51 protein-coding genes (2 of these 51 cut by a window edge) are annotated in these 57,047 nt (G+C 69.4%); 39 read left to right on the top strand and 12 right to left on the bottom strand.

What is annotated here, in order from left to right:
- From QMO14_RS02285 to QMO14_RS02255, 7 genes are all read left to right on the top strand, one after another.
- On the top strand, positions 1–1,325 hold the 3' portion of the coding sequence (locus tag QMO14_RS02285; RefSeq protein WP_301504028.1) for an acetate--CoA ligase family protein. Its footprint begins 775 nt before the window's first position; 1,325 of the gene's 2,100 nt are visible here — the last part of the coding sequence; the start codon falls outside the window, past its left edge; the stop codon is at positions 1,323–1,325.
- A gap of 121 nt (positions 1,326–1,446) precedes the next feature.
- Positions 1,447–2,466, top strand: coding sequence for a tripartite tricarboxylate transporter substrate-binding protein (locus tag QMO14_RS02280; protein ID WP_301504026.1), 1,020 nt, complete (start codon positions 1,447–1,449; stop codon positions 2,464–2,466).
- Between the two features lie 8 nt (positions 2,467–2,474).
- Entirely contained in the window at positions 2,475–3,281 is an 807-nt protein-coding gene (pcaD, locus tag QMO14_RS02275; RefSeq protein ID WP_301504024.1) for a 3-oxoadipate enol-lactonase, read from the top strand.
- A gap of 46 nt (positions 3,282–3,327) precedes the next feature.
- Positions 3,328–4,308, top strand: coding sequence for a tripartite tricarboxylate transporter substrate binding protein (locus QMO14_RS02270; RefSeq protein WP_301504022.1), 981 nt, complete (start codon positions 3,328–3,330; stop codon positions 4,306–4,308).
- Between the two features lie 88 nt (positions 4,309–4,396).
- Positions 4,397–5,734 carry an MmgE/PrpD family protein gene (locus QMO14_RS02265; protein WP_301504020.1) on the top strand — a complete coding sequence of 446 codons (1,338 nt, stop codon included), beginning with the start codon at positions 4,397–4,399 and terminating at the stop codon, positions 5,732–5,734.
- A 244-nt stretch (positions 5,735–5,978) separates the two neighbouring features.
- Positions 5,979–6,836, top strand: coding sequence for an alpha/beta fold hydrolase (locus QMO14_RS02260; RefSeq protein WP_301504018.1), 858 nt, complete (start codon positions 5,979–5,981; stop codon positions 6,834–6,836).
- Between the two features lie 106 nt (positions 6,837–6,942).
- Positions 6,943–7,926, top strand: a complete 984-nt coding sequence (locus QMO14_RS02255; protein ID WP_301504016.1) for a tripartite tricarboxylate transporter substrate binding protein — start codon at positions 6,943–6,945, stop codon at positions 7,924–7,926.
- A 3-nt stretch (positions 7,927–7,929) separates the two neighbouring features.
- Here QMO14_RS02255 and QMO14_RS02250 read toward each other — a convergent pair whose 3' ends face one another.
- Positions 7,930–8,850, bottom strand: coding sequence for a LysR substrate-binding domain-containing protein (locus tag QMO14_RS02250; protein WP_301504014.1), 921 nt, complete (start codon positions 8,848–8,850; stop codon positions 7,930–7,932).
- A 102-nt stretch (positions 8,851–8,952) separates the two neighbouring features.
- Here QMO14_RS02250 and QMO14_RS02245 point away from each other — a divergent pair, with 102 nt between their 5' ends.
- From QMO14_RS02245 to QMO14_RS02225, 5 genes are all read left to right on the top strand, one after another.
- On the top strand, positions 8,953–9,750 hold the full coding sequence (locus QMO14_RS02245) for an SDR family NAD(P)-dependent oxidoreductase (RefSeq protein ID WP_301504012.1): 798 nt from the start codon (positions 8,953–8,955) through the stop codon (positions 9,748–9,750).
- A 31-nt stretch (positions 9,751–9,781) separates the two neighbouring features.
- On the top strand, positions 9,782–10,744 hold the full coding sequence (locus QMO14_RS02240; RefSeq protein WP_301504010.1) for a tripartite tricarboxylate transporter substrate binding protein: 963 nt from the start codon (positions 9,782–9,784) through the stop codon (positions 10,742–10,744).
- Entirely contained in the window at positions 10,744–11,283 is a 540-nt protein-coding gene (locus tag QMO14_RS02235; RefSeq protein WP_301504008.1) for a carboxymuconolactone decarboxylase family protein, read from the top strand. The genes QMO14_RS02240 and QMO14_RS02235 overlap by 1 nt, the downstream gene beginning before the upstream one ends.
- 8 nt (positions 11,284–11,291) lie before the next feature.
- Positions 11,292–12,191 carry an amidohydrolase gene (locus QMO14_RS02230; RefSeq protein ID WP_301504007.1) on the top strand — a complete coding sequence of 300 codons (900 nt, stop codon included), beginning with the start codon at positions 11,292–11,294 and terminating at the stop codon, positions 12,189–12,191.
- Between the two features lie 193 nt (positions 12,192–12,384).
- A complete protein-coding gene (locus QMO14_RS02225; RefSeq protein WP_301504005.1) occupies positions 12,385–12,858 on the top strand; it encodes a hypothetical protein in 474 nt (157 codons plus the stop codon).
- A gap of 31 nt (positions 12,859–12,889) precedes the next feature.
- Here the strand turns inward: QMO14_RS02225 and QMO14_RS02220 are convergent, their stop codons facing one another.
- Positions 12,890–14,299 carry a PLP-dependent aminotransferase family protein gene (locus QMO14_RS02220; RefSeq protein ID WP_301504003.1) on the bottom strand — a complete coding sequence of 470 codons (1,410 nt, stop codon included), beginning with the start codon at positions 14,297–14,299 and terminating at the stop codon, positions 12,890–12,892.
- Positions 14,300–14,654: 355 nt separating this feature from the next.
- Between QMO14_RS02220 and QMO14_RS02215 the strand changes: the two genes are divergently transcribed.
- The 18 genes from QMO14_RS02215 to QMO14_RS02130 all read left to right on the top strand — a co-directional run bounded on the left by QMO14_RS02215 (position 14,655) and on the right by QMO14_RS02130 (position 33,062).
- Positions 14,655–15,137 carry an MSMEG_0572/Sll0783 family nitrogen starvation response protein gene (locus QMO14_RS02215; RefSeq protein ID WP_301504001.1) on the top strand — a complete coding sequence of 161 codons (483 nt, stop codon included), beginning with the start codon at positions 14,655–14,657 and terminating at the stop codon, positions 15,135–15,137.
- A 143-nt stretch (positions 15,138–15,280) separates the two neighbouring features.
- Positions 15,281–16,324 carry a Nit6803 family nitrilase gene (locus tag QMO14_RS02210; RefSeq protein WP_301503999.1) on the top strand — a complete coding sequence of 348 codons (1,044 nt, stop codon included), beginning with the start codon at positions 15,281–15,283 and terminating at the stop codon, positions 16,322–16,324.
- Positions 16,287–17,369 (top strand): MSMEG_0568 family radical SAM protein, encoded by a 1,083-nt coding sequence (locus QMO14_RS02205; RefSeq protein WP_301504384.1) that lies wholly within the window; start codon positions 16,287–16,289, stop codon positions 17,367–17,369. The genes QMO14_RS02210 and QMO14_RS02205 overlap by 38 nt, the downstream gene beginning before the upstream one ends.
- A gap of 2 nt (positions 17,370–17,371) precedes the next feature.
- Positions 17,372–17,950: an MSMEG_0567/Sll0786 family nitrogen starvation N-acetyltransferase gene (locus tag QMO14_RS02200; protein WP_301503997.1), complete on the top strand. Its 579-nt coding sequence runs from the start codon at positions 17,372–17,374 to the stop codon at positions 17,948–17,950.
- A complete protein-coding gene (locus QMO14_RS02195; protein ID WP_301503995.1) occupies positions 17,947–18,954 on the top strand; it encodes a sll0787 family AIR synthase-like protein in 1,008 nt (335 codons plus the stop codon). The genes QMO14_RS02200 and QMO14_RS02195 overlap by 4 nt, the downstream gene beginning before the upstream one ends.
- Positions 18,947–20,128 carry an MSMEG_0565 family glycosyltransferase gene (locus QMO14_RS02190; RefSeq protein ID WP_301503993.1) on the top strand — a complete coding sequence of 394 codons (1,182 nt, stop codon included), beginning with the start codon at positions 18,947–18,949 and terminating at the stop codon, positions 20,126–20,128. Before QMO14_RS02195 ends, QMO14_RS02190 begins: the two co-directional genes overlap by 8 nt.
- Positions 20,119–20,403, top strand: a complete 285-nt coding sequence (locus QMO14_RS02185; RefSeq protein ID WP_301503991.1) for an MSMEG_0570 family nitrogen starvation response protein — start codon at positions 20,119–20,121, stop codon at positions 20,401–20,403. The genes QMO14_RS02190 and QMO14_RS02185 overlap by 10 nt, the downstream gene beginning before the upstream one ends.
- Before the next feature lie 43 nt (positions 20,404–20,446).
- Entirely contained in the window at positions 20,447–21,751 is a 1,305-nt protein-coding gene (locus QMO14_RS02180; RefSeq protein ID WP_301503989.1) for an MSMEG_0569 family flavin-dependent oxidoreductase, read from the top strand.
- A 675-nt stretch (positions 21,752–22,426) separates the two neighbouring features.
- Complete coding sequence (locus QMO14_RS02175) at positions 22,427–22,849, top strand: cupin domain-containing protein (protein WP_301503987.1); 423 nt, start codon at positions 22,427–22,429, stop codon at positions 22,847–22,849.
- A 55-nt stretch (positions 22,850–22,904) separates the two neighbouring features.
- Complete coding sequence (locus QMO14_RS02170; RefSeq protein WP_301503985.1) at positions 22,905–24,140, top strand: ABC transporter substrate-binding protein; 1,236 nt, start codon at positions 22,905–22,907, stop codon at positions 24,138–24,140.
- A 21-nt stretch (positions 24,141–24,161) separates the two neighbouring features.
- Positions 24,162–25,088, top strand: a complete 927-nt coding sequence (locus tag QMO14_RS02165) for a carbohydrate ABC transporter permease (protein WP_301503983.1) — start codon at positions 24,162–24,164, stop codon at positions 25,086–25,088.
- Between the two features lie 48 nt (positions 25,089–25,136).
- Positions 25,137–25,997, top strand: a complete 861-nt coding sequence (locus QMO14_RS02160; RefSeq protein ID WP_301504383.1) for a carbohydrate ABC transporter permease — start codon at positions 25,137–25,139, stop codon at positions 25,995–25,997.
- Between the two features lie 34 nt (positions 25,998–26,031).
- Positions 26,032–27,126 carry an ABC transporter ATP-binding protein gene (locus QMO14_RS02155; protein ID WP_301503981.1) on the top strand — a complete coding sequence of 365 codons (1,095 nt, stop codon included), beginning with the start codon at positions 26,032–26,034 and terminating at the stop codon, positions 27,124–27,126.
- Positions 27,127–27,310: 184 nt separating this feature from the next.
- Entirely contained in the window at positions 27,311–28,354 is a 1,044-nt protein-coding gene (locus tag QMO14_RS02150; RefSeq protein WP_301503979.1) for a porin, read from the top strand.
- Positions 28,355–28,434: 80 nt separating this feature from the next.
- A complete protein-coding gene (locus QMO14_RS02145; RefSeq protein WP_301503977.1) occupies positions 28,435–30,318 on the top strand; it encodes a glycoside hydrolase family 3 protein in 1,884 nt (627 codons plus the stop codon).
- A gap of 52 nt (positions 30,319–30,370) precedes the next feature.
- Positions 30,371–31,099, top strand: a complete 729-nt coding sequence (locus QMO14_RS02140; protein WP_301503975.1) for an alpha/beta fold hydrolase — start codon at positions 30,371–30,373, stop codon at positions 31,097–31,099.
- Positions 31,100–31,255: 156 nt separating this feature from the next.
- Positions 31,256–32,263, top strand: coding sequence for a tripartite tricarboxylate transporter substrate binding protein (locus tag QMO14_RS02135; protein WP_301503973.1), 1,008 nt, complete (start codon positions 31,256–31,258; stop codon positions 32,261–32,263).
- Positions 32,264–32,354: 91 nt separating this feature from the next.
- Entirely contained in the window at positions 32,355–33,062 is a 708-nt protein-coding gene (locus QMO14_RS02130) for a substrate-binding domain-containing protein (RefSeq protein WP_301503971.1), read from the top strand.
- A 16-nt stretch (positions 33,063–33,078) separates the two neighbouring features.
- Here QMO14_RS02130 and QMO14_RS02125 read toward each other — a convergent pair whose 3' ends face one another.
- The 5 genes from QMO14_RS02125 to QMO14_RS02105 form a co-directional block, all read right to left on the bottom strand.
- The gene (locus tag QMO14_RS02125; RefSeq protein ID WP_301503969.1) at positions 33,079–34,023 is read right to left on the bottom strand and encodes a LysR substrate-binding domain-containing protein; all 945 of its coding nucleotides are present in this window, start codon (positions 34,021–34,023) and stop codon (positions 33,079–33,081) included.
- A 57-nt stretch (positions 34,024–34,080) separates the two neighbouring features.
- Complete coding sequence (locus QMO14_RS02120; protein WP_301503968.1) at positions 34,081–35,070, bottom strand: tripartite tricarboxylate transporter substrate binding protein; 990 nt, start codon at positions 35,068–35,070, stop codon at positions 34,081–34,083.
- Between the two features lie 58 nt (positions 35,071–35,128).
- Positions 35,129–35,551, bottom strand: coding sequence for a carboxymuconolactone decarboxylase family protein (locus QMO14_RS02115; RefSeq protein WP_301503966.1), 423 nt, complete (start codon positions 35,549–35,551; stop codon positions 35,129–35,131).
- A 71-nt stretch (positions 35,552–35,622) separates the two neighbouring features.
- The gene (locus QMO14_RS02110; RefSeq protein WP_301503964.1) at positions 35,623–36,543 is read right to left on the bottom strand and encodes an SMP-30/gluconolactonase/LRE family protein; all 921 of its coding nucleotides are present in this window, start codon (positions 36,541–36,543) and stop codon (positions 35,623–35,625) included.
- Between the two features lie 22 nt (positions 36,544–36,565).
- Positions 36,566–37,534, bottom strand: coding sequence for a tripartite tricarboxylate transporter substrate binding protein (locus QMO14_RS02105; RefSeq protein WP_301503962.1), 969 nt, complete (start codon positions 37,532–37,534; stop codon positions 36,566–36,568).
- Positions 37,535–37,653: 119 nt separating this feature from the next.
- Here QMO14_RS02105 and QMO14_RS02100 point away from each other — a divergent pair, with 119 nt between their 5' ends.
- Positions 37,654–38,544 (top strand): LysR family transcriptional regulator, encoded by an 891-nt coding sequence (locus tag QMO14_RS02100; protein ID WP_301503960.1) that lies wholly within the window; start codon positions 37,654–37,656, stop codon positions 38,542–38,544.
- Between the two features lie 421 nt (positions 38,545–38,965).
- Here QMO14_RS02100 and QMO14_RS02095 read toward each other — a convergent pair whose 3' ends face one another.
- Complete coding sequence (locus QMO14_RS02095) at positions 38,966–41,134, bottom strand: TonB-dependent siderophore receptor (RefSeq protein WP_301503958.1); 2,169 nt, start codon at positions 41,132–41,134, stop codon at positions 38,966–38,968.
- A 252-nt stretch (positions 41,135–41,386) separates the two neighbouring features.
- Between QMO14_RS02095 and katG the strand changes: the two genes are divergently transcribed.
- Both katG and QMO14_RS02085 read left to right on the top strand, forming a co-directional pair.
- Positions 41,387–43,585, top strand: coding sequence for a catalase/peroxidase HPI (gene katG, locus QMO14_RS02090; protein ID WP_301503956.1), 2,199 nt, complete (start codon positions 41,387–41,389; stop codon positions 43,583–43,585).
- Between the two features lie 108 nt (positions 43,586–43,693).
- Positions 43,694–44,086, top strand: a complete 393-nt coding sequence (locus tag QMO14_RS02085; RefSeq protein WP_301503954.1) for a carboxymuconolactone decarboxylase family protein — start codon at positions 43,694–43,696, stop codon at positions 44,084–44,086.
- A gap of 18 nt (positions 44,087–44,104) precedes the next feature.
- Here QMO14_RS02085 and putA read toward each other — a convergent pair whose 3' ends face one another.
- Entirely contained in the window at positions 44,105–47,824 is a 3,720-nt protein-coding gene (putA, locus tag QMO14_RS02080; RefSeq protein ID WP_301503953.1) for a trifunctional transcriptional regulator/proline dehydrogenase/L-glutamate gamma-semialdehyde dehydrogenase, read from the bottom strand.
- 218 nt (positions 47,825–48,042) lie between these two features.
- Between putA and QMO14_RS02075 the strand changes: the two genes are divergently transcribed.
- Genes QMO14_RS02075 through QMO14_RS02060 form a run of 4 tightly spaced genes read left to right on the top strand, consistent with a single transcriptional unit; the run spans position 48,043 to position 50,494 of the window.
- Positions 48,043–49,074 (top strand): hypothetical protein, encoded by a 1,032-nt coding sequence (locus QMO14_RS02075; protein WP_301503952.1) that lies wholly within the window; start codon positions 48,043–48,045, stop codon positions 49,072–49,074.
- Positions 49,075–49,134: 60 nt separating this feature from the next.
- Positions 49,135–49,746 (top strand): helix-turn-helix domain-containing protein, encoded by a 612-nt coding sequence (locus QMO14_RS02070; protein WP_301503951.1) that lies wholly within the window; start codon positions 49,135–49,137, stop codon positions 49,744–49,746.
- A 2-nt stretch (positions 49,747–49,748) separates the two neighbouring features.
- Positions 49,749–50,285: a GNAT family N-acetyltransferase gene (locus QMO14_RS02065; RefSeq protein WP_301503950.1), complete on the top strand. Its 537-nt coding sequence runs from the start codon at positions 49,749–49,751 to the stop codon at positions 50,283–50,285.
- Positions 50,282–50,494, top strand: a complete 213-nt coding sequence (locus tag QMO14_RS02060; RefSeq protein WP_301503949.1) for a hypothetical protein — start codon at positions 50,282–50,284, stop codon at positions 50,492–50,494. Before QMO14_RS02065 ends, QMO14_RS02060 begins: the two co-directional genes overlap by 4 nt.
- 26 nt (positions 50,495–50,520) lie before the next feature.
- Here the strand turns inward: QMO14_RS02060 and QMO14_RS02055 are convergent, their stop codons facing one another.
- From QMO14_RS02055 to QMO14_RS02045, 3 genes are all read right to left on the bottom strand, one after another.
- A complete protein-coding gene (locus QMO14_RS02055; RefSeq protein WP_301503948.1) occupies positions 50,521–51,171 on the bottom strand; it encodes a CPBP family intramembrane glutamic endopeptidase in 651 nt (216 codons plus the stop codon).
- Positions 51,172–51,252: 81 nt separating this feature from the next.
- A complete protein-coding gene (locus tag QMO14_RS02050; RefSeq protein WP_301503947.1) occupies positions 51,253–52,392 on the bottom strand; it encodes an NADH:flavin oxidoreductase/NADH oxidase in 1,140 nt (379 codons plus the stop codon).
- On the bottom strand, positions 52,389–53,369 hold the full coding sequence (locus QMO14_RS02045; protein ID WP_301503946.1) for a DMT family transporter: 981 nt from the start codon (positions 53,367–53,369) through the stop codon (positions 52,389–52,391). Before QMO14_RS02045 ends, QMO14_RS02050 begins: the two co-directional genes overlap by 4 nt.
- A 140-nt stretch (positions 53,370–53,509) precedes the next feature.
- Between QMO14_RS02045 and QMO14_RS02040 the strand changes: the two genes are divergently transcribed.
- Both QMO14_RS02040 and QMO14_RS02035 read left to right on the top strand, forming a co-directional pair.
- Entirely contained in the window at positions 53,510–54,388 is an 879-nt protein-coding gene (locus QMO14_RS02040; RefSeq protein WP_301503945.1) for a LysR family transcriptional regulator, read from the top strand.
- A 130-nt stretch (positions 54,389–54,518) separates the two neighbouring features.
- Positions 54,519–57,047, top strand: the 5' portion of a protein-coding gene (locus tag QMO14_RS02035; protein WP_301503944.1) for a CapA family protein. Its footprint extends 2,205 nt past the window's final position; only the first 2,529 of its 4,734 coding nucleotides appear in the window; it begins with the start codon at positions 54,519–54,521; the stop codon falls past the right edge of the window.

Here is a 57,047-nt window from a genome sequence, read left to right as displayed (position 1 = left end):
CCGGCGCGATGGCGGGCGCCGACAGCATGTACGACGCGCTGTTCAGGCAGGTCGGCGTGATCCGGGCGCAGAGCTTCTCGGATCTGCTGGACATTCCCGCCGCGCTGTGCACGGGCCGCAAGCTGCGCGGCGCGCGCGTCGCGATCCTCACCTCCACCGGCGGCGCCGGCACGCTGGTGTCCGACGACCTGGGCGTGGCCGGCTTCGACACGCCAGCGCCCGACGAGGCCACCGCCGATGCGCTGCGCGCGCTGCAGACCGGCAGCGAGGCCGTGCTGGACCGCAACCCCATCGATGTGACGCTCGCCGGCCTGCGCCCCGACCTGTTGCGCGGCGCCATCAATGCGCTGCTGGCGAGCCCGAGCTACGACGCGCTGGTGATCATCGTCGGCTCTTCCAGCCTGGCCATGCCCGAACTGCTGGCCGGCGCCATCCAGGAGTGCCTGCCGAACTCCGACAAGCCGGTGATGGCCTACGTGAGTCCGCACGCGCCCGAAGTGGGCGCGCTGCTCACGCGGCGCGGCGTGCCGGCCTTCACCGCCGCCGAGAGCTGCACGGCCGCGATGGCCGGCATGCTGCGCGTGCAGCGCTTCGTGGCGCCTGCGCAAGACGACGCGGCCCTGCCGCTGATCGAGGCCGGCGACTTGCCCACCGGCTCGCTCGACGAGGCGCAGGCCAAGCAGCTGTTCGCGCGCTTCGGCGTGCCCTGCGCCGCGGAGCGCGTGGTCGCTTCGCCCGCCGAGGCGGAAGCCGCCGCGCGCGAGCTGGGCGGGCGCGTCGTGCTCAAGATCCTGTCGTCGCAGATCACGCACAAGAGCGACGTGGGCGGCGTCGCCGTCGGCCTGGGTGCCGACACCATCGGCGAGCGCATCGGCCGCATGGCGGCTGAGGTGAAGGCCCGCACCGGCGTGCATCCGCAGCGCTTCCTCGTGCAGGAGATGGTGTCGGGCGGCACGGAGCTGATTCTGGGAATGCACCGCGATGCGCTGGGCACGGCCATCCTGCTGGGCATGGGCGGCGTGACGGCGGAACTCTTCAAGGACACCACCATGCGGCTGCTCGCGCAGGACGCACAGGGCCTGAAGCCGCTGAGCCGGGCCGAGGCGCTGTCGATGGCGCAGGATCTCAAGACCTGGCCGCTGCTGGACGGTTTCCGTGGACGACCGAAGGCCGACGTCGAGGCGCTGGTCGGCGCGATCGTCGCGTTCTCGAGGATGGCCGCTCAGCTCGGCGAGCGCCTGGTCGAGGCCGAGATCAACCCCGTTTTCGTGCTGCCGCAGGGGCAGGGCGTACGCGCTGCCGACGGCGTGGTCGTGCTGGCCTGAGCGGCTGCGGCAGCGCAACCGGTGGGGCACCGGCCTGGCCGGTTGCCTCGAACTGGAGCGGACGACAGCCCGCTCCCGAACCCAGACTGCCCCGAGGCAGCGAACACAACAGGAGACATCCATGCATTTGCTTTCCAGGCACGATCCTTCACGCCGTGCGCTGTTGCGATGGCTGCCCGCAGGCGCGGCCTGCGCGGCCGTTCCGGCCTGGGCCCAGAGCCAGGCTGCCGGGGACGAACTGCCGGCGCCGGCCCTGTCCAGCTACCGCTTCATCGTCGGCTTCGGCGCGGGCGGCGTGCCCGATGCGGCCGCGCGCCTGATCGCCGCCACGATGTCGGAGCGCTGGAAGCTGCCGGCCGTGGTGGAGAACAAGACGGGCGTGGGCGGCACGCTCGCGGCCAAAGCCGTGCTGGCGGCACCCGCCGACGGCAGCACGCTGCTGAGCGTGTCGCCGGCCCATGCCACGGCGCCCGCCGTCTTCGCCAACCCCGGCTACGACACGCTGCGCGACTTCGCGCCCGTCACCATGATCGGCGACGGACCGGCGCTGGTCGTCGCGCCCAGGAACCTGCCGGTCGCTGACCTTGCCGAGATGCTCGCGCAGGCCAGGTCGCGCCCCGGCTCGCTGAGCTATTCCTCGGCCGGCGTGGGCAGCAGTTCGCACTTCGCGGCCGCGCTGTTGTGCCAGCAGGCGGGGGTCGAGGGCGTGAACATTCCGTACAAGAGCGTGGGCGAAGCCATGACCGAGACCATCGCCGGACGCGTGCAGTTCCACATCGCGCCGTACGTCTCGGCGATGGGGATGGTGAAGGAGGGCAGGGTGCGCGCCCTCGCCGTGACGAGCCCGCGGCGCATCGCCGGGATGCCCGACGTGCCCACCACGGCCGAGGCCGGCGTTCCAGGCTACGAATGGAGCTTCTGGTACGGCCTGCTGGCTTCCGCCAGGACGCCTGCGGCGGTCTTGGCGCAGCTCAACAAGGACATCACCGGCATCCTGCGCCTGCCCCAGGTGAAGAAGCAGCTCGAGACCATGGGGGTGAACGTGTCGGCCGGCACTTCCGCCGAGTTCGGCAAGCTGATCGAGGCCGAAGTGGCCAAGTACCGGCGCATCGCCAAGGCCACCGGCATGGCGCCGTTGTGAGAGACACCATGAATTTTCTCGAACGCGCCGGCGGCGGCGCCATTCACTACGCGATCGACGGCACACAGGGCCCGTGGCTGGTGCTGTCCCACTCGCTGGGCTGCGACATCTCGATGTGGGACGCGCAGATGCCGGCGCTGGCCGGCCGCTACCGCGTGCTGCGGTACGACACGCGCGGCCACGGCCGCAGCGGCGCCGGCGACGGCCCCTTCACCCTGGATACGCTGGCCGACGACGCAGCCGAACTGATGGATCACCTGGGCATCGCGCAGGCCACCTGGATCGGCTTCTCGATGGGCGGGATGATCGGCCAGACCTTCGCGCTGAAGTATCTGCGGCGCGTGCAGGCGCTCGTGCTGGCGGACACCACCAGCGAGCATGGCGCCACGCCGCAATCGGTGTGGGACGAACGCATCCGCGTGGCCCGCGAGCAGGGCGTGCAGCCGCTGGTGCAGCCGGCCATCGGGCGCTGGTTCACGGCGGGCTTCAGGCAGAAGCAGCCCGCCGTCGTCGAAGGCATCGCCAGCGTCATCGCCAGCACCAGCGTCGACGGATGGGCGGGCTGCTGCGCGGCCATCGCGGCCGTGCACACCACCAACGACCTGCACCGCATCGGCTGCCCGGCACTGGTGATCGTGGGGGAGCACGACATCGGCACGCCGCTTGCGGCGTCTCTCGAGCTGCACCGGCACCTGCCCGAGTCCACGCTGGCGGTGATCGCCGATGCGGCGCACATGACCTGCATCGAGCAGGCCGAACGCTTCAACCGCGTGCTGCGCATGTTCCTGGACACCGCAACGGCGAAGGACGCCTGAACCACGAAACGGCCAGCTGCGGGCCTGGCGAACGAGGAGACACGCGATGCAACGAAGACTTCTGGGCCGATGGACGGCCGCGGCCGGCCTGACGGCATCAGGCCTGTGCACAGCGGCGCGCGCGCAGCGGGGCTTTCCGAACAGGCCGCTCAGGCTCGTGGTGCCCTTCCCCGCGGGCGGCGGCACCGACGTGCTGGCGCGGGCGCTCGGCGAAGGCCTCTCGCGCGAACTCGGCCAGCCGGTGATCGTCGACAACAAGGCGGGCGCAGGCACGGTGATCGGCAACGACGCCGTCGCCAAGAGCGCGCCGGACGGCCACACGCTGCTGCTGACAACGAGCGCGATCGCGATCGTGCCGAGCCTCTATCCGAAGCTGCCCTATGCAGCCGAGACCGCCCTGGTCCCCGTGCTGCTGCTGGGCGTGGCGCCCAACGTGGCGGTGGTGCGCGCCGAAAGCCCGCTGCGCTCCGCCAGCGACCTGCTGCAGCGGCTGCGCTCGGAGCCCGGCCGCCTGAGCTATGCCTCCGCCGGCAACGGCACCACCACGCACCTGGCGGCCGAGCTGCTCAAGAGCAGCACGGGCCTGTCGATGACGCATGTGCCGTATCGCGGCGCGACGCCGGCAATCACCGATCTGCTCGCGGGGCAGGTCGACCTCATGTTCGGCACCCTGCCGAGCGTGGCGCCCTTCATCAAGAGCGGCAAGGTCCGCGCCCTCGGCGTGACCGGCGCGAAGCGCTCGCCGCTGTTCCCCGATGTGCCCACCTTCGCCGAGTCGGGCGCGCCGGGCTACTCGGCCGATGTGCTGTACGGGGTGTTCGTCACGGGCGGCACACCCGCCTCGGCCATCGAAAGGCTGGGCGCCGCCGTGCGCAAGGCCAGCCGCGCAGAAGGCTTCCAGCGCAGGGCCGAAGCCGAAGGCCTGGTGCTCACGCTCGACGGCGCCGCCGAGGCGTTGCGCATCCAGCGCGCCGAAGAGGCGAAATGGCGGCAGCTGATCAAGGCCAACGGCATCATCGCCGAGTAGGTCGCGAGTCGGCCGCACCGGACCGGCCCCCGCACGCATCGCCGCCTCCCTCATCTTGCTGTTTTCTCATCATCGATCGGACACCCTCATGCACGCGACCGAAGTATTCGCCCGCCACGCCACCGAATTCCGCCAGGCCCGGCTCGACGACGAGGTGCTGCACCATGCCAAGCGCGCGGTGATCGACTGGCACGCCGCGCTGTTTCCGGGGCTCGACGTCGCGCCGATGCCGCAGCTTCGCGCGCTGCTGGCCGACGACCTCGGCCATGGCGGTGCGCGCCTGCCCGATGGGCGGCCCGCACCCGCGCGCGCGGCCGCGCTGCTCAACGGCACCGCGGCCCATGCCGCCGAGGTGGACGACAGCTTCCGCGACGCCATGTACCACCCGGGAGCGGCCACCGTGGCGTCGGCGCTCGCCATCGCACAGGACCGCGGCGCCAGCGGGCTGGACTTCCTGCGCGGCGTGGTGCTCGGCTACGAGGTTTCGACGCGCATCGGCGTGGCGATGGGGCGGGCGCACTATCGCCACTGGCACAACACCGGCACCGTGGGCACCTTCGKCGCCGCCGCTTCCGCCGCCGGCCTGCTCGGGCTGCACGGCGCGCCCTTCGCCCATGCGCTCGCCACGGCTGCCACCTTTGCAGCGGGGCTGCAGCAGGCCTTCCGGATGGATTCGATGTCCAAGCCGCTGCACGCGGGGCGTGCGGCCGAAGGCGGCGTGCTCGCCGCGCAGCTCGCCGCGCAGGGCGTGACGGGTTCGCTGGATGTGCTCGACGGCGAGGCCGGCTTCGGCCGCGCCATGAGCGATGGCCCCGACTGGTCGAGCGTGGGGGACACGCTCGGGCGCGACTTCCACATCACGCGGCTGACCTTCAAGAACCACATCGGCTGCGGCCACACCTTCGCGGCCATCGATGGCGCCCTGGAGCTGGCGCGCCGGCACGACCTGCGGGCCGCGGACATCCGCCGCGTCCACGTGGCCACCTACGGCCCGGCGCTGGACATCGCCTGCTACGAAGACCCACGCACCGAGAACGAGGCCCGCTTCAGCATGCGCTTCGTGGTGGCAACCGCGCTGGTGCACGGCAGCGTGCGCCTCGCGGCCTACACGCCCGAGCGGCTGGCGGATGCCGACACGCGCGCGATGATGGCGCGCATCACGGCCGTGGTCGACCCGGAGATCGACGCCGCCTTCCCGGGCCGGCGCTCGGCCCGCGTCGAGATCGAGACGAACGACGGCCAGCGCCACGCCTGGCTGCAGCCCGACCGCAAGGGCGACCCCGAACTGCCGCTGTCGGACACGGAGCTCGACGACAAATTCCTCGAGCTGTCGGCGCCGGTGATCGGCGCGCAGCGCGCGCGGGCTCTGCTGCGCAGCATCTGGTCGCTGGACCAGGCCGGCGACCTGCGCGGGCTGGCAGCCTGAGGGCGGCCAGCCGCCGACGCCACACCTTCGCGCCTTCGGCATCGACGGTCCGCGCCCGCAGGCATGCAGCGTGGCGAACCGTCGCGCCCGCGCGCTCGGCTTCCATGCGCAAGACCCGAACAATCAGGAGCATGCCGTGGCCCGCAGATCTTCGTCGCCATCGCAGCGGCCGATAGCCGGAAAACATATCTGCTATAGGAGCCATGTGCTTACCCTTGATGTCGGCGCCTGAAAGACTTCGGGCATGGAGACAAAAGATTCAACCGCACAAGCCGCGACGCGCCCCAGCGTGTCGCGCAAGCTGATCAGCTATCCCTCGGCGCGCGACGGTGCGCAGATCCGCATCGAGTACGCCGACGAAGGCACGGGACCCGCGATCTGCATCCTTCCTTCGCTCGCCCGCTCCGGGCGCGACTACGACGAGGTCGCGGCCATGCTGGCGCGCGAGGGCTTCCGCGTGCTGCGCCCCGAGCCGCGCGGCATCGGCCGCAGCCAAGGGCCGATGCAGTCGCTGGACATGCACGATTTCGCCGCCGACGTGGCTGCCGTGCTGGACCACGAGCGCACCGGCCCGCTCGTGGTGGTGGGCCATGCGTGGGGCAGCCAGCCTGCACGCACGCTGGCCGCGGACCGTCCGGACCTCGTGTGCGGCGTGGTGATGGCCGCCGCCTCGGCGGGCAAGCTGCCGCCCGGATCGCAAGAGAAGCCGTACGGCCGACTGCGCGATGCGATCGACGGGGCGGGCGACCCGAGCCTGTCCGAAGCGCAGCGCATCGACTGCCTGCGCCGCGCGTTCTTCGCCCCGGGCCATGACCCGCGCGTCTGGCTGGATGGCTGGAGCGCCGAGGCGCACGAGGCGCAAAGCCATGCCCGGCGCGTGACGCCGGTGGACGACTACTTCTCCGCAGGGCAGGAGGTTCCGATCCTCGACCTGCAGGCCGAGCACGACGCCGTCGTGATCCCCGACGTCATGAAGCCCTACCTGGGTGACCGGGTGACGGTGCAGGTGATCCGCGACGCCGGCCACGCGATGGCGCCGGAGCAGCCTCGCGCGATGGCCGATGCGATCGCGGCGTTCGCGCGCCGCGTCTACGGCAAGTAACACCGCCCAACGTGGCGCGTCGGTTCGCGGCGCGCCCGACAGGCTTCTGCGCGTGTCGTACGACGGCGCTCGGCACTCGATTCACATGAGCACACCAGGAGACGACATGATCAGGACAACCACCCTCACCGCCCTCAAGCTGGCGCTCGCCGGCGCGGCAATGCTCGCGGGCGCCTTCGCCCATGCACAGGGCTATCCGGACAAGCCGATACGGATGGTCATTCCCTACACGCCCGGAGGCTCGATCGACACGGTCGGGCGGCTGGTGGCCGAGCAACTGCAGCGCCAGCTCGGGCAGCCCATCGTGATCGACAACGCACCGGGCGCTTCGGGCTTCGTGGGCGCGATGCACGTGAAGAAAGCCAAGCCCGACGGCTACACGCTGCTGTTCAACGCATCGAGCCAGGCCTACCTGCCGCTGGTCGTCGCGAAGAAGACCTACGACGCGCAGCGCGACTTCACGCCCGTGGGGCAGATCGGCTATGTGCCGCTGATCGTGGCTGTCAACAACGACGTGCCCGCCAGGACCATGGGCGAGTTCGTGCAGATGGCCAAGGCCAACCCCGGCAAGTACACCTGGGCCACCTCGGGGCTGGGAACGACCAGTCACCTGAGCGAGGAGATGGTCAACCGCGTCTTGGGTCTGCAGATGCAAATCATCGCCTACAAGGGCGCCGTGCCGCAGCTGACCGACGTGATCGGCGGCCATGTCTCCGCGGCAATCTCGCCGATGCCCGGCGTCGCGCCCTTCGTGCACGGAGGGCGCCTGCGCCCGCTCGCGGTGACCAGCAAGGTGCGCGTGCCGTCGATGCCGGACGTGCCCACGCTGTCGGAGGTCGGCATGCCCGGCTTCGAGCTGCTGTCTTGGTACGGCATCTGGGGGCCCGCCGATCTTCCCGAGGACATCGCGAACCGGCTGAACAGCGAGATCGCCAAGGCGGTCGATGCGCCTTCGCTGAAGGCCAAGTTCGCCGAGCTGTCCTTCGTTCCCACGAAGTCGAGCCCCGCGCAGTTCAGGCAGCTGATCGCGGACGACCTCGTCAAGATCGGCAAGGCGGTGAAGGATGCGGGCATCCGCATCGACTTCTGAGACTCATCGTTCGGCGGCCGGCATCGGCGCCGCCGGCCGATAGGCGCGGAAGTCCAGTGCGCGCAGCAGCTTCGCGGTCTCCTGGATGAGGCGGCTGGCGGGGCGGGCGGTCGGCATCGCCAGCACCAGGCTGTTCCACATGGCCGGAGGCCCGATGGGGGCTGCCCGCACCTTGGCGCGGCGCGTGCTGAGGTTGAGCGCGCTCTCCGGCAGGATGGAGCAGGCCATTCCTTCCTCGACCACCGTCAGGGCCGTGTGCACCGCGCCCACCTCGGCCACGATGTCCAGGCTGATCTTGCGCGGCAGCATCACCGCGTCGACCAGGCTTCGAATGGGGTTCGGTACGGCAGGCAGGATCAGCGGGAAATCGGCGAGGGAGGCCAGCGAGACCCGCTCGGGCAGCCGATAGCCTTCGGGCGCGACGAGCAGCAGCCTCTCGCGCATCAAGGGCTCGTAGCTCAGCAGCGGCGTGGGCGGAGGGTCGAAGAGCACGCCGACGTCGATGCGGCCGGCCAGCAGGCCCTCGCGAAGCGAGAGGCTCAGGCCTTCCACCACCGACAGCATCGCATTGGGCAGCCGTTCGCGGAACTCCCGCACGAGCGGCACGCACAGGCCGCTGGCCACCCGATTGGGCAGCCCCACCACCACCTTACCGGCGGGTTCGTCGCTCATCTCCTTGATCTCGAACAGGGCTTGCGCGGCCGCATTGAGCATGACGCGGGCATGGGCCTGCAGCGCATGGCCCGCCTGCGTCGGCGTGACGCCCCGGCCGGTGCGTTCCAGCAGGCGCTGGCCGAGCTCCTGTTCAAGCAATGCGACCTGCCGGCTGATGCTCGGCTGCGCCAGGTTCAGGGCGGCCGCGGCACGGCTGAAGCTGCCTTTCTCGACCACGACGACGAAGTACTCGAGCTGTTTGAGATCCATAGCGCAAAGACATATCTGATATAGGCCTCATTCGATTTAACTTTGCTTGCGTTCGACCCAGACTCAAGGTTTTCCCGGGGAAGCCGGGCTCGAGGAGCAACGATGAAGAGATTCGAATCGAAAGTCGCGATCGTGACGGGTGCGGGCTGCGTTGGCGCAGGCTGGGGCAATGGCCGCGCGATGGCCGTGCGGCTCGCGGAAGAAGGCGCCAGGGTGCTCGCGGTCGACCGCGATGCCGAACGCCTGGCCGAGACCCTGTCGCTCGCGGGCAGCGCCGCGGCATCCATCACCACGTGCATCTGCGACGTCACCAGCTCCGCGAGCGTGAAGTCGATGGTCGAGGCCTGCATCGAGGCTTATGGCGCGCCCGACATCCTGATCAACAACGTCGGCGGCTCGGCCGCGGGCGGTCCGGTGCAGCTCAGCGAGGAGGCCTGGGACACGCAGATCGACGTCAACCTCAAGAGCGTGTTCCTCACCTGCAAGCACGTGCTGCCGCACATGATCGAACGCAAGCGCGGCGCCATCGTCAACGTGGCCTCGACCTCGGGCCTGCGCTGGACCGGCAGCGCACAGGTGGCTTACGCGGCCAGCAAGGCGGGGGTGATCCATCTGTCGCGCGTGGTGGCGGTCCAGCATGCGGCCGATGGCGTGCGCGTCAACACGGTCGTGCCGGGGCAGCTGCACACCCCGATGGTCGAGGCGCGCCTGGCCGGGCAGCGCACCGGCGGCGACATCGAGGCGCTGCTGGCCTCGCGCGTGAAGCGCATCCCGCTGGGCTTCATGGGCGATGGCCGCGACACGGCGAGCGCCGCGCTCTACCTCGCGAGCGACGAAGCCCGCTTCGTGACCGGCACCGAGCTGGTCGTGGACGGCGGCATGACGGCGCGCTGCGACTGAGCGGCCCGTAAAGCAAGCAAGGAGACAAGCGATGAAGAGAAGACAAGTCCTGGCCGCGGCCGCGATGCTTTCGCTGGCATCTGCCGCATTCGCGCAGGCCGGCGGGAAGCCGGTCCGCATCGTCACCTCGTTCAGCCCGGGCGGGCCGGTCGACTTCGTGGCGCGGACGCTGGCCGAGCAACTCGGCCGCGAACTCAAGCGCCCGGTCATCGTCGACAACAAGCCCGGCGCGAACGGCGCGCTGGGTGCAATGGAAACCCTGCGCTCCGCCCCGGATGGCAGCACGATCTGGATCACCAGCGTGGGCGCGGCCGCCATCAATCCGTCACTGCTCGAGAAGTCGCCCTACGACACCCGGCGCGATTTCGCGCCGGTCTCGCTCGTGGCGAACAACGTCGAAGTGCTGGTGGTCGGCGCGAAAGACCCGGCCTCGGATGCGGCCGAGTTCGTGAAGACGGCCAAGGCCAGCAAGGAGTCCACGCCGATGGCTTCGTCGGGCTCCGGCAGCATTCCGCACCTGGCGCTGATCCAGCTCGAGGAAGCCACCGGCGCGCGATTCCTTCACGTGCCCTACAAGGGCATGGCGCCGGCCTTCACCGACCTGATGGGCGGCCAGGTCAAGGGCGTGTTCGCCGACGTCGCGGCGATCATGCCGCACGTGCAGGGCGGCCGGCTCAAGGCGATCGGGATCGCGGCGGGCAAGCGCCATCCCTCGCTGCCGGACGTCAAGACTTTCGACGAGCAGGGCATCAAGGCCGTGGACACGAACAACTGGTACGCGCTGTTCGTCTCGGCGAAGACTCCTCCGGCGGTGGTGCAGGAGCTGAACAAGGCCGTGCGCAGCGCGATCGCCAACCCCGAGGTCAGCGCCAGGCTGCTGCGCGGCGGCGCCGAGCCGAAGACATCCACGCCGCAGGAGCTGGCGGTCCTGCTGAAGGCCGATACCGACAAGTGGGCCGCGTTGATCAAGTCCCGCAACATCAAGGCCGAATGATGAGCACGAGCCACATACGCGTTCCTCTGGTGGTGCCGGGCACGGTCCCCGAACTCGCCGGCATCGAGGCCCGAATCCTGTCGGAGCGCGGCCGGATCTCGCTGCTCTACCAGGTGCTGCTCAACAGCCCGAGCATCGCCAGCGGCTGGGAATCGATGCTGACGGCCGTGCGCAACCGCACTTCGGTGCCTGCCGACCTGCGCGAGATGATCATCCTGCGCGTCGCCGTGCTCAACGAAGCGGCCTTCGAGTTCGAGGCGCACGTGCCGCATGCGTTGAAGGCGGGGTTCGCGCAGGAGAAGATCGATGCGTTGCGCGCCCCCGATCCCGCGGCCGCCTTCGACGGCGGCTTTACGCAGGACGAGTTGCTGCTGCTGGCGCTGACCGACCGGATGACACGCGATGTCAAGGTGCCCGCCGAACTGATGGACCGCCTGAATGCGCGTTTCGAGCCTTCGGCCGTGGTCGAAGTGGTTGCCACCGCGGCGGCCTACAACATGGTGTCGCGGTTCCTCGTGGCACTGAACATCTCGCACTAGATACCGCCATGACCCACGCCACCACCGAGGCCGACGTTCCAGTGAGGACCTATCTGGAGCACCCCTCGCCGCCGGGCCTTCGCTTGCCGCTCGGCGCCTGCGACAGCCATGTGCACGTCTTCGGGCCGACCGCGCGCTTTCCGTATGCGCCAAACCGCCGGGCCACGCCGCTGGAAGCGCCCAAGGAGACGCTGTTCGCGCTGCATCGCGACCTGGGCATCGAGCGCTGCGTGATCGTGCAGTCGATCACCCACGGCACCGACAACCGCGTGGTCGAGGACGCCATCGCGGCGGGGCGGGGCCGCTATCTCGGCATCGCGCTGGTCGAGACCGACGTGCCCGATGCCGAGCTCCAGCGCCTGGCGCAGGCGGGCTTCCGCGGCGTGCGCTTCAACTTCATGCGGCACATCGCCACCACCGCGGGCGTCGATGCGGTGCTCGCGCTGACGCCGCGGCTGGCGGCCGCCGGCATGCACCTGCAGGTGCACTTCGAGAGCGAGCTGGTCCACGAGCTCTGCGCGCCGCTGCAGCGCAGCCAGGTGCCCGTCGTCATCGACCACATGGGGCGCGTGGACGCCAGGCGCGGGCCGGATGCGCCCGATTTCCGGGCGCTGCTGAAGCTGCTGGAGAACCCGCGCTTCCACGTGAAAGTCAGCGGCATCGACCGCATCGATGCGCACGCACCGCCGGCCGGGCGCTACGCGCACGGCGAGTCGCTGGCCCGCATCCTGGTGGAGCGCTTTCCCGAACGATGCGTGTGGGGGACCGACTGGCCGCATCCCAACCACACCCACATCCCCGACGACGGCGCGCTCGTGGATGCGCTGGGCCGCATCGCACCGGATGCAGCGCACCTGGCGCAACTTCTTGTCCACAACCCGCAGGCCCTGTACCGCTTTCCGGCCTGAGCCGCGGCTTCGCCGCCGCGCTTTCCTCCTCGAGGTGCACATGTCGACAACCGGCCGAATTCCAACCGACGTCGTCCTCCTGCGCTGCCATGGCGCGCTGCCGTCACACGATCCGTTCGGGCCAGGGCTGACGCCTCCGCCTTGCTGGGCGGACATCGGCGGGCGCGTCGTCCGGCATGCCCATTCGGCGGCGTTGCAGCGCTCGTACGTCTACCTGCGCCTGTCCCATCGAACGGCGCTGTCGAGGCATTGCCTGATCGAACTGGCCCGGGAGGCGGGAAATGCCTGGCCCGCAGCCCGGGTGGAGGCCTCCCGCCTGACGCTGATGCACGACATCGCCGGTGCCAGCGCGGATTCGCCTGCGCGCTTCCATTACGTCGTCGAGATGAAGCCCGAGCCCGGCTGGGGCATCGAGCTGCAGCGCTGGTACGACCAGGAGCATCTGCCCGCGCTGGCGGCGGTGCCGGGCTGCATGGGCGCCCAGCGCTTCTGGAACAACGACGACGAGCAGGAGTCGCTCGCGTGCTATGACCTCGTCTCGGACCGGACCACGGCCTGCGCCGAGTGGCTGGCGGTACGCGAGACGAGCTGGAGCGCTCGCGTGCGGCCCCATTTCATGAAGCCCGTGCGGACCATGTTCGCGCTGGCCTGCGCCTGCGCGCCGTAGCGTCGCCCTGCCTGGACGGGGTGGACGCATCTCATCGGCCGCTGCTGCGATCCCCCAGGGTCGCGTGCGGATGCAACGGGTGCGCCAGCGTGTCCGCGATCAGCCGCAGCGCCTGGTCGCACTGCTCGCGCGTCATCGGGCCGCCCAGGCAGATGCGCACCGCGTCGGGCGGATCGCCGTCGGTGGAGAACGCCGCGCTCGCCACCACGCCCACGTTCTGCGTGCGCAGGTACGACGCGAACTCCACCGGGCTCCAGCCGGGCGTGAGCGGCAGCCACGCATGGAAACCTTCGGGATGCGCCTGCAGGCCGCTGTCGCCCAGGTGGCGCGCGGCCAGCACCTGGCGCGCCGCCGATTCGGCGCGCACTGCCTGGAGCATGGCTTCTGCCGTGCCGTCTTCCACCCACAGGGTGGTCAGCGCGTTGGTGATCGGCGAGGCCATCACGGTGGTCGCACGCATCGCACCGGCCAGCCGCTGCGACTGCACGACCGTCGGCGAGCAGACGTAGGCGCTGCGCAGCCCCGCGCCGAAGCACTTGGAGAAGCCGCTCACGTAGTAGGTGAGTCCCGGCGCCATCGTGGCCAGCGAAGCGGGCGTCTGTCGAGGCAGCATGCCGTAGGCGTCGTCCTCGATGATGGGCACCGCGTAGCGCAGCGCCACGTCGGCCAGCGCCTCCCGCCTTGCGCGCGACACGGTCGCGGCGGTCGGGTTGAGCAGGGTGGGGTTGCAATACAGCGCCTTGGGCTTGAGCGTCTTGCAGGCGTGCTCGAAGGCATCGGCGATCGGACCGTCGTCGTCCATCTGCAGCGCATGCAGCTGCACGCCGAGCTGCGCCGCGATGGCCTTCACGCCCGGATAGGTGAGCGACTCCACGCATACCAGCTCGCCGGGCCGCGCGAGCTGCGAGAACAGCGCTGTCAGCACGCCGTGAATGCCGGGGCACACCAGGATGCGATCGACGCTGGCGTCGGGAACGAACGGCCGCAGCCAGTGCATCGCGGCGGCGCGGTCGTGGGCGGTGCCGCCGAAGTCCTGGTAGCGCAGCAGGTCGTGGAAATCGACCTGCGCGAAGGCGCGGCTGGCGCTGTCGTGCAGGCGTGCCATCAGGTGCCCGTCGTCGGGCTCGGGCGGCATGTTCATCGTCATCTCGGCGCCGCTGCCGCCGCGCAGACGCAGGCTCGGGCTGCCCGAACGGATGAAGGTGCCGGTGCCGGCGCGCGAATCGATCAACCCGCGCTTGCGCGCCTCGGCATAGCCGCGCGCCACCGTCGTGTAGTTGAGTTCGAGCTCCGCCGCCAGCTCACGCAGCGTGGGCAGGCGGTCGCGCACGCCCAGGCGGCCGGTCTTGATGTCGTCGGCGATCAGGTCGGCCAGCAGCAGGTAGGCCGGTCGGGCGGTGTTGCGCAGCTGCTTGCGCCAGTGGGCGGTGATGGTGGGCATCGGGCGTGGTCCGGTGGAGTTGATTGCATCCATTGATTGCATCTGGCCACCGATCAACATGCAGGAACCGCGCCCGCGCCGCAGGCGGCGGATGCTTCGATCAGGTGCGATCAACCCCAATGATCGGGTGCATTGATCGCACGGGTTGTGCGTCGTCGCGGTGCGGAAACGGCCGCACGGGCCCGCTTCGCCGGCACCTTTGCAGGCCCCGAAAAATTTTTTGCCGGCGCGCGGACCGCGCCGCCTCGCGTTGATCGCGCATTGATCGCACGGGCCCGGCCGGCCGCTGGCACAACGCCTGCGAAGAAGAGGGCACGCAACACCTGCGTACCCCTTCACCCAACCGGAGTACCCCATGCCCAAAGTCACCCGCCCCCGCAACGAAAAAGGCGAGTTCCTCGTCGACTACGAAGAGAAGGTGTTCGAAGACGTCAAGGCCGAGCCCGGAGAGAAGGCGCTCGTCACCTTCCACACCGTGGCCTTCGAAGGCTCCATCGGCTTCGTCAACCTTCTGCAGGCCACGCGGCTCAAGCGCAAGGGCTACGACACCTCCGTCCTGCTGTATGGCCCCGGCGTCACGCTGGGCGTGCAGCGCGGCTTTCCGACGCTGGGCGACGAGGCCTTCCCGGGCCACCAGAACTTCAACAAGCAGATCGCCAAGTTCATCGAGGAAGGCGGCAAGGTCTATGCCTGCCGCTTCGCGCTGCAGGCGCTCTACGGCCACGGCGAAGGCGCGCTGATCGAGGGCATCAAGCCGATCAACCCGCTGGACGTGCTCGACCTCGTGCTGCTGCACAAGAAGGCGGGCGCCGTCATCATCGACACCTGGACGCTGTAAATGTCCACCCCCAGTCTTCGCGCACTTCGTGCCGCTTCGCCAACCCCCTCTCCGGGGGCAACACCCGCAGCCCGGCAAAGCCGGTTCCGCGGTGTTCCCCGAATTGGCTTCGCTGCGCTCGCCGTCGCGGACAGGGGGTGACCATGACCTCTTCTCAGCGCATCGTGCGGGCGGCGGCGATCCAGATCGCCCCCGACTTCGAACGGCCGGACGGCACGCTCGACCGCGTGTGCGGCGCCATCGACGCGGCCGCGGCGAAGGGCGCGCAGATCGCGGTCTTCCCCGAGACCTTCGTGCCCTACTACCCCTACTTCAGCTTCGTGCTGCCGCCGGTGCAGCAGGGTGCGCCGCACCTGCAACTGGCCGAGCGCGCGGTGGTCGTGCCCGGCCCCGTCACGCAGGCGGTGGCCGAGCGGGCGCGGGCGCGCAACATGGTGGTGGTGCTCGGCGTGAACGAGCGCGACCACGGCAGCCTCTACAACACGCAGCTGGTGTTCGACGCCGACGGCACGCTGGTGCTCAAGCGCCGCAAGATCACACCCACCTACCACGAGCGCATGGTATGGGGCATGGGCGACGGCGCCGGCCTCAAGGTGGTCGACACGGCTGTCGGCCGCGTGGGCGCGCTGGCCTGCTGGGAGCACTACAACCCGCTCGCGCGCTACAGCCTGATGGCGCAGCACGAGCAGATCCACTGTGCGCAGTTTCCGGGCTCGCTGGTCGGCCCGATCTTCGCGGAGCAGATGGAGGTGACCATCCGCCATCACGCGCTGGAGTCGGGCTGCTTCGTGGTCAACGCCACCGGCTGGCTCACCGACGAGCAGATCCGCTCGGTCACGCCCGATGCCAACCTGCAGAAGGCGCTGCGCGGCGGCTGCCACACGGCCATCGTCTCGCCCGAGGGCAAGCACCTCGCGCCGCCGCTCACCGAGGGCGAAGGCATGGTCGTGGCCGACCTCGACATGGCGCTGATCGCCAAGCGCAAGCGAATGATGGATTCGGTCGGCCACTACGCGCGGCCGGAGCTGCTCTCGCTCGCCATCAACGACCGGCCCGCGCAGACCACCGTGCCGATGGATCGCACGCAACCCCACGTTCAACGGAGTCCAGAACATGACCACGACGACACAGCAAGACAGCCGGCAGCTGATGACCGAGCTCCAGTCCTTCGGGTTGCGGCTGGCTGACCCTTCGACCGGCGTCGCGAGCCGCCGCGGCGGCGCGGGCCCCTCGGACCACAAGGCCGTGACGGTGGACGGCCACACGATCATGGTGCCGGTCCACACCTCCACCGCCTGGCACTCGCCATTCACCGCCGAGGCGCCCGACGCCGCGGGCGTGAGCCGCGTGATGCGCGGCAGCATTCCCATCGCGAGCATCAGCTTTCCGAAGCAGCCGCGCTTCTACGGGATGCAGACCTTCGACGGCGTGCCCTATTCGCACATCGCCACCCTGCACGGCAGCGACGTTCTCGCCACCACCGTGCTGCAGACCTGCATCCGCTACGAGAGCCGCAGGAAGAGCTGCAAGTTCTGCGCGATCGGCCAGTCGCTCGCGGCGGGGCGCACCGTCGCGCGCAAGACGCCCGAGCAGCTCGCCGAGGTGGCGCGCGCGGCCGTGCTGCTCGATGGCGTCAAGCACATGGTGATGACCACCGGCACGCCCAACGCCACCGACCGTGGAGCGGCCGTGCTGTGCGAGAGCGCCTTCGCGATCAAGGCCGCAGTGGACATCCCGATCCAGGGCCAATGCGAGCCGCCCGACGACGACCAGTGGTTCCACCGCATGAAGGCCGCGGGCATCGACACGCTGGGCATGCACCTGGAGGTGGTCACGCCCGAAGTGCGCGAACGCATCATGCCGGGCAAGGCGAGCGTGCCCATCTCGCGCTACATGAGCGCCTTCGAGGCGGCGGTGGGCGTGTTCGGCCGCGGACAGGTCAGTACCTACATCCTGGCGGGGCTCGGCGACACGCGCGAAGCCATCCTCGACACCTGCGACCAGCTGCTGGCACGCGGCGTGTACCCCTTCGTGGTGCCTTTCGTGCCGATCAGCGGCACGCCGCTGGAGGACCATCCCGCGCCCACGCCCGAATTCATGAAGTCGCTGCTCGCGCCGCTGGGCGAGCGCGTGGTGGCGGCCGGCCTGCGCTCCGCCGACATCAAGGCGGGCTGCGGCAAGTGCGGCGCGTGTTCGTCGCTTTCCATCTACGAAAAAGATAGCGAGAGCTGACCATGCTGTGCCTCGACGACCTCTGCGAGATGCGCGACCGGATGGGCGAGCACTATGCGCCCGTCGAATATCTGGTGCGCGAGGCCGCGCAGCAGTGGGAGCGCGACGAGGCGATGGCGCTGCGCCGGGCGGTTTTCTGCATCGAGCAGGGTATCTTCGCGCGCGACGACCGCGATGCCACCGACGATCGCGCACAGCTGCTGGTGGCGATGTCCTGCAACGGCGGCATGCCCGAGCAGGTGGTGGGCACGGTGCGCATCCATCGCGGCGAGGGCAGGGCCGAAGGCGAATGGTGGGGCTCGCGGCTGGCCGTGCACCCCGCGTTCCGCAGCCAGGGGCACCTGGGTGTGACGCTGATCCGGCTTGCGGTCTCGCGCGCCAATGCGTTGGGTTGCGAGACCTTCCTGGCGCAGGTGCAGTTGCAGAACGTGCCGCTGTTCCGCAAGCTCGGCTGGCGGGTGCTCGAAGAGACCAGCGTGCACGGCCGCCCGCATGCGCGCATGCAGGCCGACCTGGGCTGGTATCCGCCCTGCCACGATCCCGTGAGCGGCTTCGTTACGCGCGCGAGGGTGGCGTCATGACGACCAGGGTCCACGACATCGCAGAGGCCCTGCGCGCCACGCGCGGCTTCGCTCACAAGCGCGACATCAGCGACGTGGTGTCGGCGCTGGGGCGCTCTCTGCCCGGCGGACACGATGCGCTCGCGCAGGCCGTGCCGGTCGGCGACGACTGCGCCGCCATTCCCGACGGCCGCGGCGGCTACCTGCTGTTCGCCATCGAGGGGCTGGTGGAAGACTTCATCGTGCGCATGCCCTGGTTCGCGGGCTATTGCGGCGTGATGGTCAACGTGAGCGACGTCTACGCCATGGGCGGGCGCCCGACGGCCGTGGTCGATGCGCTGTGGAGCACGGGCATGAACCCGGCCCACGACATGCTGCGCGGCATGGCCGAGGCCGCCGCGCGCTACGGCGTGCCCATCGTCGGCGGGCACAGCAACAACCGCAGCGATCGCCCCCAGCTCGCCGTGGCCATCCTCGGCCATGCCCGCCGGCTGCTGACCAGCTTCGACGCGAGGCCGGGCGACCTGCTCGTGATGGCGGCCGACCTGCGCGGCGCCTACGAAGAGCCCTTTCCGTACTGGAACGCGTCCACCCGCGCACCCGCCGCACGGCTGCGCGCAGACCTCGAACTGCTGCCCTCGATCGCCGAAATCGGCCTGTGCCGCGCCGGCAAGGACATCAGCATGGCCGGCGCCGTGGGCACGGCCATGATGCTGCTCGAATGCTCGGGCGTGGGCGCCTGCATCGACCTCGACGCGATCCCGAGGCCCGAGGGCGTGCCGCTGCTGCGTTGGCTGTCGTCGTTTCCCAGCTACGGATTCGTGCTGAGCGTGTCGCCCGCGCAGGCGGCGGCGGTGATGGCCCGGTTCGCCGCGCGCGATATCGCCAGCGCGGTGGTCGGCCAGGTCGATGCCACACGGCAGGTGCGGCTGCGCGCCGAGGGCGAAGAAGCGCTGCTGTGGGACTTCGGCAGCGAGGCCTTCATCCAGCCGGCGGCCGACACCCGGGAGGCGACGTATGTCTGATCGCCCCCTGCGAATCGCACTGCTGACGCATTCGGTCAATCCGCGCGGCGGCGTGGTGCACACGCTGGAGCTTGCCACGGCTTTGCACGCGGCAGGCCATGCGGTGACCGTGCTCGCCCCCGCCGCGCCGGGGCAGCGGCTGTTCCGCCAGCCGCCCTGCGCCATCGAGCTGGTGCCGGTGTCGGCGACACCGAAAGACACGGTGGAGATGGTGCGATCGCGCATCGAGGCCTTCGTACGACACCTGCGCGGCATGCTGCGGCGCGGGCGGTTCGACGTGCTGCACACCCACGACTCCATCGGCGGCAACGCGCTCGCCCGTCTGCGCGATGCGGGCGACATCGACGGCTTCGTGCGCACCGTGCACCACCTCGACAGCTTCGACGTGCCGCAGCTCACGCAGTGGCAGTACACGGCGTTCGCAAGGGCGAGCCAGGTGCTGTGCGTGAGCCGGCTGTGGCGCGAGCACCTGGCGAGCGAGTACGGCATCGCCGCGCACGAAGTGGCCAACGGCCTGGACACCGCGCGCTTCTCGTCGCAGGCCCGGCCGGTCGATGCCGCGCTGGCGCAGCGCCTGGGTATCCGGCCTGGCGCGCCCGTGGTGCTGGCGCTGGGCGGCGTCGAGGAGCGCAAGAACACTGCGCGGCTGCTGTCGGCCTTCGCGCTGCTGCGCGCCTCGCATCCGCGGGCGCAACTGGTCGTGGCGGGCGGCGCGAGCCTGCTCGATCACTCGGCCTATGCCCTGCGGTTCCGCGCACTGATGCAGGAGCTCGGCTTCGACGAAGACCCGACGCTGCCCGTACGGCTGACCGGCCCGCTGCCCGACGAGGACATTCCTTCGCTCTACCGGCTGGCCGATGTCGTCGCGATGCCTTCGCTGCGCGAGGGCTTCGGCCTGGTGGTGCTCGAGGCGCTGGCGAGCGGCGTGCCGGTGGTCGCCTCGCGCATCGCGCCGTTCACCGAGTACCTCGCCGGCGACGACGTGAGCTGGGCCGATCCGGCCGATGCCGCCTCCATCGCCGCCKCCTTGCGGCATGCGCTGTCGACGCGCGACGCGCAGCGCATCGCGCGTTCCGCGGCGCGGCTGGCCGCACGCTTCAGCTGGCACGCCAGTGCCGAACGCCATGTGGCGCTGTACCGCGCCGCCATCCAGGAGACCGAAGCATGCCCGTGATGCATTTCCACGTGCGCTGGCCCGATGCCAGCGAAACGCGCTGCTACTCGCCCTCGCTGGTGGTGCGCGACTTCCTCGTGCCCGGCGAGCGCTACGACCTCGACGACTTCCTGCTGCGCACGCGCGAAGCGCTGGGCATCGCCTCGGAGCGGGTGCGCGCGAAGTACGGCTTCGCCTGCTCGCAGGCGATGGACCAGCTCGCGGAGATCGAAGGCATTGCCGCGCGCTTCGACCGCACCCCCGATGCGAAGGTCACCGTCGTCGCCTTCGACTGACCGACCCCCCGCCACATCCAGAGAGAAAGAAAGAGAGATCCTCATGTCACACCCCTACGGCGGACGCAGCCACTACAGCGTCGTCATCGTCGGCGGCGGCCAGGCCGGCCTGTCGCTGAGCTACTGCCTGCAACTGCGCGGCATCGACCATCTGGTCATCGAGAAGCGCAGTCTCGTGCACACATGGCGCACGCAGCGCTGGGATTCGTTCTGCCTCGTCACCCCCAACTGGCAGTGCCAGCTGCCGGGTTGGGGGTACCAGGGGGGCGACCCGCACGGTTTCATGGTGAAGGACCAGATCAACGAATGGCTCGCCGGCTTCGTCGAGCATGTGAAGGCGCCGGCCATCGAGGGCGTGACGGTGGAGCGCGTGGCGCGCGACGGCGAACGCGAGCGCTTCAACGTGCAGACCGACGCCGGCCTCTACACCGCCGACCAGGTGGTGGTGGCTTCCGGCGGCTACCACCGCCCCATCGTGCCGCGCCTGGCCGAGAAGCTGCCGGCGGGCGTCGCGCAGTTCCATTCGGCGCAGTATCGCAATCCGGCGCAGCTGCCCGAGGGTGCGGTGCTGGTGGTGGGCTGCGGGCAGTCGGGCGCGCAGATCGCCGAAGACCTGCACCTGGCCGGCCGCAAGGTCCACCTGGCCACCGGCAATGCGCCGCGCTGCGCGCGCTTCTATCGCGGCCGCGAGGTGGTCGACTGGCTCGCCGACATGAAGTACTACGACATGCCCGTCACCGAGCACCCGCTGCGCGAGGGCGTGCGCGACAACACCAACCATTACGTGACGGGCCGCGACGGCGGCCGCGACATCGACCTGCGGCGCTTCGCCCTCGAAGGCATGGAGCTCTACGGCCTGCTCGGCGGCTTCGACGGCAGTGCCTTCGAGTTCCAGCCGAACCTGCGCGACAACCTCGACCAGGCCGACGACACCTACAACCGCATCAACGCATCGATCGACAAGTACATCGCCGCACAGGGCCTCGAGGCGCCGCCGCCTTCGGTCTACACGCCCGTGTGGGAGCCGCCGCAGGAGCGCACGCGGCTCGACATCGCGGCGGCGGGCATCACCAGCGTGGTCTGGTGCATCGGCTTCTCGCCCGATTTCGCTTGGGTCGAGGCCCCCGTTTTCAACGGCCGCGGCGCACCCATGCATCTGCGCGGCGTGACCCGCGAGCCGGGGCTCTACTTCCTCGGGCTGCCGTGGCTGCATACCTGGGGTTCGGGGCGCTTCTCGGGTGTGGCGCGCGACGCGGAGTTCCTGGCGGAAGTCATCGAGGGCGCAAAGGCAGGGCTGCAGGGCTCGAGGGTCGACAACGCTCTATCGAGAAGTTTGCAGGCGGCTTGACTGACTGACGATCTCGTCGGGCCGCCCTCGCGCGACCCGCGACTGCCGACAACGGCCGGGGAGCGCCTGCTCCGGTCGTTCGTCTCCGCTGTCCGCCATCGCGGATAGTCCCTTGTGCTGCAACGAAGCTCGCACGGCATGTCGGCGCGCATCGGATCGCGCTGCCCAAGCTTCTTCATCTTCGATCCGTGAGCGTCGCGCATGGGCCGAGCCTGGGTGCGCCGCTGCGCCGGCGCCAGGCCCCCGATGGCCCGGCCTGCCTCCCCCTGGTTGTGCGAACCCGCACGGAAGGCCGCGTCGGCTTGTCTTGCATCGTGAGCGAGGCGTTCTCCGGGACGCCACCTCCAGGCGGGTGCGCGACGCGGAATGCGTGCGTGGTTCTTCACCCAAGGGGAGGGCGACGAGATCGCGCGATCCGGCTCGCAAGGCTCCAGCCGTCGCCGATGGCCGACACGTGCTGGCCCGTATCGCCTTCTTCATCGAGATGTTGTCGAGGGTCGGCCTGTTGCGTTCGCATGGGCCGTGGCCTCGTTTGCGGACTCTTTCTCCTTATTCGCAAGCAAGATGACAGTTCGATGAATACGGTATTGGACCGCGCAGCCATACGTTCCTACAGTCCATCTCCACTCGACCAGTCCGCCACCAACAGGCGGGCACCCACCTGGAGATGTATTCATGAAGTCCTGGGTTTCCAAGCTCCTTGCCTCGCTGCGACCTGCCGTGATGCCGGCATCGGTATCCGGAGATGCGTCGGAGCCGGCGCCGGCGCTGCAGTCGCTGCCCGGCGAGCGCGTCGGCATCTCGGGAACCGTCATCGCCAAGGTCGAACTGCCCGGCGGCTTCGGCGCTTCCAGGGAACTCCTGCTGCGCATGCGCGAGGTCACCATCGAGCCCGGAGGCTTCCTGCCGATGCATTCGCACGCAGATCGCCCGGCCGTGGCCTATGTGCTGCAGGGCCGCATGACCGAGTACCTCGAGGGCCAGGACGAGCCGGTCGTCGTCGAGGCCGGCCAGGCGTATTCGACCCATCGCCGGCCTCACGCGCTGCTCAACCGCGGCAGCGTGCCGGTCGTGTTCCTCGAGGTCGATTTGTTCTGACCTCGTTCCCGCATCCCGCATTCCTCATTTCGCATTTCATTGCCTTGGAGTCCAGATGTTCCGCCTGACTTTCAGCCTCGCCTGTGCCGCCGCGACCCTCGTTCCTCACTTCGTTCACGCCGCGGAGACCGTCGAGGTCATCCACTGGTGGACCAGCTCCAGCGAGACGGCGGCCGTCGCCAAGTTCAAGGAGGCCGCGAGCAAGCGGGGGCTGGCCTGGAAAGACCTGGCAGTGGGCGGCGGCGACAACCAGCGCATCCTGCTGAAGGCGCGGGTGGGCAAGGGTGCGCCGCCGGATGCCGCACAGATCAACGCCGACGTGCGCAGCTATGCCGCCAACCGCGAAAACCTCTCCAATCTCGACGAGGTGGCCGCGAAGGGCAAGTGGGACGAAGTGCTGCCCGAGCCCCTGCGTCGTTTCGCGCGCCAGGGCGGCAAGAGCTATGTCGCGGTGCCGGTGAATGTGCATCGCCAGAACGTCATGTGGATCAACGCCGAGGCCCTGAAGAAGCTCGGCGCCACGTCCGCGCCGAAGACCTGGGACGAGTTCTTCGTGCTGGCGGACAAGGCGAAGGCCGCGGGCATGGTGCCGCTGGCGATGGGCGACGACATCTGGGTGAACTTCACCTTCACGCAGGTGGCGTTCACGACGATGAAGCCCGACGAGTTCCGCCGGGCCTTCTACGACCTGGACGACGCCCTGCTCAAGGGGCCGGGCGTGGTGAAGGCCTTCGAGGTGATGCGCAAGCTGCGCGGCTACGTCGACCGCAGCGCACCGACGCGCAAATGGAACGAGGCCACGCAGATGGTCATCCAGGGAAGGGCGCTGGCGCAGGTCATGGGCGATTTCGCCAAGGGCGAATTCAACATCGCCGGAAAAAAGCCCGGCGTCGACTATCTCTGCGCGGCAGTGCCCGGCAGCGGCCGCAGCCACCTGTTCACCTCGGACGCCTTCCTCTTCTTCAAGCAGCCGAAGTCCTCGAAGGCGCAGATGGACCTTGCCGAGGTGTTCATGGACCGCGACGCCCAGGTGGCGTTCAGCCAGGCCAAGGGCTCGGTGCCGGCCCGCATGGATGCGGATGTTTCGGGGTTCGACGAATGCGCCCGCCAGAGCTATGCCGACTTCGTCGCGGGCGCCAAGGACGGAACGATCGCTACGTCCCCCAGCCTGATGCAGACCCCCGCGCGCATCGGCGCCTGGCGCGATGTGGTGCTCGGCTTCTGGAACGACCCGGACATGACGGCCCAGCAGGCCGCCGCGAAGATGGCTTCGGCCGCCCGGTCGAACTGAGGCCGGCTCCGGGAACGCAACGTGACAACAACATCCTCGCCGGGCGCTTCCGCCCATCCCGAAGCGCGCGGCTTCGCCGACCGGTTCGAACGATGGCTGCCGCAGCTGGCCATCTCGCCGGCCCTGGCCGTGAGCCTGCTCTTCTTCTACGGCCTGACCGCCTGGGTCGCGGCGGTCTCGTTCACCGACTCGGCCGGCGCGATCAGCTGGAACTGGGTGGGCCTGGACCAGTACCGGCGGCTGTTCACCGACGACAACTGGTGGCGCGCCCTGTGGAACCTGGCCCTCTACCTGCCGCTGGTCGTGGGCCTGCCGCTGGTGCTGGGCTGCTTCCTCGCGATCCTGCTCGATCAGAAGGTGCGGCTGGAGAACGGCATCCGTACCGTCATCCTGTATCCGCTGGCGCTGAGCTGGATCGTCGCCGGCACGATCTGGCGCTGGCTGCTGTCGCCCGACACCGGCATCGAGAAGTGGCTGCACGGCATGGGCTTCGAGAATGCGCTGTTCGACTGGATCGTCCAGCCGAAGTACTCGATCTTCGCGCTGGTGGTCGTCGCCGTGTGGCACAGCACGGGCTTCGTGATGTCGATGTTCATCGCCGGTCTGCGCAGCATCGACGAGTCGGTCTTCAAGGCCGCGATGATCGACGGCGCCAGCCTGCCGCGCATCTACTGGCGCGTGGTGCTGCCGGCCCTGCGGCCCACGGTGTTCAGCGCCGCCCTGATCCTGCTGCCCGCGGCCCTTCGCACCTTCGACCTCGTGGTCGTGCTGACGCAGGGCGGGCCCGGCCAGAGCAGCGTGCTGCCGGCCTTCTACGTGTTCGACCGCTTCTTCCGGCGCGACCAGATGGGCTTGGGCTCCGCCTCGGCCATGGTGCTGCTGTTCACCTGCGCGATGGTGGCCGTGCCCTACATCCTGAGCGAGCTGAAGAAGCATCGCGGAGACTGATCCATGGCCATTCCTTCATTCCTGCGCCGTCCCGCGCGCCGTGAGCGCATGCCGGGCGACCGGCTCGGCGCCGGCCGCGTGCTGGTCTACCTGGGGCTGCTTCTCGCCGTGGCGTTCTATGCGCTGCCCGCGTGGTTCGCCGTCGTCAACTCGCTCAAGCCGCTGGCCGAGCTGCAGGCCGGCAACGTGCTGGGACTGCCGCAGCGCTGGACCATCGAGCCGTGGATCGAGGCCTGGGCCACGGCCTGCACCGGTGCCGAGCAGTGCACCGGCCTGTCGCGCTATTTCTTCGACTCTCTGATCGTGGTCGTGCCCTCCACGGTGATCTCCACGCTGTGGGGCTGCTTCAACGGCTACGTGCTGGCCAAGTGGCGCTTCCGCGGCGTCGACGGCGCGCTCTTCCTGCTGATGTTCGGCGTGTTCATGCCGGCGGCGCTGTTCGTCTTTCCGCTGTCGATGGTGTTCGCGAAGCTGCACCTTTCGCAGTCGCTGTTCGGCCTGGTCGTGGTGCACACGATCTACAGCGTGCCGGTGGCGCTGTACTTCCGCAACTACTTCGTGGGCTTCCCCGGGGAGCTGATCAAGGCCGCGCGCATCGACGGCGCGGGCCTGTGGACGATCTTCCGGCGCGTGGTGCTGCCCACGGCCAAGCCGATCCTGGTCGTGGTGGGCATCATGCAGTTCACCGCGATCTGGAACGACTTCATCTTCGCGCTGGTGCTCGCGCCGAGCGACCAGCAGCTCGTGACCGTGGGGCTCAACAACCTGACCAACGTGCAGGAAGACGTGCCCCGCTACAACGCCTACATGGCCGCCGCGATCATCGCCGGCGCGCCGACCATGGTGCTGTACATGCTGGCCGGCAAGTACTTCGTGCGCGGGCTGACCGCGGGCGCGGTCAAGGGCTGATCGATCCAAACCTGAAAGAGAAGGAGCCAAATCCATGGCCAGCGTGAGCATTCGCAACGTGCGCAGGCGCTACGGTCCGGTGACCGTGCTGCACGGCATCGACATCGAGGTCGCCGACGGCGAGTTCCTGATCCTGGTGGGGCCGTCCGGCTGCGGCAAGAGCACGCTGCTGTCGATGATCGCCGGGCTGGACGGCATCAGCGAGGGCGAGATCGCGATCGATGGCCGCGTCGTCAACGACGTGGGGCCGAAGGACCGCGACATCGCCATGGTGTTCCAGAGCTACGCGCTGTACCCCAGCATGACCGTCGGCGAGAACATCGCCTTCGCGATGGAGATGCGCAAGGTGCCCAAGGCCGAGCGGGACGCCGTCGTCGAACGCGTGGCCGGAACGCTGCAGATCGGCCACCTGCTCGATCGCCGGCCGGCCCAGCTCTCCGGCGGCCAGCGCCAGCGGGTGGCGATGGGCCGCGCACTCGCGCGCAACCCCAAGGTCTTCCTCTTCGACGAGCCGCTGTCCAACCTGGACGCCAAGCTGCGCGTCGAGATGCGTGCCGAGATCAAGGCGCTGCACCAGCGGCTCAGGAGCACCATCGTCTACGTGACGCACGACCAGGTCGAGGCGATGACCCTGGGCGACCGCATCGCGGTGATGAAGGACGGCCGCGTGCAGCAGCTGGGTACGCCGCAGGACATCTACGAGCGACCCGCCAACCTGTACGTGGCCGCGTTCATGGGCTCGCCCACGATGAACCTGCTGCCGGTCAGGCTGCGCGCGGAGGCGGGACACTGGATGGTGGAGCTGCGCAGCGGCGATTCGGCCGTGCGGCTGCCGCTGGCACCGGCCGGGCATGCGGCCACAGGGGAGCGCGACGCTGTGCTCGGACTGCGGCCGGAGCATTGGCGGCTCGCCGAAGAGGGCGAGTCCGGCGCGCTGGCCGTCACCCTCCAGCTGGTGGAGCCGACCGGTGCCGACACCTTCGGCTTTGCCGACATGAACGGCCAGCGCATCGGCATCCGGCTGCCGCCGAAGCCGACGCGCCACGCGGGCGAGCRGGTTCGCGTGCGGCCGGACCTGGCGAGCGCATCGCTGTTCGATCCATCGACCGAGAAGCGCATCGAGATCTAGGCCCCGCCTCCTTCCAACCGAAGTCGATCCGGCGGCTCGCACGGCGCGCCGCCTGGATCGGTGCGTCCCGAAATCCTGCAACGAGAGCACCCATGAACCGCAACGGCATCGCGAACGCGTCCGCGGTTTTCCGACGTCCCGCAAATCCGGATCCAAGTCCAAGCCACTACACCAGGAGCCATCCATGAACCCCCACCGAATCGCCATATGCATGGCCCTCGCGGCGACGGCCAGCTGCGCCAGCGCACAGTCCACCGCCACCGTGTTCGGCGTCGCGGACCTGAGCGTGCGCCGCGTCACCAACGGCCCGGCGACGGTCACCGGCCTGTCCAGCGGCGGTGCGGCCGCAAGCCGCCTCGGTTTTCGCGTCGTGGAAGACCTGGGCGGCGGCTACGCAGCCAGCGCGTGGCTGGAGAGCACCGTGAACTTCGACGACGGCACGACCAATGCCGCGCGCTTCTTCAACCGCCGCTCGACGGTGAGCCTCTCGGGGCCGTTCGGCGAAGTGCGCCTGGGCCACGACCTCACGCCGTCGTACACGGGCTTCGGCGAATTCGACACCTTCGGCGTCAGCGGCCTGGCCGACCAGGGGAAGTTCTATTCGACGGCGGCGGGCGTCTTCGGCAGCGGGATCGACGCAACCGGTGTCTGGGCGCGCGCCGACAACATGGTTGCCTACTACACGCCGAACACGCTCGGCGGCTTCTATGGCCAGCTTGCGGTGGCGATGGGCGAGGGCGCGCCATCCAAGAAATACCGGGGCGGGCGCATCGGCTACGCGCAGGGGCCGGTGAACGTGACCGCGGCCTACGGCCTGTTCGACGGCATCGGAGGCAACACGCTCAGGCGCAGTTCCGTGGCCGGCAGCTATACGTGGGGCCCGGCGAAGTTCTACGGCTCGGTCGTGCGCAACGCCTACCTCGGTGCCTCGCGGCTGGTGACGCAGGTCGGCACGGTGGTCACGGTGGCCGGGCTGCACAAGATCAAGCTCAACTACACCCGGGCAGACACCTCGGGCGTTCTCGGCAAGGCATGGCTGGATCGCAACGACGCCACCCAGGTGGCTGTCGGCTATGCATACGACCTGTCGAAGCGCACGACGCTCTATGCGACGTACGCGACGATCTCGAACAAGGGCGACGCCAACTTCGCCGTCGGCACGCCGCCGGCCGCGGCGCCGGGCAGGAGGTCGCGCGGCACCGAGTTCGGCATCAGCCACAGGTTCTGAGCCCCGCGTGCCGCCGATGCGACCCCAGTCCCTTCATGCGTTCGCCCCGGATGCTCCGGCGAGCAAGGAGCACGCGCGCCATGCAGCCTGAACTTCGCGCACGCCGCATCGGGCAGCTGCGGGTCGACGGTTTTCTCTTCAAGGACCACAACGGAAACGGCCGGCTGGACCCCTATGAGGACTGGCGGCTCACGCCCGTCGAGCGGGCCTCCGATCTCCTGGGCCGGATGTCGCTCCAGGAAAAGGTCGGTGCGATGCTGCATGCCAACCCGCCGACAACACAGTCGGCGGCATTGCCCGGGGCAGGCGCGGCCTGGGACTTCACGTCGCTGCGCGAACTGGTACTGGCGCGCCACGTGGGTGCCTTCCTCAACCGCCTTCAGGCGCCACCCACGGAACTCGCGCGCCAGGCGAACGAACTTCAGGCCCTGGCCGAGGAGGGCCGGCTCGGCATCCCCGTGATGCTTTCCACCGATCCACGCAGCCACTTCAGCCATTCGCAGGGCGTCAGCGTCGCGGCCGGCGGATTCACGCAATGGCCCGACGCGCCGGGCTTCGGTGCTGCCGGCGATGCGGAGCTGGTGCGCGCATTCGCCGGCGGCGTGCGTCAGGAGTACCGCGCGGTCGGCATTCGCATGGCCTTGTCGCCGATGGCGGATCTCGCGCTCGAGCCGCGCTGGCACCGCTGCAGCGGCAGCTTCGGCAGTTCGCCCGAAGACGTCCGTGCACTCGTGCAGGCCTACGTGGCCGGCATGCAAGGCGGCATGGACGGGCTGGGTCCGCAGAGCGTGGTCTCGGTGGTCAAGCACTGGGTGGGCTACGGCGCGACCGGTCCGCAGGGCTTCGACGCGCACAACCACTACGGTCGGCTGCTGGAGCTGCGCAGCGATGGCGTGGAGGAACATGTCCGCGCATTCACCGGTGCCTTCGAGGCCGGGGTCGGCGGCGTGATGCCTTCCTATGGCGTGCCGCCCCCCGGGCTTCGGATGCCGGATGTCGCGGGCGACATCGAGCAGGTCGGCATGAGCTTCAACCGGCAGATGGTCAACGGCGTACTGCGCGGACGCTTCGGTTTTGACGGCGTCGTGATCTCCGACTGGCACGTGACCGACGACTGCACGCGTGCCTGCATCGAGGGGGCCGGGGAAGGGCAGCGCCCAGGGGCTGGAGACATCGCGATGCCCTGGGGCGTCGAGCACCTGGACAAACGCGAGCGCTTCGCCAAGGCGATCCAGGCCGGCGTGGATCAGTTCGGCGGCGCCGACGATCCGCGCTGGATCGTCAGCGCGGTGCGCGACGGGCTGCTCGCGCAGTCGCTGATCGACCGGGCGGTCCTGCGCATCCTCGTGCAGAAGTTCAGCCTGGGCCTTTTCGAGAATCCCTACGTCGACGAGAACGCCGCAGCCTCGATCGTCGGCCGGTCCGGCCTGAAGGCGATGGCGCTCGATGCGCAGCGCAGGTCGCTGGTCGTTGCCAAGAATGCCGGCTCCGTGCTGCCGCTCGCGCGCGGGAGGAAGCTGTTCCTCGAAGGCATCGATGCCCAGGCGGCGTGGGCCGCGGGCTTCACGGTCGTCGAACGCCCGGGCGATGCCGACCTTGCCGTCGTGGCCATGCGCACGCCGCACGAGCTGCTGCATCCGGGGCATTTCTTCGGCAGCCGCTACCGCGAGGGGCGCACGGGCTGGCTGGCTGGCGATGCCGACCTGGAGCGCGTGCGCCTGATCGCGGCGCAGGTTCCGACGGTGGCCAGCGTCTACCTCGACCGCCCCGCCGACCTGGCCGCGCTCGAACCGCTGGCCGCGGGCATCGTGCTTCATTTCGGCGTGCAGGAAGAGGCGCTGTTCGACGTGCTCTCGGGCCGGCACGCGCCCGCCGGCCGCCTGCCGTTCGACCTGCCATGGCCGCCCTCGACGCGCCCTCCCGCCGGACTGGCCGTGCGGCGCGCAGAGGGCCTCTCGTTCTGATTCCCTCGTCCGGCGCATGTCGTGCCGGCATCAACCCACAGGAGAACCCGTCTTGACCACTTCCCTCCAACCCTTCGTCCTCGTTGCCGGCTCCGGCCATGGCGGCTGGGCCTGGCAGAAGCTCGCCGCATTGCTCACGCGGCGCGGCCATCGCGTCTACGCGCCGTCGCTCACCGGACTCGCGGACCGCTCCCACCTGATGAGCGGCGGCATCACGCTGCAGACCCATGCGCGGGACGTCGTCAATCTCTTCCGCTGGGAAGATCTGCACGATGCCGTGCTGGTCGCGCATTCGTATGCGGGCTGGGTCGCCTCGGCGGCGGTCGAGGCGCTGGAGGATCGTCTCTCGGCCATTGCCTTCGTCGACGCCTTCCTTCCCGAGAACGGCCAGCGCGGCTTCGATCTGCTCAACGACGCGCAGAAGGCCGCGGTACTGGAGGCGCAGGCGCGCGGCGAACTCTCCCGCCCGGGACCGACGAGCACGGCACTGAAGATCCAGAGTGCCGAAGATGCGCGCTGGCTCGACTCGAAGATCACGCCGCAGCCGATCGGCGTGTCGATGCAGCCGGTCGAACTGACGGGGGCGCGGGAGCGCATCGCGCGCAAGCTCTACGTGCGCACGCCGTTGTTCCCCCAGCCGCTGTTCGACGCGGCCCTCGAGCGCTGCCGCGCCGATGCGGGCTGGCAGACCGCCGTGATGGCCGACTGCGGCCACGATCCGATGATCGACGCGCCGGAGGCTCTCGCCGAACTGCTGCTTGGGCTGATCGAGCCCCGGTGAGCGCCGCGGGGCCCACCGTGTCGCCCGCGCCGGCCGACGCCTTATTCGCGATCGCGATGACAGAGTTTCGTCCAAGGTATTGGACGCGTCCCGGCAGCCTGCGTAGATTCATTCATGGGCCGGATACGGCACGTATGCCCGAAGGATCACGACAACATGAAACCGGCCCCTGCGCTCATGTCGCCTTGCGACCGCAGAACAACGCTCAGGAACCTGCTCGCGGCCACGGCAATGCCCTTGCTGTGGCCGCGCGGCGTGCTCGCGGCAGCGGCCTATCCTTCCCAGCCGATCAGGCTGGTCGTGCCCTTCGCGCCAGGAGGCCCGAACGACGTGGCCGCGCGGTTGATTGCTCCCGCGCTCTCGGCGAGCCTCGGGCAGCCCGTGGTCGTGACCAACATCGGCGGCGCGGGCGGCCGCATCGGCTCGAAGGCCGTGGCTTCCTCGCAGCCGAACGGCTGCACGCTGATGATGGGCGGCACCAACCTCAACGTGGTGGTGCCGGCGGTCTACCCGAAGCTGGACTACGACCCGGTGGCCGACTTCGAGGCAGTCGGCGCGCTTGCCAGCGATCCGATGATCATGGCCATCCACCCGGGCGTACCCGCCGGCAGCGTCCAGGAGCTGGTCCGCTACAGCAAGCGCGTTCCCGGCACGCTCAGTGCGGGATCCGCACCCGGCATCGGGCCGCACTTCGCCATCGAGATGTTCAAGCGGCGCACTGGTGCCGACATCACTTTCGTGCCCTACAAGGGCGCCACCCCGGCGATCCAGGATGCACTCGGCGGGCATCTGTCGATGGTCGTGACCAACAGGGCTGTGCTGCTGCCGCTGGTTCGCAAGAACATGCTTCGAGCGCTCGCTGTGACCGGCAAGACGCGGCTGGCGGAGCTTCCAGACGTGCCCACCCTCGAGGAAAGCGGTGTCCAGGGCGTGCCGTCGCTCAACTGGTACGGGCTCATGGCCCCGGCGCGCACGCCCGCGCCCGTGCTGAAGATATTGCGCGCCGCCCTGGCGCAGGAGATCGCCAGCCCTCAGGTGGTCGGATCCATCCGCACGGCGGGCATGGATCCAGCCCCCGCCGGCATCGACCTGGCGGCAGTGCTCGCCGAGCAGCGCCGCGAATGGGCCGCGATCATCCACGAAACCGGCATCACGCTGGAATGATTGGCCCGGGCGTGCGCGCAGGCCTTGCTTCCGGCCGCCTGCTCGACCACTCACTGTCCGTGCGCAACCGGACGAACCGGGGGGAACTTCGATGAACGTCGTCATCCGCGTACTGGCACCGCAGGCCTTTCAGGCCCCGCTCGCTGCCGCAGGCATGATGTTCGAACGGGCAGCCCGTGTCCGCGTGGAGTGGCTCTGGGGGCCGGCGGGTGGCACGTCGCCGCAGGCTCTCGTGCAGCGCCTGGCCCAGGGCGAAGCGGCGGATGTCGTGCTGCTGCCATCGGCGCTGCTGGCGCAGCAGGTGCAAGCCGGCCGGGTGGAGGCGGGTTCTCGTACGGAGGTGATGCGCTCGCGCATCGGCGCCTGCGTGGCGCTGGATCATCCGTGCGTCGACATCGGCAGCGCGCAGGCGCTGCGCCTTGCGATCCTTCAGGCGCGCGGTGTCGCCTATTCACAGGCAGGAAGCGGCGTCTACGTTTCGCAGGTGCTGTTCGGCAAGCTCGGCATCGAGCCGGCGCAGGTGCGTGCGCTGCAGGTGCGCGACGAGCCGGTCGCCGCCGCGGTCGCGCGGGGCGACGCGCAGCTGGGCTTCCAGCAGATCAGCGAGATCCTCGGGCAGCCCGGCGTGCGCTTCACTGGTCCGCTGCCTGACGACCTGCAGCATGTCACCGTGATCGCCGCGGGCATGCCGGTGGACGCAGCCGAACCCGAGGCCGCGCGGCGCTTCGTGCGGTTCCTGCGTTCGGACGAAGCTGCCGGGCCGCTGGCGCACGCGGGCCTGGACCCATGTCTCGGGTGAAGCTCCAGCGGCTGGGTCAGAGAGCGGACTGCACGACGATTGCCGGGCCCGCAGCGGCAGCCCGCACCGTCGGTTCACCGACGCTCCAGTTCGCCAGTACCTCGGTGCGGACGCACTCCAGCAGTTCGCTTTCGTTGTCCTCGCGCCAGACGACATCGATCTGCAGCGTGCCCGCCGACGGTGGAAGCTCCACCACCCGCAGGCCTTCTCCGCCCACTTCGGCATAAGAGGCGGGCACGAGGGCTACGCCGAGGCCATGGCGAACCATCTGGAACATGCTCATCGGATGGCGCGCGACGTGAAGCAGGCGGGGGCTGAAGCCGGCCTGCATGCAGGCGGCGACGAGCGAGTCGAACAGGGCGGATCTGTGCTCGCGCGAGAAGCTGATCATCGGCTCCTCGGCGAAGTCCCTGAGCGCCAGCGCGTCGCGCGCGGCCAGCGGGTGGGCAAGCGGCATCACGAGCGCGAAGCCCTCCGTGTAGAGAAGCTGGCGGGCCAGGCCGCGCGTGCTCGTGCGTGCGTGCACGAAGCCAAGGTCCAGCTTGTCGGCGGCGACGGCGCGCACCTGCTCCTGCGAGCCCATGTCGGTCACCAGCAGCTGGACTGTCGGCAGGCAGGATCGAAGCCTCTGGACGAAGCCCGGCATGACATGGTCGATGGCCGAGGTGGCCATGCCCACACGCAAGGTGCCTCCGTCACCCTGCGCCGCGAGCTTGGCCCTCTGCGTTGCCGCCTGTGCCTGGTCGAGCAATTGGCGCGCGTCGCGCAGGAACGCGCGGCCCGCGTCGGTGAGCCGCACTTCGCGGCGGTTGCGAAAAAGCAGGAGCACGCCGAGTTCTTCTTCCAGCGCCTTGATCTGATGGGACAAGGGCGGCTGGCTCATGTGCAGGCGCACCGCCGCGCGGCTGAAGTTCAGCTCCTCGGCGACGGTGACGAAATAGCGAAGCTGGCGCAGATCCATGGCGGCAACCATACAGGTTCGGGCATGACTCGGAAAGGCGGCCGCGACGCGGGCGCGTCACTCGGCGGCGATCTTGTTCGCCTTGATCAGTTGCGCCCAGCGCCGGGACTCGCCGGCGATGAAGGTGGCGAATTCGGCCGGCGACCCGCCCACCGGGTCGGCGCCCAGCGCGACCAGCCGTGCGCGCGTCTGAGGGTCTCGCACGGCGGCCTGGACTTCGGAGGAGAGGCGCTCGACGATCGGCCGCGGTGTGCCCTTGGGAACGAAGAAGCCATTCCACTCGAGCACTTCGAAGTTCGGCAAGCCGCTTTCCGCGATGGTGGGAACCTGCGGCAGCGCGGCCATGCGCCGGGTGGAGGTGACGGCCAATGCGCGCAGCTGCCCCGACTGCACGTAGCCCAGCGCCGAGCCGGCGTTGGCGAAGTAGGCATCCACGTGTCCACCCATGACGTCGGCCAGCGCCGGCGCGCCGCCCTTGTAGGGAACATGCAGCATGCCGGTGCGCGCTTCGCGGTTGAGCAGTTCGCCCGCCAGGTGAGCCGGGCTGCCTGCGCCGTACGACGCGAACGAGACCTTGCCCGGCTGGGCGCGGGCACGCGCCACGAACGCCTTGAAGTCGGCGTCGGGCGAATTGGGGGGCACCACGAGGACGTTCGGAACGGTCAGCGCGAGCGACACCGGCACCAGGTCCGTCGCCGCATCGAAAGGCATCTTGCGCAGCAGCGGATTCACCGCGAACGTCGACGCGTCGTACAGAACGGTGTAGCCGTCGGGGTCGGCCTTCGCCACCGCCTGCGCGCCGATGATGCCGCTGGCGCCCGGCCGGTTGTCGATCACGATCTGCGTGCGCAGCGCGGCGCCCAGGCGCTGCGCGAGTATCCGGGCCGCGTTGTCGGCGCCGCCGCCTGCGGAGTAGGGGACTACCAGGCGGATCGGCTTTGCGGGCCATTGATCGGCGGCGGCTGCAGGCGGCAGGAGCGCGGTGCTGCCCATGGCAAGGCCCAGGAGCGCCAGGTCTCGGCGTGTGATTGTGCGAGGGAGAGTCATGGTGTGAATCGTCGTGGGAATGGAGGTGCGGCAGGATGCGCTCGAGGCTGGCCAGCCTTCAGGCTTCGGTCGCGAGCGTCGGGGTGCGGTTGATCGCCGTGCCCTCGGCGGCGAGTTCCGCCAGAACCGCAGACAGATGGTGATAGGCCGTGTTGGCCGCCGGAATGCCGCAGTAGATCGCCTGTTGCAGGAGCACCTCCTTGATGTCGCACAGCGACATCTGGTTCTGCAGCGCGGCGCGCAGATGCAGGCGCAGTTCGTCCCAGCGTCCCAGCGCGATCATGGTGCCCATGACGAGGATGCGGCGCTCGCGCAGGCCCAGGTCGGGCCTCGTCCACACTTCGCCCCAGCCGTATCGCACGATCAGATCCTGGAAGTCGCGTGTCACGTCGGTCGTCGCCGCGCTCGCCCGGTCCACGTGGGCATCGCCCAGGACGCGGCGCCTGCGCTTCATTCCCTTCTCGTAAAGCTCGTTGGTCATGTGGTGTTCCTGATGGAATGAATGGAAAGATCTCCGGGCACGAAGGCCGCGGGTCGCCGCGGTCGATGCGGTCACTTGAAAGATGCCTGGCCCAGCCCGGCGACGGGCAGTTGCGCCTCCAGGATCGCGCCGCTGGACGATTCCGTCATCACCAGCGTGTTGCTCCCGGGGCGAAAGGCCAGGTTGGTGACGGTCTTGCCGCCTGGACTGCGCACGAGGTGGGTGATTTCGCCAGCCGCGTTCAGCACGAACGCGGCGCCGAGGCTCGCATGCGCCACCACGAGACCGCCTTGCGCCGTGGCGGCGAGGCCATCGGGCCCGCTCGTGCCGAAGAAGGTCTGGAAGGCGGCCACCTTCGTGAGGCTGCCGTCGCGCATGATCGGTGCGCGCCAGACCTGGTTGCCGCGCGTGACCGCGACGAACAACACGCGGCCGGTGGGATCGAGCGCGATGCCGTTCGGGCTCGGCACGTTCGCGAGCAGGAGGTCGAGCCGCCCGTCCTGGCCCAGGCGGTAGACACGGCCCGTGGGATCGTGCAGGCCAGTCTGTCCCTGGTCCGTGAAGTAGAGGCTGCCCTTCGCGTCGAAGACGAGGTCGTTGACGCCCTTGAATGACTCGCTGTTGCGATGCGCCAGCACGGGTTCCAGGTGGCCTGTGGCGGGGTCGAGCCGGAGGATGCCGCGCCTGTAGTCGGCGATCCACAGGCTGCCGTCCGCATGCATCGCCATGCCGTTGGGCCATCCGTCGTACCCGGCCACCACGCGCCATTCGAGCTGTGGCGTGATGCACAGGATCCTGCCGGAGGGAATGTCCGTCACGTACAGGTTGCCCAGCGAATCGAACACCGGGCCTTCGAGAAAGCTGTCGACCGCCTGGCCGGGCTTGTTCGCTTCGCCCCAGGCGTTCGGCCCGGTGCGGCGAAGGTCCGGCGGCATCGTCGTGAGCACTTTGGCCTCGATGACTTCCGGCGGCGTAAAGCCGAGGTTCCACATGCGCCTGGTTCCTGGTGCCGGGCTATTCGGGCTGCACGCCGGCGGCCTTGACGACCCGGCCCCAGGCCTGCGTCTGGCTGCGCACGAAATCCTGGAACGCGGCCGGTGTCATGCCGCCGACCGTTGCGCCCTGATCGGCGAAGCGGGCCCGCAACTCGGGCGACTCCAGCGCGCGCTTGACCTCGGCCTGCATCTTCTCGATGACCGGCTGGGGCGTGCCCTTCGGGGCCGCGACGCCGAACCAGTTGGTCGCGGTGAAATCCTTCAGGCCCGCTTCGGCGCTGGTGGGCGTATCGGGAAGCGCGGCGATTCTCTGCGGCGCCGTCACGAGAAGGGCGCGCACCTTCCCACCCTTGACCTGGGCGATCGCGGTGGGCGATGCCGTGACCAGCACGTCGACCTGGCCCGACACCACGCCGAGCAAGGCTTCGCCCGCGCCCTTGTAGGGAACATGCGTCAGAGAGAACTGCGCGTTCTGCTTGAGCAATTCTCCACCGAGGTGCGTCGAGCTTCCCATGCCGCCGGAGCCGAAGGTCAGCTGGCCGGGGCTGCGGCGCGCGGCGTCGATGAGATCCTTGATGGTCTTGTAAGGCGAGCCTGCGCCCACCAGCACGACCAGCGGCGTATCGACGATGTTCGTGACAGGCACCAGGCCGTTCGCGTGGTCCCACGGCAGCTTCCTGAACAGGTGCGGAAGCATGGCGTAGGTGGTGTCGTTGATGAGGAAGGTGTTGCCGTCGGGCGCCGACTTGGCCACCAGGTCGGAGCCGATCGTGCCGCTGGCTCCCGCCTTGTTCTCGACGTAGAAGGTCTTGCCCGTCTGCACCGTGAGTGCCTGCGCGATCTGGCGCGCCGCATAGTCGGTCGTGCCGCCGGGCGGGTAGGGAACGACCAGCTTGACGTTGCGGCTAGGCCAGCTTTCCGTCTGGGCATGGGCAACGGCCGTGCAGAGTGTCAGGGCCGCCAGGAGTGCGGTGGATATGCGTCGCATGGGCTTGTCTCGTTGTCTGGAGCGCCGAAGATAGGCGAGCAGCGGGCTGCGAGACAAATGACAAATTTCGGTCGTTATCATCGATGGCATCGATTCGGGCGACCGGCAGGTTGCGACGCATGGAACTCCGACATCTACGCTACTTCCTGGCGCTGGCCGAGCGCCTCAGCTTCACGCAGGCCGCCGTGCAGCTTCACGTCACCCAGTCGACGCTGTCGCACCAGATCAGCCAACTCGAGAACGAACTGGGCCAGAAGCTGTTCGACCGCAGCGCGAGGCGCGTCACGCTCACCGCCGCGGGTGAGCTCTTCCTGCCGCAGGCGGCGAAGGCGCTCGCCGAGATCGATGTGGGTATCGCGCTGATCGGCGCGCCCGAGAAGGCGTTCGAGGGCACTCTCTCGCTCGGCACGACCATGACGCTGAACATGGGCCTCGTGCCGAAGTGCCTCGCGCTCTTTGCCCACGCGCATCCTTCGGTGCGGCTGGTGGTCGAGGAAAACACCGTGGACAGTCTGATCGCCGACATGCGCGCGGGGCGCCTGGACCTGATCCTCGCGTACAGGCCGCTCGAACTCGAAGGCCTCTTGTTCGAGCCGCTCTATTCGGAAGAAATGGTGGTCGCGGTCAACCAGAAGCATCCGTTCGCCAGGCGCAGGCGTCTTCGCATGGTCGAACTGCATGGACGCGACCTGACCCTGCCGGCGCGCAAGTACACGACCCGCATGCAGATCGACGAGGCACTTCGTGCGGCCGGTGCGCAGCCGCACGTCGTGGTGGAGACATCCTCCATCGCAGGAATGCTCGCGCTGGTGCAGCAGGCGCCCATGGCGACGATCGTTTCGCGCAGCGCCCTGGCAGACCACCTCGGCCTGGTCGCGATCCCGCTGGAGGGCCCTTCGCTGCAGCGCACGCCGGGCCTGCTATGGCCCGAAGGCCAGGTGCACACGCCGACGACCGCCGCGTTCGCGGCCATCGTGCGCCGCGTGGCGAAGTCGATGGAGCAAGCCTGAGGCCGGCCCATGTCCTGCCGCTGCCGCACGAAGGGACACCCGGTGGCGGAAGCCATCAAAAGTTCTTGGGCCAAAGCTATTCGACGGTTCCGAAGAGGCGGTCATCGGGATGGAACGCAAGAGGTTGCCGGTAGAACGGTTTCTCGGGGTAGTAGTTGCGGATGTACCGATACCTTGCGTCGCGGACCACGCGTGACCGGTCGTGCCCGGAGTTCCTGCGGTCGCGGGCCGCGGGCACATACTGGCGTGGTTCGCTGGCGCGCTGCGGGCCGAGGAAGGCCTGGCCTTGCATATGCGGGGGATCGGAACGCAGGCAATGGACAGCATCGTCGGTACGAGGGCGACTCCGCCGACCAGCTCGTCCCGGACCCTGCCCGGCTCGGTGCTTCTGGTCCACGGGCGGCGCCGCCGCGCCGGGCGTTCAGAACTTCGCCTGCAGCCCCGCCACCACCTGCCGGCCCAGGCCGGGCAGCACCGTCAGGTTGTTCCAGGAAGCGACGTAGAAGGTCTTGTTGAACACGTTGTTCACGTCGAGGCTGAGCCGGACGCGTGGATTGATCTGCCAATAGGCGGTCAGGCGCACGGTGGTGTAGGCAGGCAGGCGGTAGGTGTCGGTGGCGTTGCCGGTGCGCTCGCCCACATGCACCAGGCCGCCGCCGATGCCGTAGCGGCCGTCGAGCAGCCTGTCCTCGCGGATGGCGAACAGGCCGCCGCTGACGCGCGGGATGTTGGCCAGCCTGCGCCCGAGCATGGCCGGGTTGTTGTCGCGGGTGACTTCGGTGTCTGTGTAGGCCAGGTTGCCGGCAAGGCGCCAGTGCGCGTCGAGCTGGCCGGCGACGTCGGCCTCGACGCCGCGGCTGCGCGCCTGGCCTGCGGCCACGTTGAAGTTGGCGTTGGTCGGGCTGCGGGTGAGCACGTTGCTCTTGCGGATGTCGAACACCGCCATCGTGGCTGTCAGCCGCTCGTCGGCCGACAGCCATTTGGCGCCGGCTTCCAGCGCGCGGCCCGATTGCGGCGTGAACGCGTTGCCGTTCTCGTCCCCGCCTGAATTGGGCCTGAAGGACTTGCCGGCGCTGGCGTAGAAGGACAGCCGGTCGCTCACGAGGTAGGTGATGCCCACGCGAGGCGAAGTGGCCGAATGGCTCTGGGCGGTGGACTTGCGTGCCAGCAGGTCGTCGTAGTCCTGGCGGAAGCGGTCGAAGCGCACGCCCGCCAGCAGCTTCCATTGCGGCGACAGGTCGATCTGGTCCTGTACGAAGACACCGGTGGCGCGCTGGCTGTCGCGCGTGTTGAACAGGGGCGAGAGCGGTGCCGTGCGGGCCTGGCCGTAGAGCGGTCGATAGATGTCGATCGCATACGGCGCCGTGGCCACGCTCGAATAGTCGCCGTACTGACCCATGAAGAGCCGCCAGGACTCCACGCCCGCCAGCAGCGTGTGGCCGATGCCGCCCGTGCTGAACTTGCCCTCGACTTCGGCCTGCACCGACGTGTCGCGCGACGGCAGGCTGCGCCAGCTGTCCCGGCGATTGAGGGTGCGGCCATCGGCACGCAGCGTGCTGTTGAGGTCGACCGCGTCGCCGAAGTAGCGGGTCTCACGGTAGGACGTGCCGACCCGGGCGCGCCAGCCCGAGCCCAGCTCGCGGTCCACCGTCAGCTGATGGGTGTCGCCCTCGATGTGCATGTTGTCCCGGTCGGGCTCGCCCAGGAAGCGGTCGCGCGGAAGGACGCCGACATTGCCGTTGATCTGGATCACGCCGCGGTCGAGCGGCGCGCGGATGCGAACGAACTCGGCCTCGTACTGCACCACCGTGCGGCTGTCGGGCGTCCAGGTCAGCGCCGGCGCCAGTACCTGCTTGCGGCTGTCGATCAATCCGCTGCGGCTGGCGCCGTCCTCCGCCACCGCGTTGAGCCGGTAGGCAAAGCTGCTGCCCAGCGGACCGGTGGTGTCCAGCGTCGTGCGCCGGAAGCCCAGTGTGCCGACCTCCACGCTGGCGGTGTGTGCGGCGGTGAATTGCGGCTTCTTCGTCACCACGTTGATGGTTCCGCCGGGCTCGCTGCTGCCGTAGAGCGCGGCGGCCGGACCCTTCAGGAATTCGACGCGTTCGACGCTCGCCACATCGCGCTGCGGTCCGTAGCCGCGTCCCGACGGGAAGCCGTTGAGCAGCGAGCCGCCCTCCGTGTTGCTGAAACCCCGGATCGCGAAGTTGTCCCAGGTGCCGCCGAAGTCGTTGAGCCGTGCGATGCCGCTGACGTAGTCGACGGTGTCGCCCAGCCGCGTGGCGCCCAGGTCATCGATCAGTTGGCGTGGCACCACCCGCACCGCCTGCGGCACTTCGATCAGCGGGGTCTCGGTGCGTGTCGCCGCGGTACCGCCGCGGGGGCCGGCATAGCCCGAAGCCGCACCCTCCGACCGCTCCTGGATTTCGATCGTCTTGAGCGTACCTGCGGTGTCGGCATCCGGCGCCTGCTGCGCGAACAGGTCGGTGACAGGGGCGAGCGAGAGCAGGGCGGCAAGAGTCGGCGCGAGAGGAAGATGAGAAGGGGAGGTCGGAAAAATCACGGGAACGTTGCGCTGGAAAGAAGGGCTCATGGCCGGGCAGCAGGAGCCCGGGCGGGGAAGTCGAGACGACGCTACGAATTGTATCGCCGCGTTGATAATGACTCTCATTTGTACGCGCCCCCGAGGCCGCGGCGATCCCGCCAATGCGCTGCGCGTGCGGGCAGTTCAATAGCCATTATCTATTGATTCAATTCGCTCAATCTGATTGATGGATTGGTTTCCCGAACCTAGACTGAGTCGGCTCCACCCCACCGAGCGACCCGACAACCAAAGGAGATCCCCTTGTCCGATGAAGCCAAATGCCCGTTCCCGGGTCATGCAACCACCGGCACCGCACACCGCGCCGTGACGAACACAGACTGGTGGCCCAACCAGCTCAACCTGAAGCTGCTGAACCAGCACTCCGCCAAGTCCAACCCGATGGGGGAGGACTTCGACTACGCCAAGGAGTTCGCGACCCTCGACCTCGACGCCGTCGTCAAGGACCTCCACGCGCTGATGACCGATTCGCAGGACTGGTGGCCCGCCGACTACGGCCACTACGGCCCGCTGTTCATCCGCATGGCCTGGCACTCGGCCGGCACGTACCGCACCTTCGACGGCCGCGGCGGCGGCGGCGCGGGTGCGCAGCGTTTCGCGCCGCTCAACAGTTGGCCGGACAACGGCAACCTCGACAAGGCGCGCCGCCTGCTGTGGCCGATCAAGCAGAAGTACGGCCGCAAGCTCTCGTGGGCCGACCTGATGATCCTCACCGGCAACGTCGCGCTGGAGTCCATGGGCTTCAAGACCTTCGGCTTCGCCGGCGGCCGCCCCGACATCTGGGAGCCGGAAGACGACGTCAACTGGGGCGCCGAGACCAAGTGGCTGGGCGACGAGCGCTACAGCGGCGACCGCGAACTCGCCAACCCGCTGGCCGCCGTGCAGATGGGCCTGATCTACGTGAACCCCGAAGGCCCCAACGGCAACCCCGACCCGCTGAAGTCGGCCCGCGACATCCGCGAGACCTTCGCGCGCATGGCGATGAACGACGAGGAAACCGTGGCGCTCACCGCCGGCGGCCACACCTTCGGCAAGGCGCACGGCGCGGGCGATCCGTCCAAGGTGGGTGCCGAGCCCGAAGGCGCCGGCATCGAGGAGATGGGCCTGGGCTGGCGCAACAGCTTCGAGAGCGGCCTCGGCGTGCACACCACCACAAGCGGCATCGAAGGCGCCTGGACGCCCACGCCCACCAAGTGGGACAACAGCTACTTCGAGACCCTCTTCGGCTACGAATGGGAGCTCACGAAGAGCCCGGCCGGCGCGCACCAGTGGAAGCCCAAGGGCGACACCGGCAACGGCACCGTGCCCGACGCGCACGACCCGTCGCGCCGTCACGCCCCGATGATGACCACGGCCGACATGGCCATGCGCATGGACCCGGCCTACGAGAAGATCTCGCGCCGCTACATGGCCAACCCGCAGGAGTTCGCCGACGCCTTCGCCCGCGCCTGGTTCAAGCTCACGCACCGCGACATGGGCCCGCGCGCCCGCTACCTCGGCAAGCTGGTGCCGAAGGAAGAGCTGATCTGGCAGGACCCGATCCCCGCCGTGGACCACCAGCTGGTCGACGACAAGGACACCGCCGCGCTCAAGGCCAAGGTGCTGGCCTCGGGCCTGGGCGTCGGCGAGCTGGTGCGCACCGCCTGGGCCTCGGCCTCCACCTTCCGCGGCAGCGACAAGCGCGGCGGCGCCAACGGCGCGCGCATCCGCCTCGCGCCGCAGAAGGACTGGGAAGTGAACCAGCCGGCAGAGCTGTCGAAGGTGCTCGCGGTGCTCGAAGGCATCCAGAAGGAGTTCAACGCGGCGCAGTCCGGCGGCAAGAGGATCTCGCTGGCCGACCTGATCGTGCTGGCGGGCAACGCGGGCGTCGAGGCGGCCGCGAAGAAGGCCGGCCAGGACGTGACCGTGCCCTTCTCGCCGGGCCGCATGGACGCTTCGCAGGAACAGACCGACGTCGAATCCTTCGCCGTGCTGGAGCCTCTGGCCGACGGGTTCCGCAACTACCTGCGCAAGGGCAGCAACCCCGCGGCCACCGCCGACCTGCTGATCGACAAGGCGCAGCTGCTGCGGCTGAGCGCGCCCGAGATGACGGTGCTCGTGGGCGGCCTGCGTGTGCTGGGCGCCAACTACGGCCAATCGCCCAACGGTGTCTTCACCAAGCGGCCCGAGACGCTGAGCAACGACTTCTTCGTGAACCTGCTCGACATGCGCACCGCCTGGAAGAAGTCGCCGGCCGACGACAACGTGCTCGAAGGCCGCGACCGTAACGGCGGCGATGTGAAGTGGACCGCCACCACCGCCGACCTGGTGTTCGGCTCCAACTCGCAGCTGCGCGCGATCGCCGAGGTCTACGGCTCCGGCGACGCGCAGCAGGTGTTCGTGCGCGACTTCGTGGCCGCCTGGGCCAAGGTGATGGACCTCGATCGCTTCGACCTGAAGTGATCGGCTGAACACGGCGGCCGGCTGCGGCCGGCCGCCGTGCGCGAGCCGTGCTGCGAAGGCTGTTACCGTCGGCCGGCCTTCGACAACAAACACCAGCAGGAGCCTCGCATGAAACCCCAGCCCATCGAGTACGCGGCAGCTTCGCCCGAAGTGCGCGCGGTCTTCGACGACATCAAGACCACGCGCAACGTGCCCGACGTCAACAACTTCTGGAAGTACCTCGCCAACGACCCCGCCACGCTCAGGCGCACCTGGAGCAGCCTGAAGGAAGTGATGGCGCCCGGCGCGCTCGACCCGGTGGTCAAGGAGATGGTCTACCTTGCCGTGAGCGTCACCAACAGCTGCGGCTACTGCATCGCGAGCCATCACGCCGGCGCCGAGAAGGCCGGCATGACGCCCGCGATGTTCGCCGAGCTCATGGCCGTGGTCGGCATGGCCAACGAGACCAACCGGCTCGTGAACGGCTACCGCGTGCCCATCGATCCCGCGTTCGACAAATAGCAGGCTGCGCAGGCGCGCTCAGCCGATCGTCATCAGGCTCGCGTTGCCGCCCGCCGCCGCGGTGTTGGTGCTGATCGCGCGCTCCACCACCAGGCTTTCGAGCGGAATGCGCGCCTCGCCCGGCGCGAAGCCGCGCACGCCGACGATCGGGCCCGGCCGCGCGGCGATGCGCCGCATCACGTCCGAGAGCCCGTGCGCATCGCCGTGATGCAGCGCGGCATCGAACACCACCGTGTCCGAAGACCAGTCGTTCGCAACCGCCACGCACTGCTGCACCTCGGCCGGCAGCGATGCACGCAGGGCTTGCGCCGCTGCATCGGCGGGCCAGATCGCGCTGCTGCCCACCGCCAGCACGGCCGCGAGCTGCGCCAGCCGGTCCGCTTCCGCATCGGCCAGGCACAGCACCGCCTCGCGCGGCTCCAGCCTGTAGACATTGCGCTCGCCGGTCGGCCCGGCCAGCGTGCGCGAGCTGCCGGAGCGCGATTGCGCCGCGAAAAGCGCGCATTGCGCCGAGAGCGCGGGCCGCCCGGTGGCATCGGCCCACCGGGCCAGCGCCGACAGCGCCGGGTGCGAAGCCGGCGCGGCACCGGCCACAGCGCGTGCCATCGCATCGTCCGGCCGTGCCGACAGCATGCGCAGCATGTACAGCGGTCCACCCGCCTTCGGCCCCGTGCCCGACAGGCCCTCGCCGCCGAAGGGCTGCACGCCCACCACGGCGCCCACGATGTTGCGGTTCACGTAGACGTTGCCGGCCTTTGCGTTCTCCACCACTTGCGCGATGGTCTCGTCGATGCGCGTGTGCACGCCCAGCGTCAGCCCGTAGCCGGTGCCGTTGATCTGCCCGACCAGCGCACCGAGGTCGCGGCGGCGGTAGCGCACGAGGTGCAGCACCGGGCCGAACACTTCGCGCTGCAGCTCGCCGATGCTGTCGAGCTCGATCAGCGTGGGTGTCACGAAGGTGCCGTGGCGTGTGTCGTCGCCGTGCTCGCGGGCCTGCCGGAAGACCGCGTGGCCGCGCGAGCGCATCGCCTCGACGTGGCGCTCGATGCCGTCGCGAGCCTCGGCGTCGATCACCGGGCCGACGTCCACCGCGAGCCGCGCGGGGTTGCCGATGGCGGCCTCGGCCATCGCGCCCTTGAGCATCGCGACCACGCGCTCGGCCGCCTCTTCCTGCACGCAGAGCACGCGCAGGGCGGAGCAGCGCTGGCCGGCGCTGTCGAAGGCGGAGGCCATCACGTCGGCCACCACCTGCTCCACCAGCGCGGAGGAGTCGACGATCATCGCGTTCTGCCCGCCGGTCTCGGCGATGAGCGGTACCGGTGCGCCGTGCGCGCCCAGGCGCTGCGACAGCGTCTTCTGCAGGATGCGCGCGACCTCGGTGGAGCCGGTGAACATCACGCCCTGCACGCGCGCATCGGCCACCAACGCGGCGCCCACCGTCTCGCCGCGGCCGGGCAGCAGCTGCACCGCCGCGCGGGGAATGCCGGCGTCCCACAGCACGCGCACCGCCTCTGCCGCAACCAGCGGTGTCTGCTCGGCCGGCTTGGCCAGCACCGGGTTGCCGGCCGCGAGCGCGGCCGCCACCTGGCCGGTGAAGATCGCCAGCGGAAAGTTCCACGGGCTGATGCAGGCCATGGGGCCGAGCGCGCGGTGCGTGTCGTTGGAGAAATCGCCGCGCGCCTGCGCCGCGTAGTAGCGCAGGAAGTCCACCGCCTCGCGCACTTCAGCGATGGCGTTGGCGTACGTCTTTCCGGCCTCGCGCGTCAGCAGCCCGAGCAGGCGGGGCATGCCCTGTTCGAGCCTGTCGGCGGCGCGTTCGAGCAGCGTGGCGCGTTCGGCGGGCGGCGTGGCGGCCCATGCCGGCGCAAAGGCGTGGGCTCGCGCGATGGCCGATTCGACATCGGCGAGCGTGGCTTCCTGCACCTGTCCGACGATGTCGCGATGGTCCGCAGGGTTCGGCACCTCGGCAGCTTCGCCATCGGCGGGCGCGGCTTCTGCGAGCATCGGCGCGGCGCGCCATTGCTCGCCCGCGCTCTCGCGCAACGCATGGCCCAGCGCGCGCAGGCTGTCGTCGCTCGCGAGGTCGAGGCCGCGCGAGTTGGCGCGCTGCATTCCGTAGAGCGCCGCCGGCAGCGGGATGGCCGGGTGTGGCAGGCCTGCGGTGCCTTCCTGCGCCGCCATGCGCTCCACCGTGTCCACCGGGTCTTCCACCAGCACGTCGAGCGGGATGCTCGGGTCGGCGATGCGGTTCACGAAGGAGGTGTTCGCGCCGTTCTCCAGCAGCCGGCGCACGAGGTACGCCAGCAGCGTCTCGTGCGTGCCCACCGGCGCGTAGATGCGGCACGGCCGTGCGAGCGGCCCCACCACCTGCTCGTAAAGCGGCTCGCCCATGCCGTGCAGGCACTGGAACTCGTACTGCCCCGGCCTGTAGCGCGAGGGCCCGGCCATCGTGTAGATGGCGGCGAGCGTGTGCGCGTTGTGCGTGGCGAACTGCGGGTACACGGCCTCGGGCGCGTCGAGCAGCTTGCGCGCGCAGGCGAGGTACGACACGTCGGTGTAGGCCTTGCGCGTGTAGACCGGGTAGCCGTCGAGGCCGTCGAGCTGCGCGCGCTTGATCTCGCTGTCCCAGTAGGCCCCCTTCACCAGCCGCACCATCAGCCGGTGGCCGCTGCGGCGCGCGAGGTCGATCACGAAATCGATCACGAAGGGGCAGCGCTTCTGGTAAGCCTGCACCACGAAGCCGATGCCGTTCCAGCCCGCGAGCCCGGGCTCGAAGCACAAGCGCTCCAGCAGGTCGAGAGAGAGCTCCAGCCGGTCGGCTTCCTCCGCGTCGATGTTCAGCCCGATGTCGTACTGCCGCGCCAGCAGCGCGAGTTCGCGCAGCACCGGGTACAGCTCGGCCATCACGCGCGAATGCTGCGCGCGGCTGTAGCGCGGGTGCAGCGCCGACAGCTTGATGGAAATGCCCGGGCCCTCGTACACCCCGCGCCCCGCCGACGCCTTGCCGATCGCATGGATGGCCCGCTCGTACGCGACGCGGTAGCGCTTCGCATCCTCCATGGTCAGCGCCGCCTCGCCGAGCATGTCGTACGAATAGCGGAAGCCCCGCGCCTCCAACTCGCGCGCGTTGGCCAGCGCCTGCCCGATGGTCTCGCCGGTGACGAACTGCTCGCCCATCATCCGCATCGCCATGTCCACGCCCTTGCGGATCAGGGGCTCGCCGCCCTTGCCGATCAGCCGCGTGAGCACGGTCGACAGGCTGGCCTCGCTGTGGGTCGCCACCAGCTTGCCGGTGAGCAGCAGGCCCCAGGTCGCGGCGTTGACGAACACCGAGGGGCTGCGGCCCGCGTGCGACTGCCACTGGCCGTGCGCGATCTTGTCGCGGATCAGCGCGTCTCGCGTGCCCGCATCGGGAATGCGCAGCAGCGCCTCGGCCAGGCACATCAGTGCCACGCCTTCCTGCGACGACAGCGCGTATTCCTGAAGGAGCCCTTGCACGAGGCCGGCGCGGCCGCCCGAGCTTTTCCGCTCGCGCAGCTGCCGGGCGATGCGGTAGGCGAGTTCCTGTGCCTCTTCCGCCTGGCCTTCGGGCAGCCGGGCCTGCGCGAGCAGGGGCGGCAGTGCATGCGGTTCGGGGCGGCGGCAGGCCGCGGTGATGCGGGCGCGCAGCGGCGAAGGGTCGGACGGCAGTCCGTCGGCGAAGGCCGCGAATAAAGAGGGCAGGGGGTCGGGGTTCATGGCGGTCCGTGGTTGGATTTGTTGGATGATCCGCGCCCTGTCGCCGAATTTGTGTTCGAAGAGAAGCGCTCCGGCAGAGCAAATCGCTATGCAAGGCACCGGACAAGTCAGCTCCGCTGAATATGGCGGGCAGAGAATCCGCTTTCATTCCGTTCCATCCGGGGAGTCGCACGAACATGCTCAGCTGCAGATGGTTCTTTCTCTTGGCGCTCGCTGCCATGTGCGTCGCATCATGGCCGGTGCATGCGGCGACGGCCGATGCCTCCACCTGCCTGAATTCGGCCGCTGCCGATTGCTTCCGCAGCTTCACGCCGCCGGGGGCCGGCGGCGCGCTGCATTACTACTCGTCGCTCGATCCAGATGCTCCCGCCGGGCCGACCCGCGCGCTCATCGCCATGCACGGCCATTCGCGCGATGCCAACAAGACATTCGAAGCCGCGCTGCGCACCCTTCGCAACGCCAATGCGCTCGGCGACACGCTGGTGATCGCGCCGCTCTTCCAGGTCGCGGCCGACAAGGCGGTGGCCGGCCGCTGCAACACAGTGGGAGTGCCTGTCGCGCAACCCGGAGACCTGCTGTGGACCTGCGGCTCCTGGCTCGAAGGCGCGCGCTCGGCCTCGGGCAACCGCGTCGGGTCCTTCGCCGTGATGGACGCGCTGGTGGCCGACATCGCGCAGCGCTGGCCCAGCCTGCGCACCATCACCGTCGCGGGCTTCTCGGCCGGCGGGCAATTCGTGCAGCGCTACGTCGCCTTCACGCAGCATGACGGCAAGCCGGCCATGCGCTACGTGGTCGCCGACCCGAGCACGTGGCTCTACTTCGACCCGGTGCGCCCGCGGTTCTCGGCCGACGGCGCTTCCGTGACCGGCTTCGCCGTGCCCGATGCAGCAGCATGTCCGCAGATGAACCGCTGGAAATACGGCACCGACAACCTGCCCGCCTGGCTCGGCCGCACCGCAGCACAAGCACGCCAGCAGTACGCGCAGGCCGACATCAGCTATCTGGAAGGCGCGCTCGACAGCAACGACGCCAAGGGCACCGCGTACCGCGTGCTCGACAAGTCCTGTGCTGCTCTTGCGCAAGGCTCGTTCCGCATGCAGCGCGGCCTGGCCTATGCGGAATACGACCGCAAGCTGCTTGCGCCGGACAAGCGCCGTGAGGTCGTGGTGGTGCCGGGCTGCGCGCACGATGTGGCCTGCGTGTTTCCCTCCGAGGCCGCGCGCGCTGCGCTGGTCGGGCCTTCACGCTGACCGGAGGAGCCTGCCGGCGGGCTTGACGCGATTTCCTTTATGATGGATATTTCATCCAATATGAAGGAAATAAGGGAATCGGCCGAGACGGAAACCCCGTCCGGCCTCAACGACCGCATCGCCCAGCGCGTGCGCGACCTGCGCGCGGCAAGGGGCCTCTCGCTCGATGCGCTCGCCACGCACTGCGGCGTGAGCCGCTCGATGATCTCGCTCATCGAGCGCGGCGAAAGCAGCCCCACCGCCGTGGTGCTCGAAAAGCTCGCGACCGGCCTCGGCGTGTCGCTGGCTTCGCTGTTCGAGGCGCCGGCGCCGGCTGCCGATCCGGTCTCGCGGCTGGCCGACCAGCTGCAGTGGCGCGATCCGCACTCCGGCTACCTGCGCAGAAACGTGTCGCCCAGCGGCTTCGCGTCGCCGATCCAGATCGTCGAGGTGGAGTTTCCGCCCGGCGCGCGTGTGGCTTACGAGACCTCGGCGCGCGAGCCACTCATCCACCAGCAGGTGTGGTTGCTCGATGGAGTCATCGAACTCACGGTGGGCGACGAGCAGCACCGGCTCGCCACCGGCGACTGCCTGGCGATGGTGCTCGACCGCCCGACCAGCTATCACAACCCCTCGCGCAAGAGCACCCGCTACGCCGTGGTGATCGCGACCGCCCCTTCTTCCTGGAGATGAGCATGACGACCGTTTCCGCCGGCACCGCCCCGGCCATCCGCCTGCTGGACACCATTTCCGAAGCGCAGCTGCACGACCTTTCCGCCGTGCTGGCCGATTGCGTCGATGGCGGCGCCTCGGTGAGCTTCATGCACCCGCTGAGCGAGGAGTGCGCGCAGGCCTTCTGGCGCAACGTGGCCGCCGGCGTGGACAGCGGCGAACGCGCGCTGCTGGTGGCGGAGGACGAGGAAGGCATCCTCGGCACGGTGCAGGTGGTGCTCGCGCAGCCCGAGAACCAGCCGCACCGCGGCGAGGTCGCCAAGATGCTCGTGCACCGCCGCGCGCGCCGCCGCGGCGTCGGCGGGCTGCTGATGAAGGCGGCCGAACGGGTGGCGCGTGAGCGCGGCAAGACGCTGCTGGTGCTCGACACATCGAGTGCCGACGCCGAGCGGCTGTACGAGCGCTCGGGCTGGGTGCGGGTGGGAACGATCCCCGGCTTCGCGCTGCTGCCGCAGGGCGAGCCTTGCGACACCACCTTCTTCTACCGCGAGCTGAAGTGAAGGCCGGCGCGGAGGGCGCCGAACTGATCGCCTTCGCCGACATCGGCACCTTCGCGTGGTACCTGAAGCAGGTGCCCTATGTCTGCCCCGAATTCGGCGTTGACGCGTGCCGTCCCGCGCTGGAGCACCTGCACCGCCGCATCGAAGGCGGCGAACTGCTTTCGATGCGACAGAAGCTGTTCTGGCTGAGCGCCCTCAGGCCGGCCTGAGGGGCGGCTGCGTGCGGCGGGCCGGTTCAGAGAAAGGGCAGCGTGTCCGCGAGCATGTGCGCGAACACCACCGGCCAGAGCCAGCCGGTACGCAGGTAGAACACGCCGAACACGATGCCGACCACCGCCAGCGACAGCGCGCCGTGCGGCCCCTGGTAGAGGTGGTACAGCACCTGCACCAGCACGCTCACGCCCAGCGCGAAGGAGGCGCCGTGGTGGCGCAGGCCCTTCTGCAGATAGCCCAGCAGGAAGACCTCTTCGTACAGGCCGTTGACTACCGACAGCGCGAGGACCATCGCCATCGAAGGCCGCGCCGCTTCCATCATGCGTTCAATAGGCTGCGTGGCCGCGCCGTCGGCGAGCGGTGAAAGCACGATCACGGAAGCCAGCAGGGCAGCGAGGTACAGCAGCGCCCCCACGCCGCAGCCCTTCAGCGAAGGCGAGGGCATCAGGTCGCGCACCGCATAGCCCCGGCTGCGCAGAATGAGCAGGGCGATCGGGCCAACGAACAGCTCGAAGGCCACGATGCCGAAGAGCGAGGCGTCGTCGAATGAAGCGTCGCGGAAGCCGGCGCTCACCGACCACAGCGAGCCGATGATGAACCAGCCGAAGCACAGTGCCACGATGCCCAGTGCTTCCAGGGGCGTGGCGGTCGGCGAAGAGGAGGGCTGCTTCATGCGCGTCGGATGGAGTCGGTGAACGCGCACATGCCGGCTGGCATGTAACGCCGGCCGGCATGTTAAGGGCAACGGGGCGGCCTACCGCGCGCCGAAGGCCGCGTTCTCGAACAGATCCTTGAACTCGCGCGGCTGCGAGCGCCAGTACTGGTGGGGCGCCTTCACCCGCGCGCCCAGCTCGGCGGCCGCATGCCACGGCCAGCGCGGGTCATAGAGGATCGCGCGCGCCAGCGACACCGCATCGGCCTGGCCGTTGGCGATGATGGCTTCGGCGTGCGCGGGTTCGGTGATGAGCCCCACCGCGATGGTCGGCAGCCCGACCTCGGCCTTGATGCGTTGCGCGAACGGCACCTGGTAGCCAGCGCCCAGCGTGATCGACTGCTGCGGCGACACGCCGCCGCTGGACACATGGATGGCCGCGCAGCCCCGTGCCTGGAGCGCTTGCGAGAAGGCGACGGTGCTGTCCAGGTCCCAGCCGCCGGGCACCCAGTCGCTGGCCGACACGCGCACCCACACCGGCCGGTCGGCGGGGAATACCTCGCGCACCGCGTCGAAGATTTCGAGCGGAAAGCGCAATCGGTTCTCCAGGCTGCCGCCGTATTCGTCCTCGCGGTGGTTGGCGATGGGCGAGAGGAACTGGTGCAGCAGGTAGCCGTGCGCCGCATGGATCTCGATGCCGTCGATGCCCAGTCGCGCAGCGCGGCGGGCCGAGGCCACGAAGGCCTCGCGAACGCGGGCCAGCCCGGCGGCATCGAGCGCGATCGGCGGATCTTCGCCGGGGGCGTGTGGCACGGCCGAAGGCGCCCAGGCCTTCCAGCCGCCGGGTTCGCCGGGGCGGATCTGCCTGCCGCCTTCCCACGGCGCGCGGCTCGAAGCCTTGCGCCCCGCGTGGCCGAGCTGGATGGCGACCTTGACCGGCGAATGCGCGCGCATCGCGTGGAGCACCCTCGCCAGCCCTTCTTCGTTGGCATCGGAGTACAGCCCGAGGTCGCCGGGCGAGATGCGCCCTTCGGCCTCCACCGCCGTCGCCTCGATGATCAGCAGCCCCGCGCCGGAGAGCGCCAGATGGCCCAGATGGATCAGGTGCCAGTCGCCCGGCGTGCCTTCGGTGGCGGAGTACTGGCACATCGGCGCGATGACGATGCGGTTGTCGATCCGGAGGGGGCCGAGCCGAAGAGGCTCGAAAAGATGGCTTCGGGGGCTGCTGTCGCTGATGCTCATGAGGGTGTGGCTCCACAGGTCCGGTAATTCTGCTGTGGAGGCGCGATCGGTGCAGCCGCTGCGGCGGAAGCCTTGCGGCTCGATGCGGTATGGATCAGCAGCGCGGCGATCACCATCGCCATGCCGGCGGCCTCGCCCACCGTGGGCAGCCTGCCCAGCGCCGCGCTCATCAGCAGCGCCGACACCGGCACGAAGTTGAGGAACGCCGTGCCCGTGACGGCACCGAGCGCACGCACGCCGTAGTTGAAAGCCAGCACCGAGATGGCTGAAGGCACCACGCCCACGAAAAGCAGCGCATGCCACGACAGGCGCAGGCCCTCCGCGCTCGGCACCGCGGACCAGCCCAGCAGCGAAGCGCCGACGGCCGCCGCCAGCAGCACGGGCCACGAGGCCAGCACCGTGAGCGCGGTGTACTCGATCACGTCGAGTTCCGGAAAGCGCGTGGTGCCGCGCGTGTACCAGACCCAGCCCAGCGTGCCGCCGAAAGCGATCGCGTCGCCGAGGAGCGTGCTCGATCCGCTCGCCGATCCTGCGCCCCCGAGGAGCAGCCCCGAGACCGTCGCCACGCCCAGCAGCGCCAGCGCGCTGGTCAGCAGGGTGGTTCGCGATGGGCGCACGCCGTCGAGCACCCAGCGCACGAGCTGCGTGGTCATGGGTGTGGTGGCGATGATGACCGCGCCATGCGAAGGCACCGAATGCGCCAGCCCCACCAGCAGCATGACGCTGAACACGCCGAAGCCCGCGGCGCCGCGCAGCGCGAGCGGTCCCGCATGCTGGCGCAGCTTGCGCCATGGGGCGGCGCCGCGCGGCAGAACCAGCAGCACGAAGAGCAGCGCCGACAGCGTGTAGCGGATCAGCGTGAACCACACGGGTTCGACATGGTGGAGCACGCCCTTGCTCACGAGGAACAGGGAGCCCCACCCGGAGGTGGCGAGCAGCAGCGCGGCGGTGCCGGCGATGCGTTGGCGACGGGACATGGGAAACCAGCCTTTTCTTGCGATGAATCGATGTCCCGAGAATCGGCGCCGAAAGCCGGAATTTCCATTCGCATCTTTGGACAGGGGGCTCCAAAAAAGCGAACGGACGCATCCGGCGCCGGCGCTCACAATCGGCAGCCATGGAGCTCTACCAACTCAAGACCTTCGTCGCCATCGCCCGCGAGGGCAGCCTGACGCGTGCCGCCGAGCGCGTGTTCACCAGCGCGCCGGCAGTCAGCGCCCAGCTCAAGGCGCTGGAGGACGAACTCGGCGTGAAGCTCTTCGAGCGCACGCCTCGCGGCATGTCGCTCACCGAGGCGGGTGTGAGCCTGCTCGACGAGGCCGAGCGTACGTTGGCTTCCGCGATGCGCATGCGCTCGGCGGCCGACCAGCTGCGCGGGGCGGCGCAGGGCGTGGTGCGTTTCGGCACGGTGGTCGATCCGGTCGCGCTGCGGCTGGGCGAGGTGCTGGTGAAGCTGGCGCAGCGGCATCCGCAGGTGGCGCTGCAGCTGAGGCAGGGGCTGTCGTACGAGACGCTTTCGGCCGTGCAGCGCGGCGACCTCGACTGCGCCTACGTGCTCAGCGATGGCGAGCACATCGAGGGGCTGGAGCTGCGCCGCCTCGGCGCGGTCGACCTTGTGGTGGCGCTGCCGCCGCCCGTGGCCGAAGCCAACCCGGAACTGTCGCTCGACGAGGTCACCAGCCTGCCATGGGTGGGCACGCCGCCTTCATGCATCCTGCGGGTGCATCTCGAGAAACTCTTCGCGGGCGCGGGCCGCGAATACCGCCAGGGCCGCACGGCCGATGGCGAGAGCGCGATTCGCAGCATGGTTGCGAGCGGCATGGGCGCGGGACTGATGCGCCTCGACCAGGCGGAGCAAGGCGAGCGCAACGGCGAACTCGCAATTTGGCAGGGATGGCGTTCGCACACATGGCTGTGCTGGGTCGCGCCGGCTGGCGCGCGCAGGCCCGTTGCGGTCGAGGCGGTGAGAGAAGCAGTGATGGAGGCCTGGGCCTGAGGCCGCGTTCGTCCGAGCGCGGGTTGCTCGGCAAGACGAGCGACGGTCAGCCACCGGTCAGGCTGCGCGCAAATCCCATGGATCGACGGGATGGCGGGCCGTGCCGTGGCCTGTCATCATTCGCGGCTGCATGAATCACGACCCGAAGAATCCACTTGCAGATCTGTTGACCCGCGCCAGGCAGGCCCTGGCGGACCCGGCGGGCGTGCTGCCCTCCGCGGCACCGGCCACCGCCGAGGCGGGTTGCGTGGTCTTCTTCGCCATCGGCGAGGACAACAGCCGGGCCCGCGTGGCCTCGGGCCGGGGCGCCGACATCGACGCCGCATGGCGCGCCGCAGCCGACGCCATCACCACGCAGGCCAGGCGCGGCGCGCAGCCGCCGCGGCGACTGCGCGCCGAGGTCGTCGACAAGGTCGTGCCCATGAGCTGGGGCGAGCTGAAGACAAGGTTGGCGCAGACCAAGCGCAACTACTTCAACGAGGGCATCGCCTTCGACGCGCGCTTCGAGTTCGCCTTGCTAGCGCAGGAAATGCACGGCAGCGCGGTGCTCTACAACGGCGACGTGGACCACGCCGAGCCCAACACCGGCAACCTGCGGCTGCACACCAAGCGGCGCTTCGGCCGCGAGCTCGACTTTCCTTCGGACGACGCGGCGCCGGTGTGGTGCTTCACCACGCGAGCCGTGTACGTCGATGCCAATGGCGCGTGGCCCATCACCGCCGAGGGGCAGGCCGCGGGCTTTCGCGAACTGGGCGACTGGAACGCGCGGCAGGTGCATGCGCTGATCGACGACGCGGGCAACTACCTCGCCGCGCAGGTCAAGCCCACAGGCGAGTTCCACTACGGCTGGTTTCCCTGTTTCGACCGCACCATTCCCACCTACAACACGCTGCGCCACGCGAGCTCGACCTACGCGATGCTCGAAGCGTGGGAGCTCACGCGCAACGACACGCTCAAGGCCGCCATCGACCGCTCGCTGGCCTTCCTCGCCGGCACGCTGATCCGCCCGGCCAACCTGCCCGACGGCACGCGCGCGGCCTACCTGCTGGACATCGGCAGCGAGATCAAGCTCGGCGGCAATGCCGTGTGCCTGCTCGCGCTGGTCAAGTACACCGAGCTCACCGGCGACGAGCAATACCTGCCGCTGCTGGAGCAGCTCGCGCTCGGCATCCGCCACATGCAGGACCCGGAGACCGGCAGCTTCGTGCACGTGCTCAATGCGCCCGCGCTCGACGTGAAGGACAGGTTCCGGGTCATCTACTACGACGGCGAGGCCGCCTTCGGGCTGATGCGCCTGTACGGCCTCACGCGCGACGCGCGCTGGCTCGCGGTGGTCGAGAAAGCCTTCGAGCACTTCATTGCCGCCGAGCACTGGCGCGCGCACGACCACTGGCTGAGCTACTGCGTCAACGAGCTCACGCGCTACAGGCCCGAGCTGCGCTACTACAGGTTCGGACTGCAGAACGTGGCGGGCTATCTCGACTTCGTGCTGGAGCGCATCACCACCTTCCCCACGCTGCTCGAACTGATGATGGCCGCGCGCGACATGGTGCTGCGGCTGGAGGCCGACCCCGAGCTGCGCCCGCTGCTGGCCGGGCTCGACCGCGACAGGTTCGACCGCGCGCTCGAATACCGCGCGCGCTACCTCGCCAACGGCCACTTCTGGCCCGAGCTGGCGATGTTCTTCCGCAACCCGGCGCGCATCGCCGGATCGTTCTTCATCAAGCACCACAGCTTTCGCGTGCGCATCGACGACGTGGAGCACTACCTCTCGGGCTACGTGGCGTACCACCGCATGCTGAAGGCGGTTGATGCCGCCGGCAGCGCCACCGGCACCGTCGCATGGGGCGGCGACGTGAACCTCTCGCGCCGCCAGCACTACCGGCTGAAGGACCTCGGCGGCGCGCAGCGGATGCTCGGCGACATCGCCGCACTGCGCGAAGCCGACCTGGGCATCGTGAACCTCGAATGCGTGGTCGCCACCATCGGCGAGCAGGGCGTGGACAAGGGCGAGGCCGGCCCGTACTACTACCGCGCCCGGCCCGAGATGCTCGCGGTGCTGACCGAGGCCGGCATCGGCATGGTCGCCACCGCCAACAACCACAGCGGCGACTACGGCCCGGAAGCGCTGATGGAGCAGCACGCCTTGCTGCAGGTCGCGGGCATCGCGCAGGCCGGCACCGGCCGCACCCTGGAGGCCGCGCTGCGCCCGGCGTTCCGCCGCGCGGGCGGCGTGCGCGTGGCGCTTTTCTCCCTCGACGCCACGCAGCCGCGCTTTGCCGCCAGCGCCGAGCGCGCGGGCGCCGCGTGGCTGCCGCTCGAGGACCCCGCCGCCTGGACCGCCACGCTCGCGCCGCGCATCGAGGCCGCGCGCCGCGAGGCCGACGTGGTGCTGGTGGCGGTGCACTGGGGCGCCAACCTCGAGACCGAACCCACGCAGGCCGAGATCGCCGTCGGTCATGCGATCGTCGATGCCGGTGCGGACGCGGTGCTCGGCACTTCGGCGCACGTGCTGCAGGGCATCGAAACCTACAAGGGCAGGCCGATCCTGCACGACGCCGGCGACCTGCTGTTCGATTCGGTGCGCAACGACTTCGCCGACTCCGGCGTCTTCACGCTGAAGCTGAGCCCGCGCGGTGCGGAGGAGGTGATGTTCACG

The organism is Variovorax sp. CAN15, from assembly GCF_030462475.1.
Lineage (GTDB): Bacteria > Pseudomonadota > Gammaproteobacteria > Burkholderiales > Burkholderiaceae_C > Variovorax.
Note: the sequence above shows the minus strand (reverse complement) of the source record. Positions and strands in the feature narration are given on the sequence as shown.

Excerpts from the sequence above, each read along its gene's own strand:
- QMO14_RS02280 (WP_301504026.1), top strand. The coding sequence starts at position 1,447 with ATGCATTTGCTTTCCAGGCACGATCCTTCACGCCGTGCGCTGTTGCGA.
- pcaD (WP_301504024.1), top strand. The coding sequence starts at position 2,475 with ATGAATTTTCTCGAACGCGCCGGCGGCGGCGCCATTCACTACGCGATC.
- QMO14_RS02270 (WP_301504022.1), top strand. The coding sequence starts at position 3,328 with ATGCAACGAAGACTTCTGGGCCGATGGACGGCCGCGGCCGGCCTGACG.
- QMO14_RS02260 (WP_301504018.1), top strand. The coding sequence starts at position 5,979 with ATGGAGACAAAAGATTCAACCGCACAAGCCGCGACGCGCCCCAGCGTG.
- QMO14_RS02255 (WP_301504016.1), top strand. The coding sequence starts at position 6,943 with ATGATCAGGACAACCACCCTCACCGCCCTCAAGCTGGCGCTCGCCGGC.
- QMO14_RS02250 (WP_301504014.1), bottom strand. The coding sequence starts at position 8,850 with ATGGATCTCAAACAGCTCGAGTACTTCGTCGTCGTGGTCGAGAAAGGC.
- QMO14_RS02245 (WP_301504012.1), top strand. The coding sequence starts at position 8,953 with ATGAAGAGATTCGAATCGAAAGTCGCGATCGTGACGGGTGCGGGCTGC.
- QMO14_RS02240 (WP_301504010.1), top strand. The coding sequence starts at position 9,782 with ATGAAGAGAAGACAAGTCCTGGCCGCGGCCGCGATGCTTTCGCTGGCA.
- QMO14_RS02235 (WP_301504008.1), top strand. The coding sequence starts at position 10,744 with ATGAGCACGAGCCACATACGCGTTCCTCTGGTGGTGCCGGGCACGGTC.
- QMO14_RS02230 (WP_301504007.1), top strand. The coding sequence starts at position 11,292 with ATGACCCACGCCACCACCGAGGCCGACGTTCCAGTGAGGACCTATCTG.
- QMO14_RS02220 (WP_301504003.1), bottom strand. The coding sequence starts at position 14,299 with ATGCCCACCATCACCGCCCACTGGCGCAAGCAGCTGCGCAACACCGCC.
- QMO14_RS02215 (WP_301504001.1), top strand. The coding sequence starts at position 14,655 with ATGCCCAAAGTCACCCGCCCCCGCAACGAAAAAGGCGAGTTCCTCGTC.
- QMO14_RS02210 (WP_301503999.1), top strand. The coding sequence starts at position 15,281 with ATGACCTCTTCTCAGCGCATCGTGCGGGCGGCGGCGATCCAGATCGCC.
- QMO14_RS02205 (WP_301504384.1), top strand. The coding sequence starts at position 16,287 with ATGACCGAGCTCCAGTCCTTCGGGTTGCGGCTGGCTGACCCTTCGACC.
- QMO14_RS02200 (WP_301503997.1), top strand. The coding sequence starts at position 17,372 with ATGCTGTGCCTCGACGACCTCTGCGAGATGCGCGACCGGATGGGCGAG.
- QMO14_RS02195 (WP_301503995.1), top strand. The coding sequence starts at position 17,947 with ATGACGACCAGGGTCCACGACATCGCAGAGGCCCTGCGCGCCACGCGC.
- QMO14_RS02185 (WP_301503991.1), top strand. The coding sequence starts at position 20,119 with ATGCCCGTGATGCATTTCCACGTGCGCTGGCCCGATGCCAGCGAAACG.
- QMO14_RS02180 (WP_301503989.1), top strand. The coding sequence starts at position 20,447 with ATGTCACACCCCTACGGCGGACGCAGCCACTACAGCGTCGTCATCGTC.
- QMO14_RS02175 (WP_301503987.1), top strand. The coding sequence starts at position 22,427 with ATGAAGTCCTGGGTTTCCAAGCTCCTTGCCTCGCTGCGACCTGCCGTG.
- QMO14_RS02170 (WP_301503985.1), top strand. The coding sequence starts at position 22,905 with ATGTTCCGCCTGACTTTCAGCCTCGCCTGTGCCGCCGCGACCCTCGTT.
- QMO14_RS02160 (WP_301504383.1), top strand. The coding sequence starts at position 25,137 with ATGCCGGGCGACCGGCTCGGCGCCGGCCGCGTGCTGGTCTACCTGGGG.
- QMO14_RS02150 (WP_301503979.1), top strand. The coding sequence starts at position 27,311 with ATGAACCCCCACCGAATCGCCATATGCATGGCCCTCGCGGCGACGGCC.
- QMO14_RS02145 (WP_301503977.1), top strand. The coding sequence starts at position 28,435 with ATGCAGCCTGAACTTCGCGCACGCCGCATCGGGCAGCTGCGGGTCGAC.
- QMO14_RS02135 (WP_301503973.1), top strand. The coding sequence starts at position 31,256 with ATGAAACCGGCCCCTGCGCTCATGTCGCCTTGCGACCGCAGAACAACG.
- QMO14_RS02130 (WP_301503971.1), top strand. The coding sequence starts at position 32,355 with ATGAACGTCGTCATCCGCGTACTGGCACCGCAGGCCTTTCAGGCCCCG.
- QMO14_RS02125 (WP_301503969.1), bottom strand. The coding sequence starts at position 34,023 with ATGGATCTGCGCCAGCTTCGCTATTTCGTCACCGTCGCCGAGGAGCTG.
- QMO14_RS02120 (WP_301503968.1), bottom strand. The coding sequence starts at position 35,070 with ATGACTCTCCCTCGCACAATCACACGCCGAGACCTGGCGCTCCTGGGC.
- QMO14_RS02115 (WP_301503966.1), bottom strand. The coding sequence starts at position 35,551 with ATGACCAACGAGCTTTACGAGAAGGGAATGAAGCGCAGGCGCCGCGTC.
- QMO14_RS02110 (WP_301503964.1), bottom strand. The coding sequence starts at position 36,543 with ATGTGGAACCTCGGCTTTACGCCGCCGGAAGTCATCGAGGCCAAAGTG.
- QMO14_RS02105 (WP_301503962.1), bottom strand. The coding sequence starts at position 37,534 with ATGCGACGCATATCCACCGCACTCCTGGCGGCCCTGACACTCTGCACG.
- QMO14_RS02100 (WP_301503960.1), top strand. The coding sequence starts at position 37,654 with ATGGAACTCCGACATCTACGCTACTTCCTGGCGCTGGCCGAGCGCCTC.
- QMO14_RS02095 (WP_301503958.1), bottom strand. The coding sequence starts at position 41,134 with ATGAGCCCTTCTTTCCAGCGCAACGTTCCCGTGATTTTTCCGACCTCC.
- QMO14_RS02085 (WP_301503954.1), top strand. The coding sequence starts at position 43,694 with ATGAAACCCCAGCCCATCGAGTACGCGGCAGCTTCGCCCGAAGTGCGC.
- putA (WP_301503953.1), bottom strand. The coding sequence starts at position 47,824 with ATGAACCCCGACCCCCTGCCCTCTTTATTCGCGGCCTTCGCCGACGGA.
- QMO14_RS02075 (WP_301503952.1), top strand. The coding sequence starts at position 48,043 with ATGTGCGTCGCATCATGGCCGGTGCATGCGGCGACGGCCGATGCCTCC.
- QMO14_RS02070 (WP_301503951.1), top strand. The coding sequence starts at position 49,135 with ATGAAGGAAATAAGGGAATCGGCCGAGACGGAAACCCCGTCCGGCCTC.
- QMO14_RS02065 (WP_301503950.1), top strand. The coding sequence starts at position 49,749 with ATGACGACCGTTTCCGCCGGCACCGCCCCGGCCATCCGCCTGCTGGAC.
- QMO14_RS02055 (WP_301503948.1), bottom strand. The coding sequence starts at position 51,171 with ATGAAGCAGCCCTCCTCTTCGCCGACCGCCACGCCCCTGGAAGCACTG.
- QMO14_RS02050 (WP_301503947.1), bottom strand. The coding sequence starts at position 52,392 with ATGAGCATCAGCGACAGCAGCCCCCGAAGCCATCTTTTCGAGCCTCTT.
- QMO14_RS02045 (WP_301503946.1), bottom strand. The coding sequence starts at position 53,369 with ATGTCCCGTCGCCAACGCATCGCCGGCACCGCCGCGCTGCTGCTCGCC.
- QMO14_RS02040 (WP_301503945.1), top strand. The coding sequence starts at position 53,510 with ATGGAGCTCTACCAACTCAAGACCTTCGTCGCCATCGCCCGCGAGGGC.